This window comes from Pseudomonas sp. Eth.TT006 (assembly GCF_054456575.1).
This window is the reverse complement of sequence record NZ_JBTJEN010000010.1, coordinates 171,043-219,539: the sequence shown is the minus strand read 5'-3', so window position 1 is coordinate 219,539 and position 48,497 is coordinate 171,043. Positions and strand designations below refer to the sequence as shown.

At 62.5% G+C, this 48,497-nt stretch carries 38 protein-coding genes and 1 pseudogene (1 of these 39 running past the window's edge); 23 read left to right on the top strand and 16 right to left on the bottom strand.

Annotated elements, in window-relative coordinates; all coding sequences use genetic code 11:
• Positions 1-257 precede the first annotated feature (257 nt).
• Together rhtA and ACXR0M_RS18030 are read left to right on the top strand one after the other, a co-directional pair.
• Positions 258-1,145, top strand: coding sequence for a threonine/homoserine exporter RhtA (rhtA, locus tag ACXR0M_RS18035; RefSeq protein ID WP_458833138.1), 888 nt, complete (start codon positions 258-260; stop codon positions 1,143-1,145).
• 169 nt (positions 1,146-1,314) lie between these two features.
• Entirely contained in the window at positions 1,315-1,596 is a 282-nt protein-coding gene (locus ACXR0M_RS18030; protein WP_458833137.1) for a hypothetical protein, read from the top strand.
• Position 1,597: 1 nt separating this feature from the next.
• Here the strand turns inward: ACXR0M_RS18030 and ACXR0M_RS18025 are convergent, their stop codons facing one another.
• A complete protein-coding gene (locus tag ACXR0M_RS18025) occupies positions 1,598-2,176 on the bottom strand; it encodes a TetR/AcrR family transcriptional regulator (RefSeq protein WP_458833136.1) in 579 nt (192 codons plus the stop codon).
• A gap of 91 nt (positions 2,177-2,267) precedes the next feature.
• On the opposite strand from ACXR0M_RS18025, the gene ACXR0M_RS18020 reads away from it, so the two are divergent.
• Positions 2,268-2,996: an SDR family oxidoreductase gene (locus ACXR0M_RS18020; RefSeq protein WP_458833135.1), complete on the top strand. Its 729-nt coding sequence runs from the start codon at positions 2,268-2,270 to the stop codon at positions 2,994-2,996.
• A gap of 39 nt (positions 2,997-3,035) precedes the next feature.
• On the top strand, positions 3,036-3,632 hold the full coding sequence (locus tag ACXR0M_RS18015) for a 2-hydroxychromene-2-carboxylate isomerase (protein ID WP_458833134.1): 597 nt from the start codon (positions 3,036-3,038) through the stop codon (positions 3,630-3,632).
• A gap of 48 nt (positions 3,633-3,680) precedes the next feature.
• On the opposite strand, the gene ACXR0M_RS18010 is transcribed toward ACXR0M_RS18015, so the two are convergent.
• From ACXR0M_RS18010 to ACXR0M_RS17990, 5 genes are all read right to left on the bottom strand, one after another.
• Entirely contained in the window at positions 3,681-5,489 is a 1,809-nt protein-coding gene (locus tag ACXR0M_RS18010) for an aminopeptidase P family protein (protein ID WP_458833133.1), read from the bottom strand.
• A gap of 56 nt (positions 5,490-5,545) precedes the next feature.
• Positions 5,546-6,712 (bottom strand): aminotransferase class V-fold PLP-dependent enzyme, encoded by a 1,167-nt coding sequence (locus ACXR0M_RS18005; RefSeq protein WP_458833132.1) that lies wholly within the window; start codon positions 6,710-6,712, stop codon positions 5,546-5,548.
• A gap of 205 nt (positions 6,713-6,917) precedes the next feature.
• Complete coding sequence (locus tag ACXR0M_RS18000) at positions 6,918-7,532, bottom strand: LysE family translocator (protein WP_458833131.1); 615 nt, start codon at positions 7,530-7,532, stop codon at positions 6,918-6,920.
• Between the two features lie 100 nt (positions 7,533-7,632).
• Positions 7,633-7,890 (bottom strand): hypothetical protein, encoded by a 258-nt coding sequence (locus ACXR0M_RS17995; protein ID WP_458833130.1) that lies wholly within the window; start codon positions 7,888-7,890, stop codon positions 7,633-7,635.
• Between the two features lie 165 nt (positions 7,891-8,055).
• Positions 8,056-8,418, bottom strand: coding sequence for an antibiotic biosynthesis monooxygenase (locus ACXR0M_RS17990; RefSeq protein ID WP_458833129.1), 363 nt, complete (start codon positions 8,416-8,418; stop codon positions 8,056-8,058).
• A 93-nt stretch (positions 8,419-8,511) separates the two neighbouring features.
• Here ACXR0M_RS17990 and soxR point away from each other — a divergent pair, with 93 nt between their 5' ends.
• The 11 genes from soxR (at position 8,512) to ACXR0M_RS17935 (ending at position 17,173) form a co-directional block, all read left to right on the top strand.
• Positions 8,512-8,961: a redox-sensitive transcriptional activator SoxR gene (gene soxR, locus ACXR0M_RS17985; RefSeq protein ID WP_458833128.1), complete on the top strand. Its 450-nt coding sequence runs from the start codon at positions 8,512-8,514 to the stop codon at positions 8,959-8,961.
• Between the two features lie 105 nt (positions 8,962-9,066).
• Complete coding sequence (locus ACXR0M_RS17980; RefSeq protein ID WP_458833127.1) at positions 9,067-9,525, top strand: VOC family protein; 459 nt, start codon at positions 9,067-9,069, stop codon at positions 9,523-9,525.
• Positions 9,526-9,730: 205 nt separating this feature from the next.
• Entirely contained in the window at positions 9,731-10,606 is an 876-nt protein-coding gene (locus ACXR0M_RS17975) for an alpha/beta fold hydrolase (RefSeq protein ID WP_458833126.1), read from the top strand.
• Between the two features lie 318 nt (positions 10,607-10,924).
• Entirely contained in the window at positions 10,925-12,109 is a 1,185-nt protein-coding gene (locus ACXR0M_RS17970) for a PepSY-associated TM helix domain-containing protein (RefSeq protein WP_458833125.1), read from the top strand.
• Entirely contained in the window at positions 12,106-12,648 is a 543-nt protein-coding gene (locus ACXR0M_RS17965) for a thiamine pyrophosphate-binding protein (protein ID WP_458833124.1), read from the top strand. Before ACXR0M_RS17970 ends, ACXR0M_RS17965 begins: the two co-directional genes overlap by 4 nt.
• A complete protein-coding gene (locus ACXR0M_RS17960; protein ID WP_458833123.1) occupies positions 12,645-12,986 on the top strand; it encodes a hypothetical protein in 342 nt (113 codons plus the stop codon). The genes ACXR0M_RS17965 and ACXR0M_RS17960 overlap by 4 nt, the downstream gene beginning before the upstream one ends.
• Entirely contained in the window at positions 12,983-13,558 is a 576-nt protein-coding gene (locus tag ACXR0M_RS17955; RefSeq protein ID WP_458833122.1) for a DUF6162 family protein, read from the top strand. Before ACXR0M_RS17960 ends, ACXR0M_RS17955 begins: the two co-directional genes overlap by 4 nt.
• A gap of 35 nt (positions 13,559-13,593) precedes the next feature.
• On the top strand, positions 13,594-14,523 hold the full coding sequence (locus tag ACXR0M_RS17950) for a metal ABC transporter substrate-binding protein (protein WP_458833121.1): 930 nt from the start codon (positions 13,594-13,596) through the stop codon (positions 14,521-14,523).
• Positions 14,520-15,368: a metal ABC transporter ATP-binding protein gene (locus tag ACXR0M_RS17945; RefSeq protein WP_458833120.1), complete on the top strand. Its 849-nt coding sequence runs from the start codon at positions 14,520-14,522 to the stop codon at positions 15,366-15,368. The genes ACXR0M_RS17950 and ACXR0M_RS17945 overlap by 4 nt, the downstream gene beginning before the upstream one ends.
• Positions 15,368-16,267 (top strand): metal ABC transporter permease, encoded by a 900-nt coding sequence (locus ACXR0M_RS17940; protein WP_458833119.1) that lies wholly within the window; start codon positions 15,368-15,370, stop codon positions 16,265-16,267. Before ACXR0M_RS17945 ends, ACXR0M_RS17940 begins: the two co-directional genes overlap by 1 nt.
• Positions 16,268-17,173 carry a metal ABC transporter substrate-binding protein gene (locus ACXR0M_RS17935; protein WP_458833118.1) on the top strand — a complete coding sequence of 302 codons (906 nt, stop codon included), beginning with the start codon at positions 16,268-16,270 and terminating at the stop codon, positions 17,171-17,173.
• Positions 17,174-17,376: 203 nt separating this feature from the next.
• Here the strand turns inward: ACXR0M_RS17935 and ACXR0M_RS17930 are convergent, their stop codons facing one another.
• From ACXR0M_RS17930 to ACXR0M_RS17910, 5 genes are all read right to left on the bottom strand, one after another.
• Complete coding sequence (locus ACXR0M_RS17930; RefSeq protein WP_007917715.1) at positions 17,377-17,601, bottom strand: MbtH family protein; 225 nt, start codon at positions 17,599-17,601, stop codon at positions 17,377-17,379.
• A gap of 83 nt (positions 17,602-17,684) precedes the next feature.
• Complete coding sequence (locus ACXR0M_RS17925; protein ID WP_458833117.1) at positions 17,685-19,097, bottom strand: diaminobutyrate--2-oxoglutarate transaminase; 1,413 nt, start codon at positions 19,095-19,097, stop codon at positions 17,685-17,687.
• 142 nt (positions 19,098-19,239) lie between these two features.
• The gene (locus ACXR0M_RS17920) at positions 19,240-19,725 is read right to left on the bottom strand and encodes a GNAT family N-acetyltransferase (protein WP_458833116.1); all 486 of its coding nucleotides are present in this window, start codon (positions 19,723-19,725) and stop codon (positions 19,240-19,242) included.
• 207 nt (positions 19,726-19,932) lie between these two features.
• Entirely contained in the window at positions 19,933-21,255 is a 1,323-nt protein-coding gene (locus ACXR0M_RS17915) for an ATP-binding protein (protein ID WP_458833115.1), read from the bottom strand.
• A complete protein-coding gene (locus ACXR0M_RS17910; protein ID WP_458833114.1) occupies positions 21,255-21,935 on the bottom strand; it encodes a response regulator in 681 nt (226 codons plus the stop codon). Before ACXR0M_RS17910 ends, ACXR0M_RS17915 begins: the two co-directional genes overlap by 1 nt.
• A gap of 153 nt (positions 21,936-22,088) precedes the next feature.
• On the opposite strand from ACXR0M_RS17910, the gene dsbD reads away from it, so the two are divergent.
• The 3 genes and pseudogenes from dsbD to dsbG all read left to right on the top strand — a co-directional run bounded on the left by dsbD (position 22,089) and on the right by dsbG (position 25,437).
• A complete protein-coding gene (gene dsbD, locus ACXR0M_RS17905) occupies positions 22,089-23,822 on the top strand; it encodes a protein-disulfide reductase DsbD (RefSeq protein WP_458833113.1) in 1,734 nt (577 codons plus the stop codon).
• Complete coding sequence (locus tag ACXR0M_RS17900; RefSeq protein WP_458833112.1) at positions 23,822-24,691, top strand: TlpA family protein disulfide reductase; 870 nt, start codon at positions 23,822-23,824, stop codon at positions 24,689-24,691. Before dsbD ends, ACXR0M_RS17900 begins: the two co-directional genes overlap by 1 nt.
• A pseudogene (dsbG, locus tag ACXR0M_RS17895) lies at positions 24,667-25,437 on the top strand (thiol:disulfide interchange protein DsbG). Before ACXR0M_RS17900 ends, dsbG begins: the two are co-directional and overlap by 25 nt.
• Before the next feature lie 91 nt (positions 25,438-25,528).
• Here the strand turns inward: dsbG and ACXR0M_RS17890 are convergent.
• Both ACXR0M_RS17890 and ACXR0M_RS17885 read right to left on the bottom strand, forming a co-directional pair.
• Positions 25,529-26,353: an alpha/beta fold hydrolase gene (locus tag ACXR0M_RS17890; protein WP_458833111.1), complete on the bottom strand. Its 825-nt coding sequence runs from the start codon at positions 26,351-26,353 to the stop codon at positions 25,529-25,531.
• 228 nt (positions 26,354-26,581) lie between these two features.
• Complete coding sequence (locus ACXR0M_RS17885; RefSeq protein WP_458833110.1) at positions 26,582-39,580, bottom strand: non-ribosomal peptide synthetase; 12,999 nt, start codon at positions 39,578-39,580, stop codon at positions 26,582-26,584.
• A 369-nt stretch (positions 39,581-39,949) separates the two neighbouring features.
• On the opposite strand from ACXR0M_RS17885, the gene ACXR0M_RS17880 reads away from it, so the two are divergent.
• Complete coding sequence (locus ACXR0M_RS17880; protein WP_458833109.1) at positions 39,950-40,504, top strand: RNA polymerase factor sigma-70; 555 nt, start codon at positions 39,950-39,952, stop codon at positions 40,502-40,504.
• Positions 40,505-40,593: 89 nt separating this feature from the next.
• On the opposite strand, the gene ACXR0M_RS17875 is transcribed toward ACXR0M_RS17880, so the two are convergent.
• From ACXR0M_RS17875 to ACXR0M_RS17865, 3 genes are all read right to left on the bottom strand, one after another.
• Positions 40,594-41,607, bottom strand: a complete 1,014-nt coding sequence (locus ACXR0M_RS17875) for a GNAT family N-acetyltransferase (protein WP_458833108.1) — start codon at positions 41,605-41,607, stop codon at positions 40,594-40,596.
• A gap of 84 nt (positions 41,608-41,691) precedes the next feature.
• Positions 41,692-42,489 carry a substrate-binding periplasmic protein gene (locus ACXR0M_RS17870; RefSeq protein WP_458833107.1) on the bottom strand — a complete coding sequence of 266 codons (798 nt, stop codon included), beginning with the start codon at positions 42,487-42,489 and terminating at the stop codon, positions 41,692-41,694.
• A gap of 92 nt (positions 42,490-42,581) precedes the next feature.
• Positions 42,582-43,205, bottom strand: a complete 624-nt coding sequence (locus tag ACXR0M_RS17865) for a TetR/AcrR family transcriptional regulator (protein ID WP_458833106.1) — start codon at positions 43,203-43,205, stop codon at positions 42,582-42,584.
• A gap of 183 nt (positions 43,206-43,388) precedes the next feature.
• Between ACXR0M_RS17865 and ACXR0M_RS17860 the strand changes: the two genes are divergently transcribed.
• The 4 genes in view from ACXR0M_RS17860 to atuD are tightly spaced (at most 33 nt apart) and all read left to right on the top strand, a layout consistent with a single transcriptional unit that may run on beyond the window.
• A complete protein-coding gene (locus tag ACXR0M_RS17860) occupies positions 43,389-45,179 on the top strand; it encodes an acyclic terpene utilization AtuA family protein (protein WP_458833105.1) in 1,791 nt (596 codons plus the stop codon).
• A 12-nt stretch (positions 45,180-45,191) separates the two neighbouring features.
• Positions 45,192-46,061 (top strand): SDR family oxidoreductase, encoded by an 870-nt coding sequence (locus ACXR0M_RS17855; protein WP_458833104.1) that lies wholly within the window; start codon positions 45,192-45,194, stop codon positions 46,059-46,061.
• A 3-nt stretch (positions 46,062-46,064) separates the two neighbouring features.
• A complete protein-coding gene (gene atuC, locus ACXR0M_RS17850; protein WP_458833103.1) occupies positions 46,065-47,678 on the top strand; it encodes a geranyl-CoA carboxylase subunit beta in 1,614 nt (537 codons plus the stop codon).
• 33 nt (positions 47,679-47,711) lie between these two features.
• On the top strand, positions 47,712-48,497 hold the 5' portion of the coding sequence (gene atuD, locus ACXR0M_RS17845; RefSeq protein WP_458833102.1) for a citronellyl-CoA dehydrogenase. It continues 372 nt past the right edge of the window; only the first 786 of its 1,158 coding nucleotides appear in the window; the start codon lies at positions 47,712-47,714; the stop codon falls past the right edge of the window.

Below are 48,497 nucleotides of genomic sequence, written 5' to 3'. Positions count from 1 at the left end.
CAGGTTTCGATGAACTGAAGCAAGTCACTGCCGAAAACCGCGTAACTCGTTGAATCTCAAGGAGTTTTCCGTTTCGACTGCGCCGGAAGTGGGGCGAATTATAGACCTCTAGAATTCGCCGTCAACCATTAATTTCGGTTTTCTATCAATCCGCGGAAAAAGCCTGCTTCTATATAGACGCAACACCAGTGAATGCGCAGTATATTGCCCAACACTTAAAACAATACCCTGCTCTACCCTTCGGATGATGCCTCGCAATGACTGACCAACCTCGCTCTCTGGCCTCAATGCTGTTTCCGGTTGGCCTGCTATTAATCGCCATGGCATCCATCCAGTCCGGGGCCTCTTTGGCCAAGAGCATGTTCCCGGTGGTCGGCGCTCAAGGGACGACCACCCTGCGCCTGATCTTCGCCAGCGTGATCATGTTGCTGCTGTTACGCCCCTGGCGAGCGAAGCTGACGGCGCAGTCGTTGCGCACTGTGATCGTTTACGGAATGGCGCTGGGCGGAATGAATTTCCTCTTCTACATGTCCTTGCGCACCGTGCCTCTTGGCATCGCCGTCGCACTGGAATTTACCGGACCGCTGGCGGTTGCCATCTATTCTTCCCGCCGCGCCATCGACTTTCTCTGGATTGCTCTGGCCGCGATCGGCTTGCTGCTATTGATTCCCACCGGTGCGACAACTGCAGGCATCGACTTGATTGGGGCCGGATATGCCTTGGGCGCTGGCGTGTGCTGGGCGCTGTATATTCTGTTTGGGCAGAAGGCCGGCGCTGACAATGGTGTCACCACCGCAGCCCTGGGCGTGATGATTGCCGCGCTGTTTGTTGCGCCGATCGGTGTTGTACATGCCGGTGCAGCCTTGCTGACGCCCTCACTGATTCCCGTCGCCATCGGTGTCGCCATCCTTTCCACCGCGCTGCCCTACACGCTGGAGATGATTGCCCTCACACGCCTGCCGGCGCGCACCTTTGGCACCTTGATGAGCATAGAGCCGGCCTTCGGCGCGCTGTCAGGTCTGCTGTTTCTGCAGGAATACCTCTCGTTGTCACAATGGCTGGCGATCCTGTGCATTATTCTGGCCTCCGTCGGGGCAACCATGACCATGGGCAGTGCAGCCAAGCCTGCCATTGCGGCAGATTGAAACAGGATTTGACGAAGGTCTGGCAATTGGCGCTCTTTTAGGCCATGTTTAGACCGCTTAACTCAGGGCCAGACATGGACTTTTTCAGATAGGGACATCGAAACGCTTACAGCGCAAGCGAATACAGGCAGACCCGAGCGTCAGACTCGTGGCAGCCATAAGGACGGTAATGAAACGAATTTTGATACTGATCGCCGTACTGGCTATTGCCGGGTGCGCAGCGACCTCAAAGACTCAAGTGAAGCACGGTAGAAAAGGGCTGCACATCAACTGTTCCGGGCTGTCGTCCTCTTGGGACAAGTGCTACACCAGCGCCGCCAATGCTTGCGCCCCGAAAGACTACAAAGTCATCGCCAAATCGGGCGACGCCGTGGAAGAACCAGGCGACTACCCGTTCGGTCTCAATCCGGCCGGCTATACCAGTCGAAGCATGATCGTGATCTGTAAATGAATCACGCTGGCTGCTCGTCCCGTCGAGCAGCCAGTTGACGTCCGATCTCTTCCTGACTGGACTTCAATACCCTCTGCTGGATCTCCGGCGTCGCCAGCATCCGCGCAACCACCAACGCCCCGACGCATTGCGCCAGAATCGCCCACGCCAGGCTGTCGCTTTGCAGAACCTGCGCCCAACTGGCCTGCAAGCGGCATATCCACAACTCCGCCTGCTCGCGTACCTGATCATCGGAGCGGGCAATTTCCGCCCCCAATGTCGGCAAGGCGCAACCCGATTCAGGCTGTTCGACGTGGGCCAAGCTCAGGTACTGCTTGAGACAGCGCTCCAGCCGCCCGCGGTCCTGCTCCCCTCTCCCGCCCAGTCGCTCCAGGCTCTGGCACAGTTCACGCTCAACGATCGCGGTAAACAGCGCATCTTTCGACGAGAAGTGGCTATAAAACGCCGCGCCGCTCAGGCCGATTGCCTTCATCAATCCATCGACCCCGAGGGTCGAAAATCCACAACGCTTGGCTGAAAGTGCACTGCTGTTCAGCAGTTTTTCCCGGGTTTCCAGCTTGTGACCAGCGGAATACCGCATGCGTTTTACCTCTCGTTCAACCGCCTTGACGTTGCCTGGATCCTAGCATAACGTTCGTTCACTTAACGATCGTTTACTAAAGGGTTTACCCATGAATAACAAGAAGGTCGTATTGGTAGTTGGCGCAGGCGATGCAACGGGTGGGGCGATTGCCAAGCGCTTTGCCAGAGAAGGTTTTGTCGCCTGCGTTACACGACGCAGCGCCGACAAATTACAGCCACTGGTCGATGCGATTCAGGCCGACGGTGGAGAAGCCCACGGTTTCGCCTGCGATGCGCGCAACGAAGAAGACGTCATTGCGCTGATTGAAGAGATTGAAACCCGCCTCGGCCCGATCGAAGCGTTTGTTTTCAACATCGGCGCCAACGTGCCTTGCAGCATCCTCGAAGAAACCGCCCGCAAGTATTTCAAGATCTGGGAGATGGCCTGTTTTTCGGGCTTCCTCAATGCCCGCGAAGTGGCCAAGCGCATGGTCAGCCGTCAGCGCGGCACCATACTATTCACCGGTGCCACCGCCGGACTGCGCGGCGCTGCCGGGTTTGCCGCCTTCGCCGGGGCCAAACACGGGATCCGCGCACTGGCGCAAAGCATGGCTCGTGAACTGGGTCCGATGAGCATTCACGTCGCCCATGTCGTGGTCGATGGGGCGATCGATACCGACTTCATCCGTAACAGTTTTCCGGATAAGTACGCGACCAAGGACCAGGACGGCATTCTCAATCCCGAGCACATTGCCGAAAACTACTGGTATCTGCACACTCAGCCACGGGATGCCTGGACCTTCGAGCTGGATCTGCGTCCGTGGAACGAACGCTGGTAGGCCCGCCTCCTCCATAACAATAAATAGAGAGCAGCGCACATGAGCAAAACCGTGGAGTTCTATTTCGATCTCGGCAGCCCAGCCACCTATCTGGCCTACACCCAGTTACCGCAGATCTGCGCCGAAACCCACAGCGAGCTGATCTACATACCGATGCTGCTGGGCGGCGTGTTCAAGGCGACCGGCAATGCCTCACCGGCGATGATTCCGGCCAAGGGCCGCTACATGTTTCAGGATCTGGATCGCTACGCCAGACGCTATGGTGTGCCACTGAAATTCAATCCGCACTTCCCGATCAACACGCTGATGCTGATGCGCGCCGTCACCGGTATACAGCTGCGCCAGCCGCAACGCTTTCAGGCGTTCATCGATTGTCTGTTCAAGGCACTGTGGGTAGAGGGACGCTCGCTTGATGAGCCGACAACTGTCGCTGCGGTTCTGAGCGAACACGGCTTCGATCCCAACGAAGTACTGGCCCTGACCAATGACGAAACGGTCAAGGCAGCCCTCAAGGACAACACCGAGACGGCCGTTAAACGCGGGGTATTTGGTGCGCCGAGCATGTTTATCGGCGACCAGTTGTTCTTCGGCCAGGACCGCCTCGATTTCGTCGAACAAGCCCTGCGCCAACCATAGAAAAACCAAAGAACCCGGACGCTGGTCACAGCGTCCAGGTTTTTGCCATCAGATCGCGGCTGTCCGCGTGTTCAACCACTCCAGCGCAGCGCCTTCCAGTAGCGGACTCAAACGCTCACGCACCTCGGCGTGATAGGCGTTGAACCACTGCTTTTCTTCCTGCGTGAGCAAGGACGGCTCCAGGCAGCGCGTGTCGATCGGGCACAGGGTCAAGGTTTCAAACTTGAGGAACTCGCCAAACTCGCTGCTGCCCGCCTCGCGATTCATTGCCAGGTTCTCGATCCGCACGCCCCAACGGCCTGGACGATAAGTCCCCGGCTCAATGGATGTGATCATCCCTGGCTGCATCGCGGTTTGCGGTGCCGCAGAGGCCTGATAGGCGATTACCTGCGGACCTTCGTGAACGTTGAGGAAATAGCCGACGCCATGCCCGGTGCCGTGGCCGTAATCCACGCTTTCCGCCCAGATCGGCGCACGGGCGATGGCATCCAGCAGTGGCGACAGAATGCCTTTCGGGAAGTGTGCACGCGACAGTGCAATCACGCCCTTTAGCACGCGTGTGCAGTCACGTTTCTGCTCGTCCGTCGGCGTACCGACCGGGACCATCCGGGTGATGTCAGTGGTGCCGCCGAGGTACTGGCCACCCGAGTCGATCAGCAGCAAGCCATCGCCCTCGATCACCGCGTGTTCTTCTTCGGTGGCGTGATAGTGCGGCATCGCGCCGTTGGCGTTAAACGCGGCAATCGTGTTGAAGCTCAGCGACACGTAATCCGGACGCCGTTCACGGGCCGCCGTGAGTTTCTCGTCGATGGTCAGCTCGGTGATGCGTTCGCGTCCCCAGGCCGATTCCAGCCAGGCGAAGAATTCGCACAATGCCGCGCCATCCTGCTCCATGGCCTTGCGAATGTGCTGCGCATCCGCCTCGCTCTTCTGCGATTTGGCGAGCGTGGTCGGGTTCAGGCCTTCGACCAGTTTTACGCTGCTGTCCAGGTTATCCAGCAAACCGCTGGTGACCCGCGCCGGATCCACCAGCAGGCTGGCGCCGTTTGGCACTGCGCGCAAGGCATCGGCCACATCGTGGTAATCGCGCAGAGTTACGCCATCATGCTCTAGCACCGCGCGCAGCTCGGCATCGACCTTGCTCAGTGCCACAAACAACGTCGCCTGCTGTTGATTGATCAGGGCAAACGACACAAATACCGGGTTGAACGAGACGTCGTCGCCGCGCAGATTGAACAGCCAGGCGATGTCATCGAGGGTGGCGATGAAATGCCAGTCGGCACCGCGCTCCTGCAAGGTCTCCCGCAGCCTGGCCAGTTTCTCGCCACGGCTGACCGTCGCCTGCGGCGGCAGATGCTGGTAGATCGGCGCGTTCGGCAGGCTCGGGCGATCGGCCCAGACTTCGTTCAACAGGTCGATATCGGTGCGCAGACGCGCTCCACGGGCTTCGAGCTTGCTGCCCAAGGTACGCGCGGAGGCCACCGCCATCACCGCACCGTCGACCGCCACCACGCCACCTTCCGGTGTCTGCTCGGCCAGCCAGTCCAGCGGGCTCGGTTGCCCCGGTTGCAGCTTGACCAGTTCGATGCCGCTGCCCTTCAGCTCCTTGGTCGCCTGTTCCCAGTAACGACTGTCGGCCCAGACCCCGGCGAAATCAGCGGTGACAATCAAGGTGCCGACCGAACCATGGAACCCCGACAGCCATTGGCGCCCCTGCCAATAGCCCGGCAGGTATTCCGACAGATGCGGGTCGGCCGAGGGTACCAGCAATGCATGAACGCCTTCGCGGCGCATCAGTTCACGGGTGTGCGCCAGGCGCTGGGGAACCGATCCCTCGGTCAAAGTCTGGGTACTCATCATGTCTCCTGCCAATCACTTCATCGTTATTGTTCGTAGCCGTGGAAAGCGGCTGGTTAAAGGCCTGTTGCCCAGAATGCCGGGGCACTGGCGCAGGCGCCTTTGATCAGTTGTGCAGCCTGGTCGATATCCTCAGCGGTGGTGAAACGGCCGAGGCTCAAGCGGATAGTGCGAGCGGCCAGGCGGGCGTCGTGCCCCAGCGCCAGCAGCACGTGGGACGGTGCGTTGCTCGCCGAATTGCAGGCCGAGGTCGCGGAAAAGGCGATCGACTGGCTTAGCGCCGCACTGTTGAACTCCCCTTCGCCGAAGGTCAGGCTCAAGGTATGTGGAATACGCTGGCTCACGCTGCCGTTGAGGCGCACGCCCGGCAGGCTCAGCAGCTGTTCAAGCAAGCGTTCACGCAGCGCTGCGATGGTGTTTTTTTCCTCATCGAACGCCGCCGCGGCCAAGGCGAATGCCGCGCCCATACCGGCGATCTGATGGGTCGCCAGGGTTCCGGAGCGCAGGCCACCTTCGTGGCCGCCGCCGTGAATCTGCGCCTGCAAGCGCTGTTGCGCATGCGGCCCGACATATAGCGCGCCGATGCCTTTGGGGCCATAGAGTTTGTGCGCCGAAAACGACATCAGGTCCACTGGCCACTGCTGCAGATCGATCGCTACTTTGCCGGCGCCCTGCGCCGCATCGACATGGAACAGCGCGCCACGACTGCGCACGACTTCACCGATGGCCAGGATGTCGTTGAGCGTGCCGAGTTCGTTGTTGACCAGCATCAGCGACACCAGAAACGTGTCGTTACGCATCGCTTCGCTGACTGCCTGCGGGCTGATCAGACCTTCCGCGTCCGGCACCAGATAGGTCACCGCCACGCCGGCGTCCTGCAATTGCCGGGCGGTATCGAGAATGGCTTTGTGTTCGATCTGGCTGGTGATGATGTGGCCGCCGGCCACCCCGCGTGCCTGAGCCACGCCCTTGAGCGCGAGGTTGTTGGATTCGGTGGCGCCGGAGGTCCAGACGATCTGCGCGGATTCGGCCCCGACCAGTTCGGCGACTTGGCGGCGGGCCTGCTCAACCGTGTGCCGGGCCTGCTGGCCGAAGGCGTGGGAGCTGGACGCCGGATTGCCGAAGTTGGCGTGAAAACCCAGACAGTCGATCATCACCTGGATCACCCGCTCGTCCACCGGGGTGGTGGCGGCGTAATCGAAATACAGCGGACGTTTATTCATAAAGGACTCGCAGAGCGTGTTCCGGGATCAGGAGGCTCGTGTCTGCCAACGGCACAGCGCAGCCTTGTGAGCTGCGCGTCGGCTGGAGAGCGTCATCAATACCTGATCGGATGCCGTTAAAGAAGGACAACTTCATTTAAAAGTGCGTAGGAACGCTCCTGAAGCCGAGCTTAACAGGCATCGGGCCGGCGGTTGAAGCAATGCGTCAGTGAAAGCTTTCGAGAAGTAACGGGTACAGGGAAATCACCAACAGCGCGGCCATGCCCCAGTTGAACACGCGCAACCAGCGCGGATCCTTGAGCACGTTGCGCAACAGCGTGCCGCATGCCGCCCAGACGCCGACGCTGGGCAGGTTGATGATGGCGAACACCGCGGCAATGATCACCACGTTGGTGAAATAGCCCTGCAGCGGCGTGTAGGTGCTGATCGCACCGATGGCCATGATCCAGGCTTTGGGATTGACCCACTGGAACGCGGCGGCGCCCAGATAGCTGATCGGTTTGGCCTCGCCGTCCACGCCCTCGCCCACCGGTCCCGAATGGGCGATTTTCCACGCCAGGTACAACAGATACGCGGCGCCGACATAACGCAGTACCGTGTAAAGCAGCGGATAAGTCTGGAATACCGCGCCCAGGCCAAAGCCCACCGCGACCACCAATATAAAGAAGCCGCAGGTAATACCGAGCATATGCGGAATGGTGCGGTTGAAGCCGAAGTTGACCCCCGACGCGAGCAACATGGTGTTGTTCGGCCCCGGCGTGATCGAGGTGACAAGGGCAAACAGGGCAAAGGCCAACAGCAGGTCAAGCGAGAGGGTCATGGGGGCATTCCGTCAAGGTCATTCAGGTGTTGACCCTATCGCACGGCCGCCCGCAAACCCACGGACAGTTAGGTAAAACTTCAAGCGGTACAGTTGCGTATCAGCTTGGGCGGCCGTGCAGCTGTATGGCTCGGCCGGCGCTCATTTCAGCTTTCTTGTCGAATGGCGATTCACCGAGCAGTGCCGCTTTTTTTGCGTGATATTCGTCGAAGGACAAGCCGCTGCGATTCAGCGCTTCCATCGCCAGTTCGCGGGTTTCTTCGGCGGTGTACGGCCGTTGCTCAGGGGCGACGTGGCTGGCGCAACCGGCGAGTACGGAGACAGCGAGCAGCAGCGAAACAGTCAGTAAACGATTCATGAGGAGCGTCCTGGCGAGCAGTGTTAGTCGATGAACAAAGGCTACGCCTGCGCCCCTCCGGGCAAAAATCAACGCTCTCAATAGTGGCTATCAGAAATTCAGCTTGATGCACTTTTATGATTATTGGCGATGAGCGAGCAACGAATGCCCGATTGCGTCATCGATCTAGCCCACCAGGCTGCAATGCAACGCATCATCATGACTGCGGGCGATGCTGCTCAACACCTGGAACGAATTGAAGGTCACGGTTTTCGCCTGATGCGCGCGGATCAGTTGCCAGAAATCCTGCTCGCCACTTTCAAAACGGCTGAACGCCGCTTCCCCGGCTTCGCGGGTCTGCCATTGCAGCAGGCTCAACACTCGCCGGCCGTCGTCACTGACCTGCACGCTGGCGCTGACGAACCCTGCGTAGTGCTGCGCCAGATGCTCAGTCTGCGCCAGGGCCGATACCAGTGCCGGTTGCTGCCGTGGTTCGATCTCGAATTCGATCAGTTGGGTAAAGCTGCGATGTTTCGCTGACGTTTGCATGAGAAGTCCCCATTTACCGTAAGACGCTGTTGCGACTCGAAGGCCTGCAGGGTAAAACCTCCAGTTAAGTCGAGGTCAAGAGTCTTTTCGCCCATGCTCAGCAAAGAAACCCTGCACAAGCCGCTCACCGTCGGCGAAGTCGCTGCGCGCAGTGGTGTGGCGGTCACCGCCCTGCACTTTTACGAAGCCAAAGGCCTGATCAAAAGCCAGCGCAATCCCGGCAATCAACGTCGCTTCTCGCGTGACGTGTTGCGGCGGGTGGCGCTGATCAAGGTCGCGCAGCGCCTGGGCATTCCGTTGGCGGAAATCGGCGAGGCGTTGAGCAGACTGCCGGATGATCGCGCACCGACCGCAGCGGACTGGAAAGTCCTCTCCGAGCAATGGCGCCGCGAGCTGGATGAGCGAATCAACCAGTTGACCGTGCTGCGCGACCGACTGACCGGTTGCATCGGTTGTGGCTGCCTGTCGATGGAGGCCTGTCCGCTGCGCAATCAGGGCGATGTCCTCGGCGAGCAAGGGCCGGGTGCGCATCTGCTCGGCTGACGGCTCGTCGGGCAAAAATCCTGGCCGGGCAGACAGTTCTATAGTGAACCTTCCACAAATCCGGTGGAGCCACACACCTCGCAAAACAACAACAGGGAGAACGTCATGAGCGTCAAACCCATCCCCGAGGGGTATCACAGCATTACCCCGTACCTCGGCATCCTCAAGGCCGCCGAAGCCATCGAATTCTATAAAAAAGCCTTTGGCGCCACAGAGGTCATGCGCCTCGACATGCCAGACGGCCGCATCGGCCACGCCGAACTGCGCATTGGCGACAGCGCAATCATGCTCGGCACCCCTTGCGATCAAGGGCCGTTGAGCGGGCCGGACAACTCGGTGTCGGTCGGTTTGCATCTGTATGTGACCGATGTCGACAAATCCTTTCAGCGGGCGCTGGATGCCGGGGCGACAACGGTGTCAGCGGTCAAGGATCAGTTTTATGGCGATCGCAGCGGGACCCTGAAGGACCCGTATGGGCATTTGTGGTTTCTCGCTTCGCGCAAGGAAGATCTGAGCGAAGAGCAGATCAGGCAGCGGGCGCTGGAGATGTTTCAGCAGGGTTGAGATGTGTAGCGCTTGGGCGGGCCCTATCGCGAGCAGGCTCACTCCTACAATTGGAATGCATTGCAACTGTAGGAGTGAGCCTGCTCGCGATGAGGCCGGTGCGGTCACAACACACTTCATGAACACCAGTACCACGCTGCGCCTGTTGCTCCCAAACGCAAACAAATTCAGCATGCCGACAACGACTGAAAAAAGGACCAGCCCGATGTTTGCCGGATTCAGCAAAGACCAGCGCCACGTCAACGGTGTCGACATGGCCTACCGCCTCGGCGGCAGTGGCCCGGGCCTGCTGCTGTTGCACGGGCACCCGCAGACGCATGTGATCTGGCACAAGATGGCCGAACAACTGGCCGAGCATTTCACCGTGGTCGCTGCCGATCTGCGCGGTTACGGCGACAGCGGCCGGCCCCCTGCCGATCAACAGCACCGTAACTACTCCAAACGGGAAATGGCCAGAGACAACGTCGAGTTGATGCAGGCGCTGGGCTTTGCGCAGTTTTCGGTGCTGGCCCACGACCGTGGCGCGCGGGTCGCCCATCGTCTGGCCCTCGACCACCCTTCTGCGGTGCAGCGGATGATGCTGCTCGACATCGCCCCGACCCTGTCGATGTACACGCAGACCAACGAAGCCTTCGCCCGCGCCTATTGGCACTGGTTCTTCCTGATCCGCCCGGCGCCGTTGCCGGAAACCCTGATCGAGGCCGATCCGGAAGCTTACTTGCGCAGCGTCATGGGCAGTCGCAGCGCCGGGCTCAAGCCGTTCACCGACGAGGCATTCGGTGAATACCTGCGCTGCCTCAAGCATCCCGGCAGCGCCCGGGGCATTTGCGAAGACTACCGCGCCAGCGCCGCCATCGACTTGGAACATGACCGCGCCGACATCGCCGCCGGTCATCAGCTGAATCTGCCGTTGCGCGTCCTGTGGGGCGCAGAAGGCACGGTCGGGCGTTGTTTCGATCCGCTCAAGGAGTGGCAGCAAGTGGCGCGCGACGTCAGCGGCCAGCCGTTGCCGGCCGGGCATTACCTGGCCGAAGAAGTGCCTGAACAGTTGCTCGCCGAAGCCCTGGCGTTCCTGCGCTAGAGGGTCTCACGGCTAAATCGTTCTGCCGAAACGCAAAACCCTGTAGGAGCTGCGGCACGCTGCGATCTTTTGATCTTGATCTTTAAAAACAGGATCAAAAGATCGCAGCGTGCCGCAGCTCCTACAGTGGATTTCGTCGAATCCGGGAAGTGCGAAACATTTACTTTCATATCAGCCATCGGGATTTGTCCGGCTCATCCGTCCTATAGAGATGCAGGCCGTTCGCGTGGGCAACTGCCAGGAACGCGCCTTTTGCCGACACCGGCGCTGCGAAGCCCGTAGCCAAGTGTCCTTTCATCGAAATCAAGACACGCAATCATGTCGAAGAAATCCCGTTCCAAACTGTGGTTCATGGTGCATAGCTGGCTCGCGCTGCCGATCTGGTTTTTTGTCCTGATCGTCTGTGTCACCGGCACACTGGCGGTGGTCAGCCAGGAAATCGTCTGGCTCGCCAACCCGCAGATGCGCGCCAGTCCGCCGACGGACGATGCGCCGCTGCTCAGTTACGATCAGGTGCTGGCGGCGATCAAAAAAGCCGAGCCGCAGACCCTGGTCGAAAGCATCAGCCGCCCCGACGAAGCGCACTTCGCCCTCGACGTCGCCGTCAGCTACCCCGATGGCCGCGCGCAGACGGTGTACGTCAACCCCTACACCGGGGTGATCCAGGGCCCGGCGCCAGACTTCGATTTCAAGGCGTTCACCCGCGCCCTGCACGGCTGGTGGCTGGTGCCGTTCACCAACGGCTACAGCTGGGGCTGGTACCTGGTGTCGTTTCTCGGCCTGCCGATGCTCGCCTCGCTGGTGACCGGGCTGGTGGTCTACAAGCGCTTCTGGAAAGGTTTCTTCAAGCCGACCCTGCGCTTTCGCCACGGCGCGCGGATCTTCTGGGGCGACTTCCATCGCCTGAGTGGCATCTGGTCGATCTGGTTCATCGCGGTGATTTCCATCAGTGGCACGTGGTTTCTGCTGCAGGCGTTTCTGTTCGATAACCAGGTGTCGATCACCACCGAACCGATCATCCCGGCGCTGGCCCGCGAAGACGTGCCGATCTCGGCCAGCGCCGCCCCACCGCCACGGATCAGCCTGGATCGCGCGGTGCAGATCGCCGAACAGCAAATCCCCGGGCTGGAAGTCAGTTTCGTCAGCCTGCCGGGCAATGCCTACAGCCACTTGAGCGTCGGCGGCCGCGGCTGGTATCCGCTGATGTTCCAGACTGCCACGCTCAACCCGTACAACGGCGACATGGCGGCCTCGCGGCTGATTTCCGACCGCTCCGCGCTGGAGTTCGTCACCGAGTCGATGCGCCCATTGCACACCGGGGACTTCGGCGGCCTGTGGATCAAACTGATCTGGTTCTTCTTCGGCCTGCTGCTGAGCATGATGGTCCTCAGCGGCCTGTTGATCTGGACCAAACGCACCGCACTGGCCACCGCCAATGCGCTCAAGCGCGAGCACAAGAAGGTGCGCAGCATCAGCCGTGAAGCGGCGGAGGTCAGCCTGTGAGCCGCGCCGAACACACTGTCCAACCGTCTGCGCTGCGGCGCATCTGGCATAAATGGCGCTTTCACCTGAACGCCTTGCTGCTGCTGATTCCGCTGAGTTTCATGCCCAAGTACCTGGCTGACGCGGCGCTGTTTCGCGGTGACGTCGGCCTCGGCGAGCATGAGATCGGCGAGATTCAGGTCGGCCCGTGGAGCCTGCGTCTGGCCGAACTGCGCAACGAAGCGCCACACCTCGACGGCCCCGCCGGTTACATGAAGGACTTCAACGCCGCCCTGTGCGACGCCTGCATCGAGCAGGTCAAGGCCACCTACCTGCGCATCGGCAAACCGCGCAGCCTGCGCGCCGCCGGGGTGATTTTCTTCGGCACGCCTTACCGCATGGGCGCGCAGTTGCCGGTGGCCGAGAAGACCAGGCCTGACGCCGAACTGTGGATCACCATGGAAGGCTGGGATGGCAGCCTGCACCAGGCCTGGATTCCGCTGCGCCAGGCCTCCCCCGCCACCATCGCCTGGCTGAACACCCAAGGAGCCAAACCATGAACCGCGTTCAACGCCCCTCCCGCCGGCGGTTGCCCGCCGCGTTGCTGCTGCTGTGCACCGGTTTCAGCGCCGGAGCCTTTGCCCACAATCCGATGTGCCAATGCAAAGCCATCGATGCGGAGCAGATCAAATGCACCGGCGGTTTTTCCGATGGCAGCGGCGCGCCGGGGGTGACCCTGGACGTGATCGGCTACGACGAAAGCATTCTGCTGCCGGGCAAGCTTGGCGCCGATTCGAGCCTGACGTTCAAGAAACCGGACGCCGAGTTTTATGTGCTGTTCGACGCCGGCCCCGGTCACGTCGTGGAAATCGACCAAGCCGACATCGAGGCCCCATGAGTACGCCCACCACGCAAGTCGTGCGCCCGGCCGGTGCCGGCCACGAAACCCTGAATGTTCTGCTGCTGTGTCTGCTGATCCTTACCGTCGCCGGTTCGGTGGTGGCATGGCGCGGGGTGTCCCATGAACCGCAATCGGTGGCCAGCCATCAGCTCGACGCAAGGCGCGATCTCAGCGCTGCCGAGCAAGGCATCTATGCCGACCTGCGGGTGACCCTCGACGAAATCCGCCTGTTGCGTGAAGAACAGCAAAGCTTGCCGACGCCACCGACCCTGGCCGAAGAAGGCTTCGCGCCGTTCGCGCAGGACGCCAGTTCGGTCAGCCGTGGCGGGCATGCCTGGCAGTTGCTGGCCGACAGCGCCTATTTCGGTCACAGCAAGTCGTCCGCCGTGGCCGGATCGTTTCTGATGAGGCTCAGCGCCGACGCCAATGCTGCACCCGACATCTGGCTCAACCGCGCCGCCGATCTGCAGGCGCCCGCCGAACTGAGCGACGCCGCGCTGTCCGCCGCTGGCTGGAAACAGATCGTCGCGCAATTCGATGCCGGCGTGACCCGCGAACATCGCCACTGAACCTTCGCCTTCACCCCAGAGAAGACCGCTTGCCCATGTCCATTTCATCGCCTCGCCGTTCCCTCCTGCGCTTGCTGCTGTTGGGCCTTTGCGCCAGCCTGCTGAGTCCGCTGGTCAGCGCTGATCCGGGCAAACGCCTGCGCATCGGCATCACCCTGCACCCGTATTACAGCTATGTGGCGAACATCGTCGGTGACAAGGCCGACGTCGTCCCGCTGATTCCCGCCGGTTTCAACCCTCACGCCTACGAGCCTCGGGCCGAAGACATCAAACGCATCAGTGGGCTGGACGTGATCGTGCTCAACGGCGTCGGCCATGATGATTTCGCCGACCGCATGATCGCCGCCAGCGAAACGCCGAAGATCAAGACCATCGAAGCCAACGAAAACGTGCCGCTGCTGGCCGCCACCGGGACCGCCGCGCGCGGTGCCGGCAAAGTGGTCAATCCGCACACCTTCCTGTCGATCAGCGCCTCGATTGCCCAGGTCAACAACATCGCCCGCGAGCTGGGCAAACTCGACCCGGACAACGCCAAAACCTACACGCAAAACGCCCGCGCCTACGGCAAACGCCTGCGGCAGATGCGCGCCGACGCCCTGGCCAAACTGACCCAGGCACCCAACGCCGAGCTGCGTGTGGCCACGGTGCACGCAGCGTACGACTATCTGCTGCGCGAATTCGGCCTGGAAGTCACTGCGGTGGTCGAACCGGCCCACGGCATCGAACCGAGCCCGAGCCAGTTGAAAAAGACCATCGACCAACTGCGCGAGCTCGACGTCAAAGTGATTTTCTCCGAGATGGACTTCCCCTCCACCTACGTCGAAACCATTCAGCGCGAATCCGGGGTCAAGCTGTACCCGCTTTCGCACATTTCCTATGGCGAATACAGCGCCGACAAGTATGAAAAGGAAATGACCGGCAACCTCGACACGGTGGTGCGGGCGATTCAAGAGTCCGGGGCATGACATCCAGAGAAACCCTTTCAGATGTTTCCACATCCCCTGTGGGAGCGGGCTTGCTCGCGAAGGCGGTGGATCAGCCAACATCATTATCGAATGACACACCGCTTTCGCGAGCAAGCCCGCTCCCACAGGATATAAGCGGGCCGACGCTGGAGTTTGCGCAGGTTTGTCTGACCCTCGGCCGCACCACGATCCTCGACAACGTCACTTTCCAAGTGCAGCCCGGTCACGTCCACGCCCTGGTCGGCCCCAACGGCGGTGGCAAGAGCTCGCTGATCAAGACCTTGCTCGGGCAGATGCCACATCAGGGTCGATTGAGCCTGCACTGGCCCGACGCCCCCGGCACCATCGGTTATGTGCCGCAGGCGCTGGAGTTTGATCGCGGTTTGCCGATGACCATCGATGATTTCATGGCCGCCATGTGCCAGCGTCGTCCGGCGTTTCTCGGTTTGAGCAAGCACTACGCCAAGGCCATCGGCGAGGCGCTGGAGCGAGTCGGCATGCAGGACAAACGCAAGCGGCGCATGGGTGCGCTGTCCGGCGGTGAACGGCAGCGCGTGCTGCTCGCCCAAGGGTTGATTCCGGCGCCGCAACTGCTGGTTCTGGATGAGCCGATGTCGGCGCTCGATGAAGCGGGGATTCAGGTGTTCGAACGCCTGCTCGGCGACTGGCGCGCTGCCGGCATTACGGTGCTGTGGATCGAGCACGATCTGGATGCGGTCAAGCGCCTCGCGGATCGGGTCACCGGCCTTAACCGCCGCGTGCTGTTCGACGCCACGCCGCAACAGGCGCTGACCCCGGAACGTCTGCTGACGCTGTTCTCGACCCATCCGCGGAGCGCTGTCTGATGAGTTACGAAGCCTTTCGTTTGCTGGTTCAAGGCTGGGCGTCCGCCGGTTATCTGCCGGAGGCGCTGGCCTACGGGTTTGTGGTCAATGCGTTGCTCGCCGGGCTGCTGATCGGTCCGGTGCTCGGCGGCCTCGGCACGCTGGTGGTGGTCAAGCGCTTTGCGTTTTTCTCCGAAGCGGTCGGGCATGCGGCGCTGACCGGCGTGGCCATCGGCATCCTGCTTGGCGAGCCCTACACCGGACCTTACGGCAGCCTGTTCGGCTACTGCCTGCTGTTCGGCATTCTGCTCAACTACCTGCGCAACCGTACCGGTCTGGCGCCGGACACGCTGATCGGCGTGTTCCTTTCGGTGTCGCTGGCGCTGGGCGCGAGTTTGCTGCTGATACTCGCCGGCAAGATCAACGTGCACATTCTGGAGAACGTGCTGTTCGGTTCGGTATTGACCGTCAACGGCAACGACCTGCTGGTGCTGGCGATCGTCGGCTCGCTGGTCATGGCCCTCGCTCTGCCACTGTACAACCGGATCATGCTCGCCAGTTTCAACCCGCAACTGGCGGCGGTGCGCGGTGTGGCGGTAAAAACCCTGGATTACCTGTTCGTGATTCTGGTGACGCTGATCACCGTCGCAGCCGTGAAAGTCATCGGTGCGATTCTGGTGGGTGCGCTGCTGGTGATTCCGGCTGCGGCGGCACGCTTGCTCAGCCAGTCGCTCAAGGGTTTTTTCTGGTGCTCGGTGCTGATTGCCACGGTCAGCACCTTGTGCGGGATTCTCGCGCCGATCGTCTTTGATCTGCCGATACCGTCCGGCGCCGCGATCATCTTGGTCGCCGGCCTTGCATTCGCCCTCGCCGCCGTGGCGCGCGGGGTTGTTCCGAGTCTGAAAGGGAACCTTGGATAAATGGCTTTCTCATTGCGCAAACTGTCCCTGAGCCTGGCCCTGTGCGGCGTGGTCTGTACTCCATTGATCGCTGGCGAAAACCCCAAGCCGTTGCGTGTACTGGCGTCATTGCCGATCACCTACGGGCTGGGCGAGGTGCTGCTTAAAGGCACCGATGTCAGCCTCGAACGCGCGGCCCCGGCGAATCTGCCGGGCAGCCGCCAGACCGCTTATTTCAGCGGTCGTGGTGCGCCGGCACTGGGCAAACTGGCCAGCAATGCCGACGCGGTAATCGGCGTACGCTCGCTGTGGGCCGATGATCCGCTGTACCCGATGGCGCGGCGCAGCAACATTCGCATCGTCGAGGTCGACGCGGCGCGCCCGGTAGATGGCGCCCTGCCCGGGATCGCCGTACAGCCGGGGTTGCAGGTCGATGGCCTGAACAGTCAGCCGTGGCTGGCAGGCAACAACATGGGACGCATGGCCGACGTGATGGCGGCGGATCTGGTGCGCCTGGCGCCCTCCGCCAAACCGAAGATCGAGGCCAATCTGGCGGCGCTGAAACAGCGTTTGCTCAAGCTTAGCGCCGACAGCGAAGCGCGTCTGGCCGCAGCCGATAATCTCAGTGTGCTGAGCCTCAGCGATCATTTCGATTATCTGATCGGCAGCCTGAATCTGGAGCTGATCGGCGAGGATCCACGCCCGGATGCCGAGTGGACGCCGGAGGATCTGCACAAACTCACGGCGACGCTCAAGGACAATGAGGTGGCGCTGGTGCTGCATCATCGTCAGCCTTCAGCGGCGCTGAAAGCGGCGATTGCCGAATCGGGGAGTCGGTTGCTGGTGTTGAGTACCGATGCGGCGGATCCGGTGGCGGAGCTGGAGGCCAATGTGGATTTGCTGCTCAAGGGGTTGAGCGGCGCGTAATTTCAGTTACACCGCGTTTTCGTTTATCGCTGGCAAGCCAGCTCCCACAGGGTTTTGTTGTGTTCCACAGTTCGTAGACACACCTCAAATCACTGTGGGAGCTGGCTTGCCAGCGATGACGCCCTGCCAGGCAGCACAAATGCCGGCCATGAAAAAACCCGCTGCCTGTCACCAGTCCAGCGGGTTTGTTTTTAGGCGACGAATTACTGAGCGGCCGCCTGTGCTTCCATCTTCTGGCGCAGGCTCAACGGGCGCATGTCGGTCCAGACTTCTTCGATGTAGGCCAGGCATTCCTTCTTCAGGCCGCTCTTGCCCACGGTGCGCCAGCCTTCGGGCACGGCTTTGTAATCCGGCCAGATCGAGTATTGCTCTTCGTGGTTGACCACGACCTGAAAGAGGATGTCCTCGCGGTCGAATACTGACGTCATGCTGCTTCTCCATCACTGTAGGGGATGGGCTGCACGCGGGTGCAGCCGGGTATGTAGAAAGAACGTTGGGCGCCGGAAAAAATTTACCCGGCGGCCGTGGCGGCAGCCAACGCGCGGCCGAAGATCTCGGCGACGCGGTCGATTTCGGCAGCGGTAATCACCAGCGGCGGCAGGAAGCGCACCACCGCGCCATGCCGGCCGCCCAGCTCCAGAATCAGCCCGCGCTTGAGGCATTCGCGCTGCACTAGCGGTGCCAGGCGGGCGAAGGCTGGCGGATGGCCGAGGGCGTCCGGCGCACCGTGCGGATCGACCAGTTCAACCCCGAGCATCAGGCCGCGACCACGAATGTCGCCCAATTGCGGGAAGTCCCGTTGCAGGATGCGCAAGTGTTCGCTGAGGCGCTCGCCCATCGCCGCGGCGTGTTCGCAGATCTTGTGCTCCAGCAGATAGCGCATCACCGCAGAACCGGCGGCCATCGCCATCTGATTGCCACGGAATGTGCCGGCGTGCGCACCCGGCTGCCAGGTGTCGAGCCAGTCACGGTAAACCACCACCGCCAGCGGCAGACTGCCGCCAATCGCCTTGGACAACACCACCACGTCCGGGACGATGTCGGCGTGCTCAAAGGCAAACATCTTGCCGGTGCGAGCGAACCCGCTCTGGATCTCGTCGACGATCAACGCGACGCCAGCCTTCTCGGTGATCCGGCGCAAGCCGCGCAGCCACTCGATGTCGGCCGGGATCACCCCACCCTCGCCCTGTACCGCCTCGACAATCACCGCTGCCGGCAACTGCACGCCGGCTTCAGGGTCGCTGAGCAGAGTTTCCAGATAATTCAGGTTGGCCTTGACCCCGGCCGCGCCGCCGAGGCCGAACGGGCAACGGTAGTCATACGGGAACGGCATGAACTGCACGCCGTTGCCGAGCAAGGCACCCAGCGGCTTTTTCGGCCCCAGGCTGCCCATCAGACTCAATGCGCCCTGGCTCATGCCGTGATAACCACCGGAGAATGAGAGCACGGTGCTGCGCCCGGTGGCAGTGCGCACCAGTTTCAGCGCGGCTTCCACCGCGTCGGTACCAGTCGGGCCGCAAAACTGGATCTTCGCCTCGGCCGCCAGCGCTGGCGGCAACAGGCCGAACAGGTCCTGGACAAATTGATCCTTGACCGGGGTGGTCAGGTCGAGGGTGTGCAGCGGCAATTCATCGGCCAGCACTTGCTGGATCGCCTCGATCACCACCGGGTGATTGTGCCCCAGCGCCAGGGTGCCGGCGCCGGCCAGGCAGTCGATGAAAGTTCGACCTTCCACGTCTTCGACATACAGGCCCTTGGCGCGCTTGAGTGCCAGCGGGATGCGTCGCGGGTAACTGCGGGCATTGGATTCCTGCTGACTCTGCCGCGCCAGCAGTGGCGATTCGTTGAACTGATACAGGGTTTCCGCCGGCGCGGAGGCGATCCGCGCCGACGACTCTTCGATAAGGCTGGTGGCGACTGACATCTCTCGACCCCTCAATACGCTATGGATAGTGACCAAAACAGCACACCGCACAGGTGCGCGTTCCGGTCGTGGGGCGCACATGCAGGTTTTCCTGTTCTGGAAACGCTTAAGCGCGGTGAGGATTTAGACCCTTGATCGCATGTCAGCCGGGTGATGGCAGCGGCTTGTGCACCGCCACGCAATACAAGTCCTGATCGCTGGCGGGTGCCGCCGCTTGGCGATAGCCCAGATGCCGATAAAAAGCCGCGCCAGTGCGGGTGCTGAGGATGCTCACCTGCGACACGCCGCAAGTCCGCAGCCAGCGCTCCAGATCCGCCACCAGCGCCCTGCCGGCGCCACGGCGAAACCATTCCGGTTGCACATGACAAAAGCCGATAGTGCCGCTGGCCATGGCCATGCCAACACCCACCGGCTTGTCCTGCAGCAAGGCGATATTCAGGTAGTAACGCGGGTCGGCAAGCTGCGCGCGGATGACCTCGGCGGGTTGCCGGTCAATCCAGCGGTTGACGAGGTATGGGTCATTGCGGTGTTCGAGCGCACACCCGACGCGGATCGAGCGTTCGATGATGCGACGGATGATGCCGGCGTCGGCGGGTGTCGCGGGGGTGATGCAGAGTGTTGCGTCCATGGCTGCGGTCCCTCAATCCATCGAGTCAGAGCAGCCCCGACCATAACGCCGCGACTGGCGAAGCACCAATGCAGAGAAGTTACATTTGATGTGGCCCCGCCACCGATCCCCGTAGGAGCTGCGGAACGCTGCGATCTTTTGATTTTGCTTTTCAAGATCAAGATCAAGATCAAAAGATCGCAGCGTTCCGCAGCTCCTACAGGGTTTTCAGGTGGGTTGCAGCGGCATGGTCAGTTCGACGCGCAGCCCGTCCGGGCGGCTGTCGAAATGCAGGGTGCAGGCGCAGCGCTGGACGATCGCCTGGACAATCGCCAGACCGAGGCCGCAACCGGTGCTCTGACCGTTGCGCCAGAAGCGCTGGGTCAGGTGCTGCAAATCTTCGGCAGCAATCCCCGGCCCATGGTCGCGCACCACAAACCGTGCGCGCGGGCCGTCGGTTTCCAGACTCAGCTCGACCGCCGCGTCCGCCGGGGTATGGCGCAGGGCGTTGTCGAGCAGGTTGCGCAGCGCGGCAATCGACAGCACCGCCGGCATCTGCACCGGCGCACTGGACAGCGCCGTCGGCAGTTGCAATTTGATCCGCTGGCGCTCGCCGCCGGCCGCATCCTGCATCGCCAGTTTCGCCACCTGCTCGGCGCTGCACTGCACGCCATCATCGAACGACAGACTGCCCTCGACCCGCGCCAGCAACAGCAGTTGCTCCAGCGTGCGGTGCATGCGGTCGGCGCCCTCTTCGGCCCGGGCCAGCGACTGATCGCGGGCACTGCCCTCGGTCATGCGCGCCACCTGCAGATGGGTCTTGATCGCCGTCAACGGGCTGCGCAGTTCATGGGCGGCGTCACCGGTCAGACGGCGTTCACGTTCGATGGTCTTGCCGATGCGCTGGAACAGCTGATTCTGGGTTTCCAGCAAGGGTTTCAGTTCGCTGGGGAAAGCCTTTAATTGCAGGGGCTCGAGCGAGTCGGCATTACGCCGCATCAGCGCTTCGCGCAGACGATTAAGCGGCGCCAGGCCCTGGCCGATACCCAGCCACAACAGGCACAGACAGCCGAGCAGTGCCACGCCGACCGGCACCGAGGCCGCCAGCAGAATCGACATGTTCAGGGCTTCGCGCTCGATCTGCCGGTCAGCGGTGGTGATCCGTACGTCGCCGCGCGCGAGGGTGAAACTGCGCCACGGCGCGCCGTCGATCATCTGATCATGGAAGCCCATTTTCTCGGCTTCCAGCGCTTGTTCGGGATTATTATGGCTGCGTGCCAGGATCTCCCCGCGTAGCGAACTGACCTGACAGGCCATGCCGCCGGGAATGTTCAGTTGTTCAGCACTGAAATGGGTGCCCTCGCCCCTGCTCGGAATCGCCGGCAATTGCTCCAGCAGGCCCGCGACCATGCGCGCCGAAGCCACCAGCCGTTGGTCGAGGGAAAACATCATCTGATTGCGCAGGTCACTGAGCATCCAGGCTGCCGCCAGCGCCCAGATCAGGGCGAACGCGGCGCCGAGGGTCAGGCTCAGGCGCAGACGCAGACTCATCACTTCGGCTGCTCTCCACCATCCGCCGGGCCAAGGCGATAGCCCAGACCGCGCACGGTTTCGACGATGCCCTTGCCGAGCTTGCTGCGCAAGTGATGGATATGCACGTTGAGGGCGTTGCTCTCCAGCTCGTCATTAAAACCGTAGACGCTGTCCTTCAATTGCTCGGTGGACAGCACCCGGCCACGATTGTGCAGCAGCGCCTGCAACAGCGATTGCTCGCGTCGCGACAAGTCCACCGGTTGTCCGGCCAAAGTAGTTTCGCGGCTGCTCGGGTCGTAGGTCAGCGCACCGTGCTCGATCAGGTTGACGCTGCGTCCGGCAACGCGGCGCAACAGGGTTTGCAGGCGGGCGAACAGTTCGCGCAGATCGAACGGCTTGAGCAGGTAGTCGTCGGCGCCGGCCTGCAAGCCATCGACACGGTCGGTGACCGAATCGCGCGCGGTCAGAATCAGCACCGGAATTTCCAGTCCGTTCTGGCGCAATTGCTGGAGCAACTTGAGGCCATCTTCGTCGGGCAGGCCGAGATCGAGCACCATCACGTCGAATTCGGCGACCTTGAGCATCGCCCGCGCCTTCGACGCGGTATTCACGTGTTCGACCGTCAGGCCCTGAGCCGTGAGACCGGCAACGATACCGCTGGCGATCAGTTCATCGTCTTCGCAAACCAGTACGTGCATGATCAGTCCCGTAGAAAAAAGCCGATTAGGCCGTTGGCCGATTAAGCTGACATTATGGCGCGCAACGCCACAGCGACAAGGGCGTGACGGTTAATCATCGGTTAATCGCCATCCACCATTGTGCCCCCACTTGCACAGGGACAAGGCTCCTCCATGCGTCATTTTTTTCTTTTGTTTGCACTGCTGATCTCCGGCCTGGCTCAGGCGGGAAACAATCCATTCGAGAGCAAACCGGAGTTTCTTCCGGTCGATCAGGCGTTCGTGCTCACCTCCGAGCGCCTGGAATCCGGGGAAACCCAGCTGTTCTGGCAGATCACTGACGGCTATTACCTGTATCAGAAGCGCCTGAAGTTCGACGGTTTGAAGCCCGAGCAACAGCCGGTCCTGCCAGAGGGCGAGTCGCACAGCGATGAGTTTTTCGGTGAGCAACCGGTTTACCGCCAAGGCCTGGAGGTGAAAATCCCGGCCTCGGCCAGCGGTCAGATCAAGGTCAGTTATCAGGGCTGCGCTGACGCCGGTCTGTGCTATCCGCCGCAAACCCGGGTCATCGATCTGGGCGGCAAAGCGACGCCCGCCGCTGGCGGCGAGGCACCGGATCAAGCCTTGGCCAGCAGCCTGCAGCAGCGGGCGCTGGGCTGGAGTCTGCTGGTGTTCTTCGGGCTTGGCCTGCTGCTGGCCTTTACCCCTTGCTCGCTGCCGATGCTGCCGATTCTGGCGGGAATGATCGTCGGCAGCGGTGCTACGCCACGCCGTGGTTTCGCCCTGGCCAGCAGCTATGTGATCTGCATGGCACTGGTGTACGCCGCGATGGGCGTGATCGCCGCGCTGCTCGGCGCCAACCTGCAGGCGTGGCTGCAGAATCCCTGGCTGCTCGGCGCGTTCGCGGCGGTGTTCGTGGTGCTGGCGTTGCCGATGTTCGGTTTCTTCGAATTGCAATTGCCGGTGGCCGTGCGCGATCGCCTCGAACACGCCTCGCGCAGCCGCAGCGGCGGCAGCCTGATCGGCGCCGGGGTACTCGGCGCGCTGTCCGGCCTGCTGGTCGGTCCATGCATGACCGCGCCACTGGCCGGCGCCTTGCTGTACATTGCGCAGAGTGGCAATGCGCTGCACGGCGGGCTGATCCTGTTTGCGTTGGGCATCGGCATCGGCGTGCCGCTGTTGCTGCTGGTGACCGTCGGCAACCGCTTCCTGCCCAAACCCGGGGCGTGGATGAACCTGCTTAAAGGCATCTTCGGTTTCCTGTTTCTGGCGACTGCGCTGCTGATGTTGCGCCCGGTGCTGGATGCGTCGTTGTGGCTGGGCCTGTGCGGCGCGCTGCTGTTGATCGCCGCGTTCTGCGCCTGGAAGCAATCGGAAGGCTTCGGCCGCGTCGCCCAGCTGTTCGGCGCCAGTTCGTTGTTGCTCGGTCTGTGGGGCAGCCTGTTGCTGATCGGTGCCGCCGGCGGCAGCGACGATCCGTACCAACCGCTGCAGGTGTACAGCGCCGGCCGTGTGGCCAGCGCCACGCCAAGCGGGCACGACGCGTTCACCACGATCAAGGATCCGGCCGCGCTGCAACGTGAGCTGGATACCGCGAAGGCCCAGGGTCAGTGGGTGCTGCTCGATTACTACGCCGACTGGTGCGTGTCGTGCAAAGTCATGGAGAAACAAGTGTTCGGCCAGGACCGGGTGATGCAGGCACTCAGCGATGTGCGTCTGCTGCGCCTCGACGTCACCTCCGACAACACCGCCAGCCGTGAGCTGCTCAGCCGTTACAAAGTCCCGGGGCCACCGAGTTTTGTCTGGATCGGCAGCGACGGCGAAGAACGCCGCAGCCAGCGCATCACCGGTGAGGTCGATGCCGATACCTTCCTGCAACGCTGGACCACCACCCGAGACGCCAACTGATGCTGACGTTCACCCTCGGCACCTTTGCCATCGCGCTTAACCACCTGCTGCTGATCAGTGCCCTGGCGCTGGCGACCTTTGTCGGCTGGCGGGTCGCCAAGCGCGGCGGCGATAATCCCGAGTCGGCACTGTTCAGTCTGTTCCTGATCGGCATGCTGGCAGCGCGCATTGCGTTCGTAGCCATGTACTGGGGCCATTACCGCGCTGATCCTTGGCAAATCATCGATTTGCGTGATGGCGGTTTTCTCGCCTGGCCGGGGGTAATTGTGCTGCTACTGGCCGCGCTGTATCGCGGCTGGCGACGTCCCGCTCTGCGTCGGCCACTGGGATTTGGTGTCACCAGCGGTGTGGCGTTCTGGGTACTGGCGACACTCTCACTGAATATTTACGAACAAGGCACGCGCCTGCCGGACATCACCCTGCGCAACGCCGCCGGAGAGACCATTCAGCTCAGCGATTATCAGGGCGGGCCGCTGGTGATCAACCTGTGGGCCACCTGGTGCCCGCCGTGCCGGCGTGAAATGCCGGTGCTGGAAAACGCCCAGCAACAACGCCCGGACCTGACGTTCCTGTTCGTCAATCAGGCCGAAAGCATGCAAAGCGTTGCGACGTTTCTCGAAACCCAGGGCTTGAGCCTGAGCAACGTGCTGTTCGATCGCAGCGGCCGACTCGGTCAGGCCGTGGGTTCCATGGCGCTGCCGACTACGCTGTTCTATAGCCCCGATGGGCGTTTGCTGAGCAGCCATCTGGGCGAATTGTCGAACGCCAGCCTGGCGCGCGCCCTGGAAAGCTTCGACATCCCGAATCCCACCGCCGCACCGGCCACCTCTGCAAGGAAACTGCCATGCCCCGCCTCCGCCACCTGCTGACGCTGACTCTGGGCACTGCCCTGCTGCACCTGCCGTCGGTACAGGCCGCTGAAGAATTGCCCGCCGCGATCAAGCAGATCGAAGCCAAGGGCGCAAAAATCGTCGGCCAGTTCGACGCCCCGGACGGCTTGCGCGGTTAAGCCGCGCAGTACCAGAACCGCGGCATGGCGCTGTACCTGACGCCGGACGGCCAGCACGTATTGCTGGGCAATCTGTACGACGCCGACGGCAAGGACCTGAGCAGCGAACCGCTGCAGAAAATGGTCTATGCGCCGATGGCCAAGGAAATCTGGGGCAAGTTCGAAGCCAGCAACTGGATTCAGGACGGCAACAAGGATGCACCGCGCACCGTGTACCTGTTCAGCGATCCGAACTGCCCGTACTGCAACATGTTCTGGGAACAGGCTCGACCATGGGTCAAGGCCGGCAAAGTGCAGTTGCGGCACATCATGGTCGGAATCATCCGCGAAGACAGCCCGGCGAAATCCGCCGCGCTGCTGGCGGCAAAAGACCCGGCCAAAGCTCTGGAAGACCACGAAAAAGCCGGCAAGGCCAGCACTCTCAAACCGTTAAAAGACATCCCGAAAGCGGTGCAAACCAAACTGGCGGCCAACATGCAGCTGATGGAAGACCTGGAACTGCAGGCGACTCCAGCGATTTTCTACATGGACGACAAGGGTGAGTTGCAACAGCAGCAAGGGGCGCCTGCGTCGGACAAACTGATGAAGATTCTCGGGCCGAAATAAAAGGTGCCAGGACTGGCCCCATCGCGAGCAGGCTCACTCCTACAGGTGTACGCAATCCAACTGTAGGAGTGAGCCTGCTCGCGATTGACGATCACTCGGTGTATCGATTGCGCTCGCTCAGGAAGGTAAACAACACCTCATTCACAAACTGCGGATTCTCCAGACTGGAGATATGCCCCGCCTCCGGCACCAGCACGCACGGACAGCCGATCAGCTCAGCCATTTCCTGTGCCTCTGACGGCGGCCGTGGTTTGTCCTGATCGCCGCACAGCACCAGCGTGGTCGCAGCATTCAATTCGCGCAGGCGTGGCAACTGGTCATCCCGACTGAACGTGATGCGCCCCATCGGCACGATGCTGTCGCGCAGGCGATCGGTGCTGTACGCCGCCAGTTTGGCGCGGAACTGCTGATACAGCGCCGATTGCGGGTCAATGCCCGGGCGGAAGAAAATCGGTACCACGATGTCCAGCAGTTGCTGGGAGATTTTGCCGCTGTCTTCGATCTGCTTGAACAGCGAGAAGTAGTACTGCCGGGTAGGCTCGGGCTCGACACCGACGTAGGTGTCCATCAGCACCAGACCGTTGATCCGCTGCGGTGCCGACAACGCCAGGCGCACGCCCCACATGCCGCCAACCGACAAGCCGACCAGAGTGACCCGATCGATCTCCAGATGATCAAGCAATGCCTCGGCCTGCCGGGCGATGTCATCCAGCGAGGTGGTGTCCGATGGCATCTTTGCGGATTCGCCGTGGCCCCAAAGGTCCAGAGCAATCACCCGATAATGCGGCGCCAGTGCCGCGATCTGCGGTGCCCACATGGCGGTGTCCCACAGGTAACTGCCGGCCAGCAACACGGCCGGGCCGGTGCCTTGATCAATGTAGTGCAGCGCTTGTCCGTCAACCGTGAAGAAAGGCATCGACCACCCCCGCGATAAAAAAGAGAACCGGCAGACTGAGCTGCCGGTTGTTGATCGTCAACCCTGGATATGTACGTGAATATGCCGGTTTATTTGTGTTGAATTTGCTGCCGCCATCGCTGGCAAGCCAGCTCCCACAATGCTCAAAGGTCTTCACAAATTTTGTGTCCACCGAAGAACCTGTGGGAGCTGGCTTGCCAGCGATGAGGCCGCAACAGTCACCAGCGATTAAAGCCCCTCCAGCTCCGCCATCAGATCATTCAAGCGATCCACCTTGTCTTCAGTGATATCGCTGGCCGACAAGCCCTCGATGTACTCGGCCAGTTCCTGCACCGTGCTGCACTCGAACATCGCCCGCAGCGGCACGTCGCGTTGCAGGGTTTTCTGCACCCGCGAGGCGATCTGCGTGGCCAGCAGCGAGTGCCCGCCCAGCTCGAAGAAGTTGTCGCGCACACCGACCCTGTCGACCTTGAGCACTTCGGCCCAGATCTCGGCCAGGGTCTGCTCCAGCTCGTTGCGCGGAGCCAGGTAATCCGCGCTCTGCAGCTGGCCGATCTCCAGCGCCGGCAGCGCGTTACGGTCGAGTTTGCCGTTGGCGTTATGCGGCAGTTGCTCCAGCCACAACCAGTGCAGCGGCACCATGTACTCCGGCAGTTCGGCGCGCAGACGCTGTTTGATCCGCTCCAGGCGTTCGCCCGGATTCAGTGGCGAATCGGCGGCAACCAGGTAGCCAACCAGATGCTTGCCATTGACGCCCTCCTGCACACCCACCGCCGCATCGCGCACTTCCGGTTGCTCGTGCAGACGCGCTTCGATCTCGCCCAGTTCGATGCGGTAACCGCGAATCTTCACCTGATGGTCGACCCGGCCGACGTATTCCAGCACCCCGTCACTGCGGCGTCGTGCCAGGTCACCGGTGCGATACAGACGCTCGCCCGGCGCGCCAAACGGGTTCGGCACGAACACCGGCGCGGTGCGCAGCGGATCGCTGACGTAACCGCGACCGACACCGGTGCCGGCCACGCACAACTCGCCCACCGCACCCAGCGGCACCAGCTCCAGCGCGCCATCGACCAGGTACAGCAAGTTGTTGTCGGTCGGTGTGCCGATCGGCAAGTAGCTGCCGCGGGTCGAGGCCAGATCGACGCGGAAGAACGCCACGTCATCGGAGCACTCCGCCGGGCCGTAAGCATTGACCAGACCGATCTGCGGATAACGCAGCAGCCACTGGTGCGCCAGTTCCGGCGGCATCGCTTCGCCGGTCGGCAGCATCCAGCGCAGGCCGTCGAGACTCAGGCGTTCGGCGGCGAGCATGCCCTGAATCAGCGACGGTACGCTCTCCAGCACCGTGATGCCCTGGGTCTGCACATGCGCCAGCAATCCCTGCGGATCGTGGGCGATGCTGTTCGGCACGATGTCTACCCGTGCGCCGAACAACGGCGCGGCGAGGAACTGCCAGACTGAAATATCGAAGCTTTGCGACGCGGTCTGCGCGATCACATCGGCTTCACTCAAATCGAGGTACGGCACCTTGCTCAACTGGTTGTTGAGCATGCCGCGTTGCTCGACCATCACGCCTTTCGGCAAGCCGGTGGAGCCCGAGGTGTAAATCACATAAGCGAGGTTGTCCGGGCCACTGTAGATGCCCGGGTTGTGCAGGGAGGTGATCGATGCCTGCACCTGTTCCCAGACCAACAGCCGTGGGCGGTTGGCGCAGCTGAATTCATCGAGCAGGGTCTGCGCCTGTTCGCGGCAGGCTTCGCTGCACACCAGCAGCGGCGTGCGGCTCAGCTCGATGATGCGTTGCAGGCGCTGACTCGGCAGCCCCGGATCCAGCGGCAAGTAACCGGCACCGGCCTTGAAGCTGCCGATGATCATGCCCAGCAGGTCGAGATTACGCTCGGCCAGCAGCGCCACCGGTTGATCCACTTGCACCCCGGCAGCGATCAATGCATGACCGAGGCGGTTGGCGTTGTGGTTCAGCTCGGCGTAGCTCAATTGCTGATCGAGACACGTGGCGGCGATGCGTTGCGGGTGCGCCGCGACCTGCGCTTCGAACAGCGCAACGTAGCTCTGCTGCAGCGGATAATCGTGCGCGCTCTGGTTGCAGCCGTGCAGCAGGAAGTCCTGCTCTTCGGCTCCCAGCAGCGGCAGTTCGACCATATCGCCATGGAAGCCATCGACCAGCGCCAGCAACAGGCGCTTGAATTCGCCGAGCATGCGTTCGATGGTCGCTTCGTCGAAGTAACGCTGGTCGTAAGACAGATGCAGACCGAGGTCATCGCCTGGGTAGCACACCGCCGTCAGCGGGAAGTTGGTGTGGGTACGGCCCGAGTCCGAAGTCGCGTTGAGGCTCTGCGCACGGTCCAGCACCGAGACTTCCACCGGGGCGTTTTCGAACACGAACAGGCTGTCGAACAGCGGCTGGCCCTTCGGCAGTTCGCTTTGTTCCTGGATATTCACCAGCGGCAGGTATTCGTACTCGCGCAGTTGCATGTTGCTGTCGAGCAGGCCACTCAACCACTGGCGCACGCTGCAGCGCTGATCGTCCTCGGGCATTTTCACCCGCAGCGCGATGCTGTTGATGAACAGGCCGACGGTGCGTTGCATCTCCGGCATCTCGACCGGTCGACCGGCCACGGTGACACCGAACAACACGTCACGATCACCGCTCAGGCGGCGCAGCACCAAGGCCCACGCGGCTTGGGCGAAGGTGTTGATGGTCAGCTGATGGGCCTGAGCCAGCTCGCGCAGCCGCGCACCGTCCTCGACCTTGAGCCGGGTGTAGCGATCACCAACGATCATGCCGCCGCTTTCGCCGGCGTGTTCGCGCAGGAACGGTCGGTCGCTCGGAATTGGCGTGGTGCGTTCGAAGCCTTGCAGGTTCTGCTGCCACCACTGACGCGCCTCGGCCAGGCTCTGGCGTTGCAGCCAGCCGATGTAGTCGCGGTAACGCGGCGGCAGCGGCAACCGGGCTTCACGCCCTTCGCCGAGGGCGGTGTAGATCTCGAAGAAATCGTTCATCAGCAGCGAACGGCACCAGGCATCGATGAGGATGTGGTGGTTGCTCATCATGAACCAGTAGCGCGCCGCGCCGACCTTGATCAGACGAAGGTGGAATGGCGCCTGATTGAGCAGATCGAAACCTGCCTCACGCTCGCTTTTCAGCAGCGCTTGCAGCTTCGGTTCCTGGTCAGCCTCGGCAACCGCGCTCCAGTCGAGATACTCGATCGGCGTGCGCCCCGGGGTGTGGATCACTTGCAGCATGTCCTCGCCGACGTTCCAGCAGAACGACGCGCGCAACGCTTCGTGGCGGGCGACTACCGCTTGCCAGGCCTGGGCGAAACGCTCGGGATCGAGTTCGCTGTTGATGCGGTAGCGATCCTGCATGTAGTACAGGCCGGTGCCCGGTTCGAGCAAGGTGTGCAGCAACATGCCTTCCTGCATCGGCGTCAGCGGATAGACATCCTCGATCTGCGCCGCCGGTACCGGCAACGCGTCGAGTTGCGCCTGGGTCAGTTTTGCCAGCGGGAAGTCCGATGGGGTCAGGCTGCCGGCGGTGTCTTGCAGACAATGGGTGATCAGGCTTTGCAGTTCGCCGAGATAGGCGTTGGCCAGATCGTTGATGGTCTGCACGTCATAGCGTTCGGCGCTGAAGGTCCAGCGCAGCAGCAGTTCACCGCCATACACCTGACTGTCGATGCTCAACTCGTTGGGCAGCGGCGCCTGCGGATCGTGGGCAGCACCGACCGGCTCGTCCAGCGGACGGAACAGTGCATCGCTGGCGAAACTCTGGTCGAACTGGCCGAGGTAGTTGAAGGTCACCGGCGCATTCGGCAATGCGGCCATGCTGCGCTGGCTGAGGTCATCGGCCAGATAGCGCAGCACGCCATAACCCAGGCCTTTGTGCGGCACCGCGCGCAGTTGTTCCTTGATCGCCTTGATTGATGCGCCCTGCCCGGCAGCCTCTTCGATATTGTGCGGGGTCAGGCGCAATGGATAGGCGCTGGTGAACCAGCCGACGGTGCGGGTCAGGTCGATCTCGTCAAACAGGGTTTCCCGACCGTGACCTTCCAGTTGAATCAGCGCCGACGGCTGCCCGCTCCAGCGGCACAGGACACGGGCCAGCGCAGTCAACAGCAAGTCGTTGACCTGCGTGCGGTAAGCGCGCGGCGCCTGTTGCAGCAGTTGTTGGGTGCGCTCGGCATCGAGGCGCACGCTGACGGTTTGCGCATGACAGTTCTGCTGTCCGCCTTGCGGGTTTTCGCACGGCAGTTCGGCGTTCGGCCCGGCCAGTTGCGTCTGCCACCAGCTCAGTTCTTCACGCAGCGATTCGCTACCGGCATAGGCCTGCAAGCGTGCCGCCCAGTCCTTGAACGCACTGGTTTTCGCCGGCAGCTGCAGCGGTTGTTCGGCGTCGAGCTGGCGATACACGCTTTGCAGATCGTCGAGCAAGACGCGCCACGAGACACCGTCGACCACCAGGTGATGGATCGCGATGAACAGCCGTTGCTGTCCTTCGGGCCCATCGACCAACACCGCGCGCAACAGCGGGCCGTGTTGCAGATCCAGGCTGCGTTGCGCATCGGCGAACAGCGCCTGGCACTGGTCCATCGCTGCCACCTGTACCTGCCACAACACCTCGGCATCCGAGAGCGCTTGATGCGTAGCTTGCCACTGGCCGCCGATCTCGCTGAAGCGCAGACGCAAGGCGTCGTGCTGCTCGATCACCACCAGCAGCGCCTGCTCCAGACGATGCGCCTGCAGTGTCACCGTCGGCTCCAGCAGCAACGCCTGGTTCCAGTGCTGACGCTGCGGAATTTCCGTAGCGAAAAACCAGTGCTGAATCGGCGTCAGCGCCGACGCACCGTTGACCAGACCTTGCTCGGCGAGCACCTGCTCGCTCCGGCTGGCGACCCCGGCGAGGGTCTGCACGGTCTGCTGCTGAAACAGATCGCGCGGGGTGAAATGGATGCCCTGCTGACGCGCGCGGCTGACCACCTGAATCGACAGGATCGAATCGCCGCCTAGCTCGAAGAAGTTGTCGTTGAGGCCTACCTGTTTGACGTTGAGCACTTCGCACCAGATCTGCGCCAGGCTCTGCTCCAGCTCATTGCGCGGGGCGACGTAGTCCTGACGATTGAGCTCAGGATCCGGCGCCGGCAAGGCGCGGCGATCGAGTTTGCCATTGGCGGTCAGCGGCATGCTCGCCAGCAGGATCAGGTGCGTCGGCACCATGTAGTCCGGCAGCTGCGTCTTGAGCTGCGACTTCAACGCTTCGCGCAGCTCGGCCTGCGGGGCTTCGCCTTGCTCGGCGACGTCGCTGACCAGATAGGCCACCAGTTGCTTGCCGCTTGGCGCATCCAGCGCCAGCACCACCGCTTCGCGGACCGACGCGTGATCGAGCAGACGGCTTTCGATCTCGCCCAGTTCGATGCGGAAACCGCGAATTTTCACCTGATGGTCGATCCGCCCCAGGTACTCCACCAGACCATCGGCACGCTGGCGCACCAGATCACCAGTGCGATACATGCGTCCGCCACTGACGGCAAACGGGTCGGCGACAAACCGCTCGGCGCTGATCCCCGGACGGTCGTGGTAACCCTGCGCCAGACCGGCACCGCCGACGAACAATTCACCGGTCGCACCTTGTGGCACCAGCGCCAGATCGGCGTCGAGAATGTACGCCACACGGTCGCCGATCACGCTGCCGATCGGCACGCTGCCGGCGCCCTCTTCCAGCACTTCCGGCGCCAGCCCGGCGAGTGGCATGACCACGGTTTCGGTCGGGCCGTAGGCGTTGAAGAACAGGCTCGGTTTGAACGCCGCGCGAATCCGCTGCAGGTGTTCGCCGGTCAGCGCTTCGCCGCCGGTGATGATCATCCGCACCGGCAGAACTTCATTTTGCGTGGCGAGGAACTGCGCCAACTGGCTGCCGTAGCTCGGGGTGAAGCCGAGGACGTTGATCCGATGAGTGCGGATCAGGCCGCAGATCTGCTCCGCGTCCCACTGCCCTTGCGCGCGCAGCACCACATGCGCACCACTGAGCAGCGGCACCAGTAGACGCTCGGTGGCAGCGTCGAAGTTGATCGAATAGAAGTGCAATTCGCAGTCGTCCGGGCGCATGCCGAAACGCGCGATCACCGCTTGGCAATGCATGGCGATTTCGCCGTGGGACACCACCACGCCTTTCGGCTTGCCGGTGGAGCCCGAGGTGTAAATCAGGTACGCCTGATGCTGCGGCAGACCGATGAAAGGCAACGCGCTGACCGGGTAATCCGCCAGCGCCGCACTGTCCTCCTCAAGGCACCAGCGCGCCACGCTTGGCGGCAGTTCGCCGAGGGCATTGAACATCGCCCGGTCGCTGAGCAGCAGACCGATGCGGCTGTCCTCGATCATGTAGTGCAAACGGTCGAGCGGGTATTCCGGATCCAGCGGCACATAAGCGCCGCCGGCCTTGAGAATCGCCAGCAGGCCGATGACCATTTCCAGCGAGCGCTCCAGCGCCAGACCGACCCGCACTTGCGGACCGACCCCGCGCTCGCGCAGAGCCCAGGCCAGGCGATTCGCGCGAGCGTCGAGTTCGGCGTAGCTCAGGGTCTGCCCGGCAAACGTCAGCGCCGGGGCATCCTTGCGCACCAGCGCCTGCTCGGCGAACAGTTGATGGAGGCATTGGTCGAGTCGATGCGTGCCCGGTTCGACGCCAAGGCTGTCGAGCAGTTGCAGTTGCTCGGGTTGATCGAGCAGCGGCAACTGGCTCAGGCGCTGCTGCGGATCGGCAATCAACGCTTCCAGCAGATTGCGCCAATGCCTGGCCATGCGTGCAATGGTCGGTTCGTCGAACAGATCGGTGCTGTAAGTCAGGCAGCAACCGAGGCGATGGTCGAGGTCGGTGACTTCCAGGTTGAGGTCGAATTTGGTGGCCCGCGCATCGTTGGCCAGGTACTCGACGGTCATTCCGGCGAGCATGCGACTCTGCTGGAATTCCCAGCGCTGCACGTTGCACATCACCTGGAACAACGGGTTGTACGCGGTGCTGCGCGGGGGTTGCAGGGCTTCGACCAGATGATCGAACGGCAGGTCCTGATGCGACTGGCCGTCGATCACCGTGTGGCGCACCTGCTCGAACAACTCGCTGACCGACATCTGCCCGTCGAGCTGGCAACGCAGCACCTGAGTGTTGAGGAATGCGCCGATCAACCCTTCACTTTCCGGGCGGATACGGTTCGCCACGGGGGCACCGATGCGCAGGTCGGTCTGGCTACTGTAGCGATACAGCAAGGTGGCGAGCGCGGCGGTCATGGTCATGAACAGGGTCAAACCATGCTGCGCGTTGAACGCACGCACGCGGGCGGCGAGGTCGTCGCTCAAATCGAAGCGGAACAGCTCACCGCGATGGCTTTGCACCGGTGGACGCGGACGGTCGCCGGGCAGCTCCAGCAGCGGATGTTCGCGTCCGAGTTGCGCGGTCCAGTAGTCGAGTTGACGCTGGCGCTCACCGGATTCGAGCCAGTTGCGCTGCCAGACGCTGTAGTCGAGGTACTGCACCGGCAGCGGCTCCAGCGGCGACTCGCGGTCATCGACGAAGGCTTCGTAGAGCGCGCTGAGTTCGCGGGCGAAAATGTCCATCGCCCAGCCTTCGGTGACGATGTGGTGCAGGGTCAGGACAAAGTAATGCTCGTGCTCGGCGGTTTTCACCAGACAGGCGCGCAGCAGCGGCCCGGTTTCCAGATCGAACGGCCGATGCGCTTCGGCGTCGGCCAGTTGCTGGACCTGTTGCTCGCGCTGCTCCGCTGGCAGCGTGGAAAAATCCTTCCAGTCCATACGCACACCGGTCTCGGCATGCACCTGTTGGCGGGCCACGCCGTCGATGCTCGGGAAGGTGGTGCGCAGGGTTTCGTGGCGCAGGATCAGCGCTTGCAGCGCGGCCTCGAAACGCTCGACATGCAACACGCCACGCAAGCGCGCCATGCCGCCGACGTTGTACGCCGGGCTGTCCGGTTCCATCTGCCAGAGGAACCACATGCGCTGTTGCGAATAGGACAATGGAACCGGTTGACGGCGATCAACCCTGGCGATTGGCGGCTGTTGGTTGGTCTTGCCGCTGGCCTGGATCAGGCGGATCTGCTCGGCGAAATCGCCCAGCTCACTGTGTTCGAACAGGGTGCGCAACGGCAGCTCGACGTTGCAGGCCTGACGGCTGCGCGAGATGATTTGCGTGGCCAGCAGCGAGTGTCCGCCGAGGGCGAAGAAGTCGTCGCGCAGTCCGACCCGTTGCAGGCCGAGCACTTCATGCCAGATCGCGGCGAGCTGTTGTTGCAGTTCGGTGACCGGCTCGACGTGCTCGCGCACTTGCCACTGCGGCTCGGGCAATGCGCGGCGGTCGAGTTTGCCGCTGGGGCTCAGCGGCATTTCATCGAGACGCAGCAGTTGCGCCGGAACCATGTATTCCGGGAGCTCGGCGGCCAGTGCGGTGTTCAGGCGGGCAATCTGCGCGTCCTGGTCTTCGCTGGTATCCAGCGCGATGAAGTAACCGATCAACTGCGCGCCGGCAGCGGTTTCCCGCACCAGCACCACGGCCTGAGCCACGCCTGGCTGAGCCAGCAGGCGCGCTTCGATTTCTTCCGGCTCAACGCGGAAGCCACGCAGTTTGACCTGCTGATCGAGGCGTCCGAGGTATTCGATCACGCCGTCCGCAGTCCAGCGCGCGCGGTCACCGGTACGGTACAAACGTGCGCCCTGCTCGCCCAGCGGATCGACCACAAAACGCTCGGCAGTCAGCGCCGCACGCCCGAGGTAGCCGCGAGCAAGGCCGATGCCGCTGATGCACAGCTCACCCGGCACACCGACCGGCACCGGATTGAGATCGGCATCGAGGACGCGGCAGATCACGTTGCCCAGCGGCCGGCCAATCGGCGAACGCTCGCCGTCGGCGCCGGTGCAGTGCCAGTGGGTGACGTTGATCGCGGTTTCAGTCGGACCGTAACGGTTGTGCAGTTGCACCGCCGGCAGTTGCGCCAGCACGCGGTTGCGCAGCTCTGCCGGCAACGCTTCACCGCCGGAGAACAGCCGGCGCAGGCTGGTGCATTCGGCGCTCAGCGGTTCGTCGACGAACAGCGCCAACAGCGGCGGCACGAAGTGCAAGGTGGTCACCGCGTATTGCTGCACCAGTTGCGCGATGCGATGCGGATCGCGGTGTTCGCCCGGCGCGGCAATCAGCAAACGGGCGCCAGTGATCAGCGGCCAGAAGCACTCCCACACCGACACGTCGAAACTGATCGGCGCCTTTTGCATCAGCACGTCGCTGTCATTCAATTGATAGCTGTTCTGCATCCACTGCAGCCGTTCGGCCAATGCCGCGTGGGTGTTGCCGACGCCTTTCGGCTGGCCGGTGGAGCCGGAGGTGTAAATCACATAGGCAAGGTTATCGCCGTGCAGGTGCAGCCCCGGCGCCTGGCTCGGCCAGTGCTCCAGATGCAGCGTGTCCATGGCGATCACGCTGACACCGTCGCTGGCCGGCAAACGCTCGAGCAACTCAGTCTGGGTCAGCAGCAATTGGGCGCCGCTGTCGCGGAGCATGTAGGCCAGACGTTCAGCGGGGTAATCCGGGTCCAGCGGCACGTAGGCACCGCCTGCCTTGATGATCGCCAGCAAGCCGATCAACAGTTGCGGCGAGCGCTCGGCAGCGATCGCCACGCACACATCCGGGCCGACACCTTTGTCACGCAGGTAGTGCGCGAGGCGGTTGGCCTGGGCGTGCAACTCGGCGAAATCGAGGCTGCCGCCGTCCCATAGCAGCGCGGTGCGTTGCGGAGTCTGGTGCGCCTGTTGGTTGAGCAGTTCCGGCAGCCATTGTTGCGCCGGGATGCACGGCGCGACGCTCCATGCCTGTTGCTGCTCATGCTCGCACGCGGTCAGCAATGGCAAGTCGCCGATTGCCTGTTGCGGTTGCTCGCACACCGCGCGCAGCAGGTTGCTGAAGTGTTCGGCCAGTCGCTCGATGGTCGCCGCCTCGAACAATTCATCGGCGTAGTCGAAGGACAGGGTCAGGCGCCCGTTGCGATCTTCTTCGCTGTGCAGTTGCAGATCGAACTTGGCCTCGCGGCTGTGCCACGGCAGTTCTTCGGCGAGCAGTCCGGGCAGGCGCTTGAGCGCACTCAAGTCGCGTTGCTGGTGGTTGAACATGACCTGGAACAAGCCCTGTTCACGGGCCTGCGGGAAGGCTTCGAGCAGTTGTTCGAACGGCAGATCCTGATGCGCCTGGGCACCGAGCGTGGCCTCACGGGTCTGCGCCAGCAACTCGACAAAAGACTGGCGCGAATCGACCTCGGCGCGCAGCACCTGGGTGTTGATGAAGAAGCCGATCAGGCCTTGAGTTTCCAGGCGCGGACGGTTGGCGTTGGGCACGCCGATACGAATCTCGCGCTGGCCGCTGTAGCGGTGCAGCAGGCTCTGGAACGCCGAGAGCAAGAGCATGAACGGCGTCGCTTGCTGCGCCTGGGCAGTCTGTTTGATCGCCTCGCTGAGGCTGGCGCCGAGACGCACGCTGTGGCGCGCGGCGCTGTGCACTTGCCGGGCCGAGCGTGGATGGTCGGTGGCCAGTTCCAGTGCGGGATGTTCTTCGCCAAGCTGGGCTTTCCAGTACGCCAGTTGCCGCTCGCCCTCGCCTTGCGCCAGCCATTGCCGCTGCCAGCTGCCGTAGTCGGCGTATTGGGTGGGCAGCGGCGCCAGTTCGGCGCGCTGGCCTTGCGTGGCAGCGGCGTACAGCCGCGAGAATTCGTCGATCAGCACGTTCAGCGACCAGCCGTCGGCGATGATGTGGTGCAGCGTCACCAGCAACTGATGATCTTCATCGTCGAGACGCAGCAGCGTCACCCGCAGCAGCGGGCCTTGTTGCAGATCGAAGCGAGTACGCGCCTGGTCTTCGCGGATCTGTTGCGCACGGGCTTCACGTTGGTGCGTGGGCAGGTCGCTGATGTCGATCAGTTGCAGGTTGAATTCAGTTGCGGGGTCGACCTGTTGCAGCGCCACGCCATCGCGTTCGAAGAAGCGCGTGCGCAGCGATTCATGGCGTTCGAGCAGTTGCTGGAAGCTGGCGCGCAGAGCATCTTTGTCCAGCTCGCCACGCAGACGCAGGGCGCCGGGAATGTTGTAGGCGCTGCTGTGCGGGTCGAGTTGCCAGGTGATCCACAGACGGTTTTGTGCCAGCGATTGCGGCAGCGCTTCGCTGCGCGACAACGCGGTGATTGCGCCTTGGGCGCTGCCACCGTCCTGTTGCTGTTGCGCCACGGCTGCGGTGAAGGCGGACAGGGTCGGTGCTTCGAACAGCAGGCGCAGGTTCAGCTCCAGCGCCAGCTCTTCGCGCACCCGGGCGATGACTTGTGTGGCGGCAATCGAGTTGCCGCCGAGCAGGAAGAAGTGGTCGTCGGCGTTGACCTGCTTGAGGTTGAGTTGCTCGGCCCAGATGTTGCCGATCAGCGCTTGCAGGTCGGACACCGGAGCATCCGGGTTTTCCGTGGATTCGTCGGCGGATGGGAACAGCGCGTAACTGTCGAGGTTGCCATCGGCCAGACGCTGGCGGCAGGCCGAGCGTTGCAGTTTGCCGCTGGAAGTCTTCGGCAATGCGCCCGGGTTGAGCAGCACCACCACGCTCGGCGCCTCTTGATACGCCTCGGCCACCGCTTGGCGAATGGCTTTGATCAGCGCTTGCGGCGGGAGGATTTTCTGCACGCTGCGGCTGATTTCCGCAGCGATGCCGATGCCCTCTTCGCCATTCTCAGAGACCGCGAATGCCGCGACCCGGCCCTTGCGCACCACTTCCACTTCGCGCTCGATGGTTTGCTCGATGTCCTGCGGATAGAGGTTGTGGCCGCGCACGATGAGCATGTCTTTCAGGCGTCCGGTGATAAACAGCTCGCCGTCGCGAATAAAGCCCAGGTCACCGGTGCGCAGCCAGGTCTGGCCGGCATGCTGGACGAAGGTTTTGGCGCTGGCTTCGGGGTTGCGCCAGTAGCCGTGGGCGATGCTCGGACCGGCGGCCCAGACTTCACCGACGGCGTTATCGGCCAGTTCTTCGAGGCTGCTCGGTTCGACGATCAGCACCGCGTGCTCGGGCTGGCTGATGCCGCAACTCATGATCGCGCTGCCCGCGCCCGGCTCGGCGCGGTTCTGTGCCAAGGCCTGATCGTCCGCGCGCAAGGCTGGAATGCCGGTACCACGCGGGGTGCCGGCGACGAACAGGGTGGCTTCGGCTAAGCCGTAAGAGGCCATGAAGCTGTCCTCGCTGAAGCCGCACGCGGCGAACTTCTCGGCGAAGCGTTCAAGGCTGTCGAGACGGATCGGTTCCGAGCCGGAATAGGCCACGCGCCAGCGGCTCAGGTCGAGACGTTCCAATGCCGATTCGCTGACCCGCTCGCTGCACAGGCGGTAGGCGAAATCCGGGCCGCCACTGATGGTGCCGCCGTATTGGCTGATCGCTTCCAGCCAGCGCAGCGGGCGCGCGAGGAAGTACGCCGGCGACATCAGGATGCACGGCACGCCGCTGAAGATCGGCTGGAGCAGTCCGCCGATCAGGCCCATGTCGTGGTACAGCGGCAGCCAGCTGACGATCACGTCGTCAGGGTTCGTATCGATGCCGAAGCCGTGGCGAATCAGCAGCTCGTTGGCCACCAGATTGCCGTGGCTGACCTGCACGCCTTTGGGCAGCGCGGTGGAGCCGGAGGTGTATTGCAGGAAGGCGATGTGTGCTTGCGGCAGGTTCGGCTCGACCCAGTTTTCGGCGAGTGCGCTGTCGAGGGTGTCGACGCACAGCAACGGCGGCGCGCCGTCGATTTGCTGCAAGGCCTCGCGCAGATCGGCGCTGGTCAACAGCAGACGCGGTTCGGCATCAGCAATGATCGACAGCAGGCGTTCCTGATGATGCCGACGGGCGGACTCCGGCGGGTAAGCCGGCACCGCGATCACCCCGGCGTACAGGCAACCGAAGAACGCCGCGACGTAATCCGGGCCACTGGGAAACAGCAACACCGCGCGATCACCAAAGTCGGCCTGCGCCTGTAACGCGGCCGCGATGCTGCGGGCGCGCTGATCGAGTTCGCAGTAGCTGAGCACCACAGCCTGTTCCGGGTTTTCGGCGAGAAACCGCAAGGCCAGTTGATCCGGCGTCAGCGCCGCGCGGCGCTGGAGGGCTTGGACCAGGGTGCTAGGGAGTTCGAACGCGTCGGTCATGAGGTTTCCTGCCTGAATTCGGCTTGCAAATGGAATCGATGTGCTGCGTCACGCCCTTCGAAGGGCATGCAGGGCGTGGTCTGTGCCGACCACGCGAGGCTTCGGAAGGCTGGCTGGCCGGGGCTGTGCAGCCGCAGCCATTCACCCAAGAGAACGGACGACGTCGGCAAATAATTAGTCGGCGGGCGGGATCGCCAATGGGGACGGGACTGTGGCGGTGTGTCGCAGTTCGCGCTTCGCACCTTTACGGAGCATTACTTCTCTTTCTCAATTGACAATCATTATCATTCAACATAATTTGTCGCTCGATGTGTAGGACGGCCCCTCCCCCAACCGTCCCACGAACCTATTGGCAGCAAGGTGATTTCCATGACGGAACAAGTATCCACAAGCAGGTGCGATTCACCGCTACTTCAGGCCTTTGTCGACAATCGACTGATTCTGGTGAAGATCGCAGCGCGCATTACCGGCTGCCGTTCGCGCGCCGAAGACGTGGTGCAGGATGCGTTCTTCCGGCTGCAATCGGCGCCACCGATCACCTCGTCGATCAAGGCGCAATTGAGTTATCTGTTCCAGATCGTGCGCAACCTGGCCATCGATCACTACCGCAAACAGGCGCTGGAACAGAAGTACTCGGGCCCCGAGGAGGAAGGCTTGAACGTGGTGATTCAGGGCGCGTCGCCGGAAACCTCGCACATCAACTTCTCGACCCTGGAACACATCGCCGACGCGCTGACCGAGTTGCCCAGCCGCACGCGCTATGCCTTCGAGATGTATCGCCTGCACGGCGTACCGCAGAAGGACATCGCCAAGGAACTCGGCGTCTCGCCAACCCTGGTCAACTTCATGATTCGCGATGCGCTGGTGCACTGCCGCAAGGTCTCGGGCAGTCGCGGGGATGCGGTGTCGATGGGGCGTCGTTAAGTCCGGCTCAGCGCAAAAAAAAGATCGCAGCCTTCGGCAGCTCCTACACATTTCCCTGTAGGAGCTGCCGAAGGCTGCGATCTTTTGCTTTACGCCAATGTGCAGCGATCAAAAAACCGCTCACGCCCGAGCATCATCAACGCCGCACGCTTGTGCGGGAAGTCGAATTCCTTCTCGCAGTGAAAGCACTGATTGTGCATGTAGCCAATCATCTTCGCGTTGTCGGCCCGCGGTTCGGCGACCACCCGCTGCGTGCGCGGATCGTCCAGAAACAGGTAGTGCACCAGTGCTGACAGCCAGCTCGCGACCTTGTGCGGTCCGCGATGATTCTCCTCGCCCACCAGCATGTGAATGCCACGGTCGTAATCGTTGGCATCGTAGAACGGCGCGATACGGTCTTCCTTGGCCCAGTAGGCTTCGAAATAGGCGAACGGCTGATCGTCGAAACAGCCGATCAGCGTCAGGGTGTGCGGATCGGCGTCGAGTTTGTTCAGGTATTCGCGATGCTGTTCGAGACTGCCCTCCTCCTGCCAGAAACTGGCGACTCGCGGGCTGTTCTGCCAGCGATTGAAGCGCGCCAGATCCTGTTCGATTTCCACTGTACGCAGAGAGACCCACGCGCCAAGACGCGCATCGAAACGCCGATAGACCTCACCCCGCGGCTTGACCGGGCGCAGCGGATGGCGCTTGCCGTTGCTGATGACCATCTGCTGCGGGTAGCTGCCGCTCGGCGACGTGCCGAGCCACGGCTGCGGCAGTTGCCAGAACAGCGTGCGTTCGCAGCTATACTCACCGGCCACTTCAGTGCTCACCAGCAAACCGCTGAGCAAGGCTTCGCTCGGCAGTTGATCCAGTTGCCAGATCAATTGCTGACGCGCCGGCTCGCGGGCGAACAACCAATAACACGCGGCCCACAGCGCCAAGCCTGGCGGCAAGGCAAAGCGTTCATCGAGCTGGATCGGGCCGTGGCCTTCAGAGTCCAGGCGCAGGCGAATCAGCGGTTGTCCGTCGAGGCTCAGGCTCAGACGGCTTGCGGTGGCATCGGCTAGCAGTTGACTGCCCGAAGGCAAGGCCAGGACAGTCAGATCATTCAGATGGGACATGGGTCGGGCTCACGGTAATCGTCGACAGTTCAACGATGGGACGTGAGCCGAGCGCGGAAATTTAGCCGCGCCGGAGAAAATCGCTCAGGGATGCGGCACCGGCACCACGGCAATCTTGTACGGCTCGAAGATCTTCAGCATCTGCCCTTTATCGCGCAAACCCTGCAGTAACTTGCCGAATGCTTCGCCGGTGATCGGCGCGGTCGGGCTCAATATCGCATAGTGGTGGTAGACCTGGTCGATGCGCTGTGACACCAGCAACTCGTCGCGTACTTTCTCATTGCGCAGCAGGTAATCGTACAGGTACGAGCGTGTGACCAGCGCGATGTCGGCGCGCCCGCGCAAGACCATCAGCAGGTTGCTGTCGTGGGAATAGGTCAGCGTAGCGTTGAAGGTATCGGCGAGGTATTTGGGGTCGGCGTTGAAGTTGGCGAACTCGTAGTGATAACCGCTGTACAGCGCCAGGCGTTTGCCCTTGAGGTCGGCGAAATAATTCTGCTGGCGACCTTCTTCCTTTTGCGCGACGAAAATTTCCGCGTCTTCCAGGCCCATATCGACCGTGATGTGTGGAATGTCCTTCCAGCCCCAATCAGGGTTCTCGAAAATCGCCATGTCGGTGCGTCCGTCCTTCAGATCACCGAAGCGCCGGGGAATCGAGGTGGGGATCAACTCAAACTGATAGTCGCTCTGCGACTCATTGAGCGCCTTGACCAGCTCCGGCAACAGCCCGGTATCAGCGCCGTTTTCCGGGCGGATGGTGTAAGGGGGAAAGTGCGCCGCGCCCACCCGAACCAGTTGCGCCGCCTGCGCAGGCAACCCTGAAAATGCCGTCAGCGCAACGAGCAAGAGACCCGTGGCCGTCCGAATTGGCGAAGACTTCAAAACACCCCACTCCCCGAAAAAATACCGATCAATGCATTCAAGCTAGGCGGTTTCGCCCAGTTAGCCAGTTTCCCGGCCGGTTAAAAAGTGGGTCAACGCTCTTCGAGCACCAGAATCAGCGCTTCATCGGCCAGTTGATCGAGGCTCAGACTGCCGCCGGCACGGAACCAGGTGGTGGTCCAGGACAGCGCGCCCGTGAGAAAACGTCGGGTTACAAATACATCGCCACGGATGAAGCCCGCTGCCTTGGCTTCGCCCAGCACCTGCAGCCAGATCTCTTCGTAGACATCGCGCAGGGCCAGGACTTTGGCCTGGCCTTCTTCGGACAGCGAGCGCCATTCGTAGACCAGCACCGCCATGGCTTCGCCGCTGCCGCCCATGATCGACTGCAACTCGCAGCGAATCAGCGCCAGCACCCGCTCGCGCACGTTACTCGCGTCGGCCAGCGCGGCGCGCATCAGCGCGGTGTTGTAGCGGATGGTTTCTTCCATCACCGCACGGAGGATTTCATCCTTGCTTTTGAAGTGATGAAAAATGCTCCCGGACTGAATCCCCACGGCTCCGGCCAGATCGCGCACGGTGGTGCGCTCATAGCCTTTGTTGCGGAACAGGTGAGCGGCCACTTGCAGCAGTTTGCCGCGAGCGCTGTCAGGGTCGGTCAACTGGCCCTGATCGACCAGTTCGCGCATGACCCTCAGGGCTTTTTGCTCGTCCACCCGTTCTCTCCTACAGTCGATCAGTCTGTTGCCCCCTGAACCTGCAGGGTTGCGCGCAATTTAAGCCGCGAGCCGCAACCAAGCAAGCGCTTGGGCAGAAGTTATTTCAGATGTTTACAAACCAAGCGCTTGCTTGGTAGCCTCCAAACACTTCTGTCGCAGGTTCCTGAGTCGGAGATCACAATGCCAACCACCGTTCGCATCGGATGCGCCAGCGCATTCTGGGGTGACACCAGCACCGCCGCCGCCCAGCTCGTGGCAGGTGGACGCCTGGATTATCTGGTGTTCGATTACCTCGCCGAAATCACGATGTCGATCATGGCCGGCGCACGGATGAAAGACCCGCAGGCCGGGTTCGCCGGGAATTTCATCGAAATCCTGGCCCCGCTGCTGCCGCAACTGGCCGAACAGAACATCCGCGTCATCAGCAACGCCGGCGGGGTCAATCCACAGGCCTGTGCCGCCGCCCTGCAAGCCGCCTGTGACAAGGCCGGGGTGGCGCTGAAAATCGCCGTGCTGCTGGGCGACGACCTGCAACCGCAATTCAAGCAACTCGCCGCTCAAGGCATCCACGAAATGTTCAACGGCACGCCGCTGCCGCCGCTGTGCGTGTCGACCAACGCCTACCTTGGCGCGCCGGGCATCGTCGAGGCGCTGCGCCTGGGCGCCGACATCGTCATCACCGGGCGGGTGGTCGACAGCGCAGTGGTCAGCGCGGCGCTGGTGCATGAATTCGGCTGGGGCTGGCACGACTACGACAAGCTTGCCCAAGCCGCACTGGCCGGGCACATCATCGAATGCGGCGCGCAGTGCACTGGCGGCAATTTCACCGACTGGCGCGACGTGCCGGACTACGAACACATCGGGTTCCCCATCGCCGAAGTCAGTGCCGATGGCCAGTTCATTGTCAGCAAACCCGAAGGCTCCGGCGGTCTGGTGACGCCACTGACCGTCGGCGAACAGATGCTCTACGAAATCGGCGACCCGCAGGCGTATCTGTTGCCGGACGTGGTCTGCGATTTCAGCCAGGTCAAACTCCAGCAACAAGGCAAAAACGCGGTGCATGTGCACGGCGCCAAAGGTCTGCCGCCCAGCGACAAATACAAGGTCAGCGCGACCTGGCCGGACGGCTTCCGCTGCACCGCCAGTTGCCTGATCGCCGGCATCGACGCGGTGGACAAGGCGCGGCGCGTCAGCCAGGCGATCATCGCCAAGACCTCGGAAATGTTCAGCCAGCGCGGCTGGCCGCCGTACAGCGAAGTCGACATCGAACTGCTCGGCAGCGAAGCCACCTACGGCCCGCACGGCCAGCGTCGGGACAGCCGCGAAGTGGTGATCAAACTCGCCGTGCGCCATCCACAGAAACAGGCGCTGGTGCTGTTCTCCCGCGAAATCGCCCAGGCCGCGACCGGCATGGCACCGGGGTTGACCGGCATTGTCGGCGGGCGGCCGACGGTGTACCCGCTGATCCGCCTGTTCTCGTTCCTGATCGATAAAACCGCCTGCACCCTGCACGTCGCCATGGCCGGGGAACAATATCCCTGCGCCCTGCCTGCGCAGACGCCACTCGACAGCGACGACCTGCCAACACCCCATCAACCGCCCAAACCCCAGGGCCGTGCCGATGCCAGTGTGCCGCTGGTGAAACTGGCGGTGGCGCGCTCCGGCGACAAGGGCAACCACAGCAACATCGGCGTCCTGCCGCGTCGGCCCGAATACCTGCCGTGGATCGCCGAGGCGCTGACCACCTCGGTGATGGTCGACTGGATGCGCCATGTCCTCGACCCGATTCACGGGCGGGTCGAACGCTGGTACCTGCCCGGCACCCACAGCCTGAACTTCCTGCTGGAAAACGCCCTCGGTGGCGGCGGTGTCGCGAGCCTGCGTATCGATCCGCAGGGAAAAGCGTTCGCCCAGCAACTGCTGGATATCCAGATTCCGGTGCCGCAGAGCATCGTCGAACAACTCGACTAGAGGTTGGGCCTCATGGCGTACGCATCGATTTTCAAAGCCGAGCTGTTCAGCGGCCAGACCATCCTGGTCACCGGGGGCGGCAGCGGCATCGGGCGCTGCACCGCGCATGAACTGGCGGCGCTCGGTGCCACGGTGCTGCTGGTCGGGCGCAAGCCGGAGAAACTGCAAAAGGTCGCCGCCGAAATCAGCGAAGACGGTGGCCGCGCGCACTGGCAAGCCTGCGACATCCGTGACGAAGAAGCGGTGAAACAACTGGTCGCCGCGCTGATCGCCGAGCACGGGCCGATCCACGGTCTGGTCAATAATGCTGGCGGGCAATATCCGTCGCCGTTGGCCTCGATCAATCAGAAAGGCTTTGAAACCGTGCTGCGCACCAACCTGGTCGGCGGTTTCCTGATGGCCCGGGAAGTGTTCAACCAGTCGATGAGCAAACACGGTGGCAACATCGTCAACATGCTCGCCGACATGTGGGGCGGCATGCCCGGAATGGGCCACTCGGGCGCGGCCCGTTCGGGCATGGACAACTTCACCAGGACCGCTGCCTTCGAGTGGGGTTACGCCGGCGTGCGGGTCAATGCGGTGGCGCCGGGCTGGATCGCCTCCAGCGGCATGGACACCTACGAAGGCGCGTTCAAAGCGGTGATTCCGACCTTGCGCGAACACGTGCCGCTCAAGCGCATCGGCACCGAATCGGAGGTCAGCGCAGCGATCGTTTTTCTGCTCAGCCCGGCGGCGGCATTCATCAGTGGCAGCACCTTGAAGATCGATGGCGCAGCCAGTCTCGGCAATCGCGCATGGCCGCTGCACAAGGCCAGCCACAGCGAGTCATACAACGGCTTCCATCGGGCGTACTTGCCCGACGTGCTCAAGGACAAGGAGTAAGGCATGCCGCAGATCCAGTCCCAACTCGACCCGCACAGTGAGGCCTTTGCCCGCAACCGCGCGGCGATGCTCACCGCCATCGAGCAGATCCAGCAACTGGAACAGAACCTGCTGAACAAGGCCGCCCAAGCCAAGGGCAAATTCGAGCAACGTGGGCAACTGCTGCCCCGCGAACGCCTGAATCTGCTGCTCGACCCCGGTGCACCGTTCCTCGAACTGGCGAGTCTGGCCGGCTACAAACTGCACGACGACAAGGACGGCAGCGCCGCCGGTGGTGGACTGATCGCCGGCATCGGTTACGTGTCCGGGGTGCGCGCGCTGGTGGTGGCCAACAACAGCGCGATCAAGGGCGGCACGATTTCCCCGACCGGCCTGAAAAAATCTTTGCGCCTGCAACAGATCGCCCAGGAGAACAAACTGCCGGTGATCACCCTCGCCGAGAGCGGCGGCGCCAATCTCAATTACGCCGCCGATATCTTCGTTGAAGGGGCGCGCAGCTTCGCCAATCAGGCGCGGATGTCGGCCATGGGCCTGCCGCAGATCACCGTGGTGCACGGCTCGGCCACCGCTGGCGGCGCCTATCAGCCGGGGCTGTCGGATTACGTGGTGGTGGTGCGCGGCAAGGCCAAGCTGTTTCTCGCCGGTCCGCCGCTGCTCAAGGCCGCCACAGGAGAAGTCGCCACCGATGAAGAACTGGGCGGCGCCGAGATGCATGCGCAGGTCGCTGGTACCGCCGAATACCTGGCCGAGAACGATGCCGACGGGGTGCGGCTGGTGCGCGAGATCCTGCGCATGCTGCCGTGGAACGAGCAATTGCCGTGGCTGCCGGAGCCGCAATACAAGGAACCGCTCTACCCGATCGACGAACTGCTCGGGCTGATTCCCGACGACCCGAAGAAGCCCTACGACGTGCGCGAAATCATCGCGCGGATCGCCGACGAATCGGAGTTCCTCGAATTCAAGGGCGAGTTCGATCAACAGACCGTGTGCGGTCAACTGAAAATTCAGGGTCGCGCCTGCGGCCTGATCGGCAACAACGGCCCGATCACCCCGGCCGGCGCGAGCAAGGCCGCGCAGTTCATCCAGCTGTGTGACCAGAGCCAGACGCCGCTGCTGTTCTTCCATAACACCACCGGGTTCATGGTCGGCACCGAATCCGAACAGCAAGGCGTGATCAAGCACGGCTCGAAACTGATTCAGGCGGTGGCCAATGCGCGGGTGCCGAAACTGACAATGGTGGTCGGTGGTTCCTACGGCGCCGGCAACTATGCGATGTGCGGGCGCGGCCTGGACCCGCGCTTTATCTTCGCCTGGCCCAACAGCCGCACAGCAGTGATGGGCGGCGCGCAAGCCGGCAAAGTCCTGCGCATCGTCACCGAAGCCAAGCAACTCAAGGACGGCCTGACCCCGGACCCGAAAATGCTCGACATGCTCGAACAGGTCACCGCGCAGAAACTCGACAGCCAGTCCACCGCGCTGTACGGCAGCGCCAACCTGTGGGACGACGGCCTGATCGACCCGCGCGACACCCGCACCCTGCTCGGCTATCTGCTGGATATCTGCCACGAGGCCGACATCCGCACGCTGCAACCCAACAGCTTCGGCGTCAGCCGCTGACGACCGCCACGGATCCCCAGGAGAACAATAAAAATGATCTTCACCCCGGAACACGAAGCACTGCGCCGCACCGTCCGCCAGTTCGTCGAGCATGAGATCAACCCGCATGTCGATGAGTGGGAAAAGGCCGGGCGTTTTCCGATCCACGAGATTTTCCGCAAGGCCGGCGATCTCGGGCTGCTGGGGATTTCCAAACCGGAAAAATTCGGCGGCATGGGCCTTGATTACAGCTATTCGATTGTCGCCGCTGAAGAGTTCGGCACCATCCATTGCGGCGGCATTCCGATGTCGATCGGCGTGCAGACCGACATGTGCACCCCGGCGCTGGCCCGTTTCGGCTCCGATGAATTGCGCGAAGAATTTCTTCGCCCGGCGATTACCGGCGAGCAAGTCGGCTGCATCGGCGTTTCGGAAGTCGGGGCCGGCTCCGACGTCGCCGGGCTCAAGACCAGCGCGCGCAAGGACGGCGATGACTACGTGATCAACGGCAGCAAGATGTGGATCACCAACTCCCCCAGCGCCGACTTCATCTGCCTGCTGGCCAACACCTCGGACGACAAGCCGCACATCAACAAGTCGCTGATCATGGTGCCGATGAACACCCCGGGGATCAGCCTCAGCTCGCATCTGGACAAGCTCGGCATGCGCAGCTCGGAAACCGCCCAGGTGTTTTTCGACGACGTGCGCGTACCGCAGCGCAACCGCATCGGCCACGAAGGCGCCGGGTTCATGATGCAGATGTTGCAGTTCCAGGAGGAACGCCTGTTCGGCGCGGCGAACATGATCAAAGGCCTGGAATACTGCGTCGACAGCACCATC

What these genes read in the sequence shown, in the direction of transcription:
- rhtA (WP_458833138.1), top strand. Translation starts at nt 258, where the DNA reads ATGACTGACCAACCTCGCTCTCTGGCCTCAATGCTGTTTCCGGTTGGC.
- ACXR0M_RS18030 (WP_458833137.1), top strand. Translation starts at nt 1,315, where the DNA reads ATGAAACGAATTTTGATACTGATCGCCGTACTGGCTATTGCCGGGTGC.
- ACXR0M_RS18025 (WP_458833136.1), bottom strand. Translation starts at nt 2,176, where the DNA reads ATGCGGTATTCCGCTGGTCACAAGCTGGAAACCCGGGAAAAACTGCTG.
- ACXR0M_RS18020 (WP_458833135.1), top strand. Translation starts at nt 2,268, where the DNA reads ATGAATAACAAGAAGGTCGTATTGGTAGTTGGCGCAGGCGATGCAACG.
- ACXR0M_RS18015 (WP_458833134.1), top strand. Translation starts at nt 3,036, where the DNA reads ATGAGCAAAACCGTGGAGTTCTATTTCGATCTCGGCAGCCCAGCCACC.
- ACXR0M_RS18010 (WP_458833133.1), bottom strand. Translation starts at nt 5,489, where the DNA reads ATGAGTACCCAGACTTTGACCGAGGGATCGGTTCCCCAGCGCCTGGCG.
- ACXR0M_RS18005 (WP_458833132.1), bottom strand. Translation starts at nt 6,712, where the DNA reads ATGAATAAACGTCCGCTGTATTTCGATTACGCCGCCACCACCCCGGTG.
- ACXR0M_RS18000 (WP_458833131.1), bottom strand. Translation starts at nt 7,532, where the DNA reads ATGACCCTCTCGCTTGACCTGCTGTTGGCCTTTGCCCTGTTTGCCCTT.
- ACXR0M_RS17995 (WP_458833130.1), bottom strand. Translation starts at nt 7,890, where the DNA reads ATGAATCGTTTACTGACTGTTTCGCTGCTGCTCGCTGTCTCCGTACTC.
- ACXR0M_RS17990 (WP_458833129.1), bottom strand. Translation starts at nt 8,418, where the DNA reads ATGCAAACGTCAGCGAAACATCGCAGCTTTACCCAACTGATCGAATTC.
- soxR (WP_458833128.1), top strand. Translation starts at nt 8,512, where the DNA reads ATGCTCAGCAAAGAAACCCTGCACAAGCCGCTCACCGTCGGCGAAGTC.
- ACXR0M_RS17980 (WP_458833127.1), top strand. Translation starts at nt 9,067, where the DNA reads ATGAGCGTCAAACCCATCCCCGAGGGGTATCACAGCATTACCCCGTAC.
- ACXR0M_RS17975 (WP_458833126.1), top strand. Translation starts at nt 9,731, where the DNA reads ATGTTTGCCGGATTCAGCAAAGACCAGCGCCACGTCAACGGTGTCGAC.
- ACXR0M_RS17970 (WP_458833125.1), top strand. Translation starts at nt 10,925, where the DNA reads ATGTCGAAGAAATCCCGTTCCAAACTGTGGTTCATGGTGCATAGCTGG.
- ACXR0M_RS17960 (WP_458833123.1), top strand. Translation starts at nt 12,645, where the DNA reads ATGAACCGCGTTCAACGCCCCTCCCGCCGGCGGTTGCCCGCCGCGTTG.
- ACXR0M_RS17955 (WP_458833122.1), top strand. Translation starts at nt 12,983, where the DNA reads ATGAGTACGCCCACCACGCAAGTCGTGCGCCCGGCCGGTGCCGGCCAC.
- ACXR0M_RS17950 (WP_458833121.1), top strand. Translation starts at nt 13,594, where the DNA reads ATGTCCATTTCATCGCCTCGCCGTTCCCTCCTGCGCTTGCTGCTGTTG.
- ACXR0M_RS17945 (WP_458833120.1), top strand. Translation starts at nt 14,520, where the DNA reads ATGACATCCAGAGAAACCCTTTCAGATGTTTCCACATCCCCTGTGGGA.
- ACXR0M_RS17940 (WP_458833119.1), top strand. Translation starts at nt 15,368, where the DNA reads ATGAGTTACGAAGCCTTTCGTTTGCTGGTTCAAGGCTGGGCGTCCGCC.
- ACXR0M_RS17935 (WP_458833118.1), top strand. Translation starts at nt 16,268, where the DNA reads ATGGCTTTCTCATTGCGCAAACTGTCCCTGAGCCTGGCCCTGTGCGGC.
- ACXR0M_RS17930 (WP_007917715.1), bottom strand. Translation starts at nt 17,601, where the DNA reads ATGACGTCAGTATTCGACCGCGAGGACATCCTCTTTCAGGTCGTGGTC.
- ACXR0M_RS17925 (WP_458833117.1), bottom strand. Translation starts at nt 19,097, where the DNA reads ATGTCAGTCGCCACCAGCCTTATCGAAGAGTCGTCGGCGCGGATCGCC.
- ACXR0M_RS17920 (WP_458833116.1), bottom strand. Translation starts at nt 19,725, where the DNA reads ATGGACGCAACACTCTGCATCACCCCCGCGACACCCGCCGACGCCGGC.
- ACXR0M_RS17915 (WP_458833115.1), bottom strand. Translation starts at nt 21,255, where the DNA reads ATGAGTCTGCGTCTGCGCCTGAGCCTGACCCTCGGCGCCGCGTTCGCC.
- ACXR0M_RS17910 (WP_458833114.1), bottom strand. Translation starts at nt 21,935, where the DNA reads ATGCACGTACTGGTTTGCGAAGACGATGAACTGATCGCCAGCGGTATC.
- dsbD (WP_458833113.1), top strand. Translation starts at nt 22,089, where the DNA reads ATGCGTCATTTTTTTCTTTTGTTTGCACTGCTGATCTCCGGCCTGGCT.
- ACXR0M_RS17900 (WP_458833112.1), top strand. Translation starts at nt 23,822, where the DNA reads ATGCTGACGTTCACCCTCGGCACCTTTGCCATCGCGCTTAACCACCTG.
- ACXR0M_RS17890 (WP_458833111.1), bottom strand. Translation starts at nt 26,353, where the DNA reads ATGCCTTTCTTCACGGTTGACGGACAAGCGCTGCACTACATTGATCAA.
- ACXR0M_RS17885 (WP_458833110.1), bottom strand. Translation starts at nt 39,580, where the DNA reads ATGACCGACGCGTTCGAACTCCCTAGCACCCTGGTCCAAGCCCTCCAG.
- ACXR0M_RS17880 (WP_458833109.1), top strand. Translation starts at nt 39,950, where the DNA reads ATGACGGAACAAGTATCCACAAGCAGGTGCGATTCACCGCTACTTCAG.
- ACXR0M_RS17875 (WP_458833108.1), bottom strand. Translation starts at nt 41,607, where the DNA reads ATGTCCCATCTGAATGATCTGACTGTCCTGGCCTTGCCTTCGGGCAGT.
- ACXR0M_RS17860 (WP_458833105.1), top strand. Translation starts at nt 43,389, where the DNA reads ATGCCAACCACCGTTCGCATCGGATGCGCCAGCGCATTCTGGGGTGAC.
- ACXR0M_RS17855 (WP_458833104.1), top strand. Translation starts at nt 45,192, where the DNA reads ATGGCGTACGCATCGATTTTCAAAGCCGAGCTGTTCAGCGGCCAGACC.
- atuC (WP_458833103.1), top strand. Translation starts at nt 46,065, where the DNA reads ATGCCGCAGATCCAGTCCCAACTCGACCCGCACAGTGAGGCCTTTGCC.